55 protein-coding genes (1 of these 55 only partly in view) are annotated in these 54,294 nt (G+C 71.1%); 30 read left to right on the plus strand and 25 right to left on the minus strand.

Annotation, left to right across the window (positions count from 1 at the left end; all coding sequences use genetic code 11):
* Positions 1–123: 123 nt before the first annotated feature.
* The 3 genes from AB0I49_RS25640 to AB0I49_RS25650 are packed head-to-tail and all read right to left on the minus strand — an operon-like array spanning position 124 to position 3,013.
* The gene (locus AB0I49_RS25640; RefSeq protein ID WP_363229424.1) at positions 124–843 is read right to left on the minus strand and encodes a 7-carboxy-7-deazaguanine synthase QueE; all 720 of its coding nucleotides are present in this window, start codon (positions 841–843) and stop codon (positions 124–126) included.
* A complete protein-coding gene (locus AB0I49_RS25645; protein WP_363229425.1) occupies positions 840–1,481 on the minus strand; it encodes a 7-cyano-7-deazaguanine synthase in 642 nt (213 codons plus the stop codon). Before AB0I49_RS25645 ends, AB0I49_RS25640 begins: the two co-directional genes overlap by 4 nt.
* The gene (locus AB0I49_RS25650; RefSeq protein WP_363229426.1) at positions 1,478–3,013 is read right to left on the minus strand and encodes a hypothetical protein; all 1,536 of its coding nucleotides are present in this window, start codon (positions 3,011–3,013) and stop codon (positions 1,478–1,480) included. The genes AB0I49_RS25645 and AB0I49_RS25650 overlap by 4 nt, the downstream gene beginning before the upstream one ends.
* Positions 3,014–3,678: 665 nt before the next feature.
* Here AB0I49_RS25650 and AB0I49_RS25655 point away from each other — a divergent pair.
* The 5 genes from AB0I49_RS25655 (at position 3,679) to AB0I49_RS25675 (ending at position 7,717) form a co-directional block, all read left to right on the plus strand.
* Positions 3,679–4,242 (plus strand): hypothetical protein, encoded by a 564-nt coding sequence (locus tag AB0I49_RS25655; RefSeq protein WP_363229427.1) that lies wholly within the window; start codon positions 3,679–3,681, stop codon positions 4,240–4,242.
* A gap of 48 nt (positions 4,243–4,290) precedes the next feature.
* Positions 4,291–4,962, plus strand: a complete 672-nt coding sequence (locus AB0I49_RS25660; protein WP_363229428.1) for a HEAT repeat domain-containing protein — start codon at positions 4,291–4,293, stop codon at positions 4,960–4,962.
* 6 nt (positions 4,963–4,968) lie between these two features.
* The gene (locus tag AB0I49_RS25665; RefSeq protein WP_363229429.1) at positions 4,969–6,042 is read left to right on the plus strand and encodes a MerR family transcriptional regulator; all 1,074 of its coding nucleotides are present in this window, start codon (positions 4,969–4,971) and stop codon (positions 6,040–6,042) included.
* A gap of 104 nt (positions 6,043–6,146) precedes the next feature.
* Positions 6,147–7,022 carry an LLM class flavin-dependent oxidoreductase gene (locus tag AB0I49_RS25670; RefSeq protein ID WP_363229430.1) on the plus strand — a complete coding sequence of 292 codons (876 nt, stop codon included), beginning with the start codon at positions 6,147–6,149 and terminating at the stop codon, positions 7,020–7,022.
* Positions 7,023–7,060: 38 nt separating this feature from the next.
* A complete protein-coding gene (locus tag AB0I49_RS25675) occupies positions 7,061–7,717 on the plus strand; it encodes a class I SAM-dependent methyltransferase (RefSeq protein WP_363229431.1) in 657 nt (218 codons plus the stop codon).
* Between the two features lie 159 nt (positions 7,718–7,876).
* Here the strand turns inward: AB0I49_RS25675 and AB0I49_RS25680 are convergent, their stop codons facing one another.
* Positions 7,877–8,791 carry a LysR family transcriptional regulator gene (locus tag AB0I49_RS25680; RefSeq protein ID WP_363229432.1) on the minus strand — a complete coding sequence of 305 codons (915 nt, stop codon included), beginning with the start codon at positions 8,789–8,791 and terminating at the stop codon, positions 7,877–7,879.
* A gap of 84 nt (positions 8,792–8,875) precedes the next feature.
* On the opposite strand from AB0I49_RS25680, the gene AB0I49_RS25685 reads away from it, so the two are divergent.
* Positions 8,876–9,637, plus strand: a complete 762-nt coding sequence (locus AB0I49_RS25685; RefSeq protein WP_363229433.1) for a sulfite exporter TauE/SafE family protein — start codon at positions 8,876–8,878, stop codon at positions 9,635–9,637.
* A gap of 94 nt (positions 9,638–9,731) precedes the next feature.
* Here the strand turns inward: AB0I49_RS25685 and AB0I49_RS25690 are convergent, their stop codons facing one another.
* Complete coding sequence (locus tag AB0I49_RS25690; protein ID WP_363229434.1) at positions 9,732–10,556, minus strand: VC0807 family protein; 825 nt, start codon at positions 10,554–10,556, stop codon at positions 9,732–9,734.
* A complete protein-coding gene (locus tag AB0I49_RS25695; RefSeq protein WP_363229435.1) occupies positions 10,553–11,197 on the minus strand; it encodes a TetR/AcrR family transcriptional regulator in 645 nt (214 codons plus the stop codon). The genes AB0I49_RS25690 and AB0I49_RS25695 overlap by 4 nt, the downstream gene beginning before the upstream one ends.
* Positions 11,198–11,319: 122 nt before the next feature.
* Between AB0I49_RS25695 and AB0I49_RS25700 the strand changes: the two genes are divergently transcribed.
* On the plus strand, positions 11,320–11,754 hold the full coding sequence (locus AB0I49_RS25700) for a protein-tyrosine phosphatase family protein (RefSeq protein WP_363229436.1): 435 nt from the start codon (positions 11,320–11,322) through the stop codon (positions 11,752–11,754).
* Here AB0I49_RS25700 and AB0I49_RS25705 read toward each other — a convergent pair.
* Positions 11,727–12,764 carry an NAD(P)H-binding protein gene (locus AB0I49_RS25705; RefSeq protein WP_363229437.1) on the minus strand — a complete coding sequence of 346 codons (1,038 nt, stop codon included), beginning with the start codon at positions 12,762–12,764 and terminating at the stop codon, positions 11,727–11,729. The genes AB0I49_RS25700 and AB0I49_RS25705 overlap by 28 nt on opposite strands.
* Positions 12,765–12,963: 199 nt before the next feature.
* On the opposite strand from AB0I49_RS25705, the gene AB0I49_RS25710 reads away from it, so the two are divergent.
* The gene (locus AB0I49_RS25710; RefSeq protein WP_363229438.1) at positions 12,964–13,986 is read left to right on the plus strand and encodes a helix-turn-helix transcriptional regulator; all 1,023 of its coding nucleotides are present in this window, start codon (positions 12,964–12,966) and stop codon (positions 13,984–13,986) included.
* Between the two features lie 15 nt (positions 13,987–14,001).
* On the opposite strand, the gene AB0I49_RS25715 is transcribed toward AB0I49_RS25710, so the two are convergent.
* The gene (locus AB0I49_RS25715) at positions 14,002–14,871 is read right to left on the minus strand and encodes a helix-turn-helix transcriptional regulator (RefSeq protein ID WP_363229439.1); all 870 of its coding nucleotides are present in this window, start codon (positions 14,869–14,871) and stop codon (positions 14,002–14,004) included.
* A gap of 390 nt (positions 14,872–15,261) precedes the next feature.
* On the opposite strand from AB0I49_RS25715, the gene AB0I49_RS25720 reads away from it, so the two are divergent.
* Positions 15,262–15,981, plus strand: a complete 720-nt coding sequence (locus AB0I49_RS25720) for an SDR family oxidoreductase (protein ID WP_363229440.1) — start codon at positions 15,262–15,264, stop codon at positions 15,979–15,981.
* Between the two features lie 60 nt (positions 15,982–16,041).
* Positions 16,042–16,257, plus strand: a complete 216-nt coding sequence (locus tag AB0I49_RS25725) for a 4-oxalocrotonate tautomerase family protein (protein ID WP_363229441.1) — start codon at positions 16,042–16,044, stop codon at positions 16,255–16,257.
* 167 nt (positions 16,258–16,424) lie between these two features.
* On the opposite strand, the gene AB0I49_RS25730 is transcribed toward AB0I49_RS25725, so the two are convergent.
* Complete coding sequence (locus AB0I49_RS25730) at positions 16,425–17,075, minus strand: MBL fold metallo-hydrolase (RefSeq protein WP_363229442.1); 651 nt, start codon at positions 17,073–17,075, stop codon at positions 16,425–16,427.
* Positions 17,076–17,179: 104 nt separating this feature from the next.
* Between AB0I49_RS25730 and AB0I49_RS25735 the strand changes: the two genes are divergently transcribed.
* From AB0I49_RS25735 to AB0I49_RS25745, 3 genes are all read left to right on the plus strand, one after another.
* Positions 17,180–17,605, plus strand: a complete 426-nt coding sequence (locus AB0I49_RS25735; RefSeq protein WP_363229443.1) for a MarR family transcriptional regulator — start codon at positions 17,180–17,182, stop codon at positions 17,603–17,605.
* A 136-nt stretch (positions 17,606–17,741) separates the two neighbouring features.
* Positions 17,742–18,563, plus strand: a complete 822-nt coding sequence (locus tag AB0I49_RS25740) for an aminoglycoside phosphotransferase family protein (protein WP_363229444.1) — start codon at positions 17,742–17,744, stop codon at positions 18,561–18,563.
* A gap of 386 nt (positions 18,564–18,949) precedes the next feature.
* On the plus strand, positions 18,950–19,699 hold the full coding sequence (locus AB0I49_RS25745; RefSeq protein WP_363229445.1) for a class I SAM-dependent methyltransferase: 750 nt from the start codon (positions 18,950–18,952) through the stop codon (positions 19,697–19,699).
* 112 nt (positions 19,700–19,811) lie between these two features.
* Here the strand turns inward: AB0I49_RS25745 and AB0I49_RS25750 are convergent, their stop codons facing one another.
* Positions 19,812–20,705: a LysR family transcriptional regulator gene (locus AB0I49_RS25750; RefSeq protein ID WP_363229446.1), complete on the minus strand. Its 894-nt coding sequence runs from the start codon at positions 20,703–20,705 to the stop codon at positions 19,812–19,814.
* A gap of 133 nt (positions 20,706–20,838) precedes the next feature.
* Between AB0I49_RS25750 and AB0I49_RS25755 the strand changes: the two genes are divergently transcribed.
* Complete coding sequence (locus AB0I49_RS25755; protein ID WP_363229447.1) at positions 20,839–21,945, plus strand: zinc-binding dehydrogenase; 1,107 nt, start codon at positions 20,839–20,841, stop codon at positions 21,943–21,945.
* 60 nt (positions 21,946–22,005) lie between these two features.
* Here the strand turns inward: AB0I49_RS25755 and AB0I49_RS25760 are convergent, their stop codons facing one another.
* A complete protein-coding gene (locus tag AB0I49_RS25760; protein WP_363229448.1) occupies positions 22,006–22,749 on the minus strand; it encodes a dienelactone hydrolase family protein in 744 nt (247 codons plus the stop codon).
* Positions 22,750–23,035: 286 nt separating this feature from the next.
* Here AB0I49_RS25760 and AB0I49_RS25765 point away from each other — a divergent pair, with 286 nt between their 5' ends.
* From AB0I49_RS25765 to AB0I49_RS25775, 3 genes are all read left to right on the plus strand, one after another.
* Entirely contained in the window at positions 23,036–23,785 is a 750-nt protein-coding gene (locus tag AB0I49_RS25765; RefSeq protein ID WP_363229449.1) for an SDR family oxidoreductase, read from the plus strand.
* 238 nt (positions 23,786–24,023) lie between these two features.
* A complete protein-coding gene (locus tag AB0I49_RS25770) occupies positions 24,024–24,899 on the plus strand; it encodes a LysR substrate-binding domain-containing protein (protein WP_363229450.1) in 876 nt (291 codons plus the stop codon).
* Between the two features lie 155 nt (positions 24,900–25,054).
* A complete protein-coding gene (locus AB0I49_RS25775; RefSeq protein ID WP_363229451.1) occupies positions 25,055–25,525 on the plus strand; it encodes a GNAT family N-acetyltransferase in 471 nt (156 codons plus the stop codon).
* Between the two features lie 184 nt (positions 25,526–25,709).
* Here AB0I49_RS25775 and AB0I49_RS25780 read toward each other — a convergent pair whose 3' ends face one another.
* Positions 25,710–27,263: a VWA domain-containing protein gene (locus AB0I49_RS25780; RefSeq protein WP_363229525.1), complete on the minus strand. Its 1,554-nt coding sequence runs from the start codon at positions 27,261–27,263 to the stop codon at positions 25,710–25,712.
* 59 nt (positions 27,264–27,322) lie between these two features.
* On the minus strand, positions 27,323–28,549 hold the full coding sequence (locus tag AB0I49_RS25785) for an AAA family ATPase (RefSeq protein ID WP_363229452.1): 1,227 nt from the start codon (positions 28,547–28,549) through the stop codon (positions 27,323–27,325).
* 1,061 nt (positions 28,550–29,610) lie between these two features.
* On the opposite strand from AB0I49_RS25785, the gene AB0I49_RS25790 reads away from it, so the two are divergent.
* Together AB0I49_RS25790 and AB0I49_RS25795 are read left to right on the plus strand one after the other, a co-directional pair.
* Entirely contained in the window at positions 29,611–30,705 is a 1,095-nt protein-coding gene (locus AB0I49_RS25790; RefSeq protein ID WP_363229453.1) for a helix-turn-helix transcriptional regulator, read from the plus strand.
* 312 nt (positions 30,706–31,017) lie between these two features.
* Positions 31,018–31,842: an SAM-dependent methyltransferase gene (locus tag AB0I49_RS25795; RefSeq protein WP_363229454.1), complete on the plus strand. Its 825-nt coding sequence runs from the start codon at positions 31,018–31,020 to the stop codon at positions 31,840–31,842.
* 30 nt (positions 31,843–31,872) lie between these two features.
* Here the strand turns inward: AB0I49_RS25795 and AB0I49_RS25800 are convergent, their stop codons facing one another.
* The gene (locus AB0I49_RS25800) at positions 31,873–32,811 is read right to left on the minus strand and encodes a helix-turn-helix transcriptional regulator (RefSeq protein WP_363229455.1); all 939 of its coding nucleotides are present in this window, start codon (positions 32,809–32,811) and stop codon (positions 31,873–31,875) included.
* A gap of 98 nt (positions 32,812–32,909) precedes the next feature.
* Positions 32,910–33,143, minus strand: a complete 234-nt coding sequence (locus tag AB0I49_RS25805) for a DUF397 domain-containing protein (RefSeq protein WP_363229456.1) — start codon at positions 33,141–33,143, stop codon at positions 32,910–32,912.
* A gap of 269 nt (positions 33,144–33,412) precedes the next feature.
* Between AB0I49_RS25805 and AB0I49_RS25810 the strand changes: the two genes are divergently transcribed.
* Together AB0I49_RS25810 and AB0I49_RS25815 are read left to right on the plus strand one after the other, a co-directional pair.
* Entirely contained in the window at positions 33,413–33,883 is a 471-nt protein-coding gene (locus tag AB0I49_RS25810; protein ID WP_363229457.1) for an ATP-binding protein, read from the plus strand.
* Positions 33,884–34,114: 231 nt separating this feature from the next.
* Positions 34,115–35,248 (plus strand): serine hydrolase domain-containing protein, encoded by a 1,134-nt coding sequence (locus AB0I49_RS25815; RefSeq protein WP_363229526.1) that lies wholly within the window; start codon positions 34,115–34,117, stop codon positions 35,246–35,248.
* 350 nt (positions 35,249–35,598) lie between these two features.
* On the opposite strand, the gene AB0I49_RS25820 is transcribed toward AB0I49_RS25815, so the two are convergent.
* Positions 35,599–36,117: a lytic polysaccharide monooxygenase auxiliary activity family 9 protein gene (locus AB0I49_RS25820; RefSeq protein ID WP_363229458.1), complete on the minus strand. Its 519-nt coding sequence runs from the start codon at positions 36,115–36,117 to the stop codon at positions 35,599–35,601.
* Between the two features lie 247 nt (positions 36,118–36,364).
* On the opposite strand from AB0I49_RS25820, the gene AB0I49_RS25825 reads away from it, so the two are divergent.
* The 3 genes from AB0I49_RS25825 to AB0I49_RS25835 all read left to right on the plus strand — a co-directional run bounded on the left by AB0I49_RS25825 (position 36,365) and on the right by AB0I49_RS25835 (position 40,849).
* On the plus strand, positions 36,365–37,996 hold the full coding sequence (locus AB0I49_RS25825) for an amidase (RefSeq protein ID WP_363229459.1): 1,632 nt from the start codon (positions 36,365–36,367) through the stop codon (positions 37,994–37,996).
* A 344-nt stretch (positions 37,997–38,340) separates the two neighbouring features.
* On the plus strand, positions 38,341–39,468 hold the full coding sequence (locus AB0I49_RS25830; protein WP_363229460.1) for a hypothetical protein: 1,128 nt from the start codon (positions 38,341–38,343) through the stop codon (positions 39,466–39,468).
* Positions 39,469–39,505: 37 nt separating this feature from the next.
* Positions 39,506–40,849 (plus strand): alpha/beta hydrolase, encoded by a 1,344-nt coding sequence (locus AB0I49_RS25835; protein WP_363229461.1) that lies wholly within the window; start codon positions 39,506–39,508, stop codon positions 40,847–40,849.
* Positions 40,850–40,966: 117 nt separating this feature from the next.
* Here AB0I49_RS25835 and AB0I49_RS25840 read toward each other — a convergent pair whose 3' ends face one another.
* From AB0I49_RS25840 to AB0I49_RS25860, 5 genes are all read right to left on the minus strand, one after another.
* Positions 40,967–41,740: a class I SAM-dependent methyltransferase gene (locus tag AB0I49_RS25840; RefSeq protein ID WP_363229462.1), complete on the minus strand. Its 774-nt coding sequence runs from the start codon at positions 41,738–41,740 to the stop codon at positions 40,967–40,969.
* 352 nt (positions 41,741–42,092) lie between these two features.
* Positions 42,093–42,932 carry a nucleotidyltransferase domain-containing protein gene (locus tag AB0I49_RS25845; RefSeq protein ID WP_363229463.1) on the minus strand — a complete coding sequence of 280 codons (840 nt, stop codon included), beginning with the start codon at positions 42,930–42,932 and terminating at the stop codon, positions 42,093–42,095.
* Positions 42,933–43,203: 271 nt separating this feature from the next.
* Positions 43,204–43,626 (minus strand): VOC family protein, encoded by a 423-nt coding sequence (locus AB0I49_RS25850; protein ID WP_363229464.1) that lies wholly within the window; start codon positions 43,624–43,626, stop codon positions 43,204–43,206.
* 4 nt (positions 43,627–43,630) lie between these two features.
* The gene (locus AB0I49_RS25855; RefSeq protein WP_363229465.1) at positions 43,631–44,482 is read right to left on the minus strand and encodes a helix-turn-helix domain-containing protein; all 852 of its coding nucleotides are present in this window, start codon (positions 44,480–44,482) and stop codon (positions 43,631–43,633) included.
* 204 nt (positions 44,483–44,686) lie between these two features.
* Complete coding sequence (locus AB0I49_RS25860; RefSeq protein ID WP_363229466.1) at positions 44,687–45,436, minus strand: SDR family oxidoreductase; 750 nt, start codon at positions 45,434–45,436, stop codon at positions 44,687–44,689.
* A gap of 334 nt (positions 45,437–45,770) precedes the next feature.
* On the opposite strand from AB0I49_RS25860, the gene AB0I49_RS25865 reads away from it, so the two are divergent.
* Both AB0I49_RS25865 and AB0I49_RS25870 read left to right on the plus strand, forming a co-directional pair.
* Positions 45,771–46,832 (plus strand): DUF4232 domain-containing protein, encoded by a 1,062-nt coding sequence (locus tag AB0I49_RS25865; RefSeq protein ID WP_363229467.1) that lies wholly within the window; start codon positions 45,771–45,773, stop codon positions 46,830–46,832.
* Positions 46,833–46,879: 47 nt separating this feature from the next.
* Positions 46,880–47,137 (plus strand): hypothetical protein, encoded by a 258-nt coding sequence (locus AB0I49_RS25870; RefSeq protein ID WP_363229468.1) that lies wholly within the window; start codon positions 46,880–46,882, stop codon positions 47,135–47,137.
* 176 nt (positions 47,138–47,313) lie between these two features.
* Here AB0I49_RS25870 and AB0I49_RS25875 read toward each other — a convergent pair whose 3' ends face one another.
* On the minus strand, positions 47,314–48,729 hold the full coding sequence (locus AB0I49_RS25875) for an amidase (protein ID WP_363229469.1): 1,416 nt from the start codon (positions 48,727–48,729) through the stop codon (positions 47,314–47,316).
* A 193-nt stretch (positions 48,730–48,922) separates the two neighbouring features.
* Between AB0I49_RS25875 and AB0I49_RS25880 the strand changes: the two genes are divergently transcribed.
* From AB0I49_RS25880 to AB0I49_RS25895, 4 genes are all read left to right on the plus strand, one after another.
* A complete protein-coding gene (locus AB0I49_RS25880) occupies positions 48,923–49,588 on the plus strand; it encodes a TetR family transcriptional regulator C-terminal domain-containing protein (protein ID WP_363229470.1) in 666 nt (221 codons plus the stop codon).
* A 96-nt stretch (positions 49,589–49,684) separates the two neighbouring features.
* Positions 49,685–50,128, plus strand: coding sequence for a hypothetical protein (locus tag AB0I49_RS25885; protein ID WP_363229471.1), 444 nt, complete (start codon positions 49,685–49,687; stop codon positions 50,126–50,128).
* Between the two features lie 145 nt (positions 50,129–50,273).
* Positions 50,274–51,410, plus strand: coding sequence for a sensor histidine kinase (locus AB0I49_RS25890; RefSeq protein ID WP_363229472.1), 1,137 nt, complete (start codon positions 50,274–50,276; stop codon positions 51,408–51,410).
* Entirely contained in the window at positions 51,407–52,015 is a 609-nt protein-coding gene (locus AB0I49_RS25895) for a response regulator transcription factor (protein WP_363229473.1), read from the plus strand. The genes AB0I49_RS25890 and AB0I49_RS25895 overlap by 4 nt, the downstream gene beginning before the upstream one ends.
* 97 nt (positions 52,016–52,112) lie before the next feature.
* Here the strand turns inward: AB0I49_RS25895 and AB0I49_RS25900 are convergent, their stop codons facing one another.
* From AB0I49_RS25900 to AB0I49_RS25910, 3 genes are all read right to left on the minus strand, one after another.
* Complete coding sequence (locus AB0I49_RS25900; protein ID WP_363229475.1) at positions 52,113–53,066, minus strand: hypothetical protein; 954 nt, start codon at positions 53,064–53,066, stop codon at positions 52,113–52,115.
* A gap of 186 nt (positions 53,067–53,252) precedes the next feature.
* Positions 53,253–53,555: a hypothetical protein gene (locus AB0I49_RS25905; RefSeq protein ID WP_363229476.1), complete on the minus strand. Its 303-nt coding sequence runs from the start codon at positions 53,553–53,555 to the stop codon at positions 53,253–53,255.
* Positions 53,552–54,294, minus strand: partial view of a hypothetical protein gene (locus tag AB0I49_RS25910; RefSeq protein ID WP_363229477.1) — the 3' portion only. 196 nt of this gene lie beyond the right edge of the window; the window shows 743 of its 939 coding nt (coding positions 197–939); its start codon lies beyond the right edge, outside the window; the stop codon is at positions 53,552–53,554. The genes AB0I49_RS25905 and AB0I49_RS25910 overlap by 4 nt, the downstream gene beginning before the upstream one ends.

A 54,294-nucleotide genomic window follows, 5' to 3' on the forward strand; every position in this document is an offset into this window, starting at 1 on the left:
TGTACGGATACTGCGATGTTCTTCCGCCCGGGCATCCGTCAGACGCCTCAGACACCTCGTTGATCAGACACCTCATCGATCAGACGCCCCGTTGGAGACGCTCCGTTGTCAGGCGCCTCGTTGTCAGACGCCCCGTTGATCGCCCCAGATGAGGACGTGGAGCCTCGGGGTGATGTTCCAGCCGCGCTCCAGAATGGCCGAGCTCATATCGCGCAGCCCTTGCAGAATCGCGTCGGAGTTCGTTCCCTCGGGCATGATGTAGACCGGCTTCAGCGAGTACTCCTCGACTATCCGGCCCACCTCCGCCAGGTCTTCCGCGGAGCTGACCACAAACTTGAACATGGCCTTTCCGGTGGCGTTGAGCTCGGCGAGCGCGCGGGATCTGACGCGCTTGGCGTCGCGGACTCCGGAGTTGGCGAGTTTGGGCGATACGTTGAACCGGGCGACGCGTGCGCGGATCTCCTCGGTCGGAACGATCGTCCCGTTGGTCTCGATCTCGGCGTCGATGCCGGGCGGCAGGCGCCCGAGGAGGGTGCCGAGGGCCTGCTGCTGCATCAGCGGCTCGCCCCCGGTGATCACGAGAAGGGGGGCGCCGACGCGGGCCACCTGCCGAACGGCCGAGTCCACCGTCATCACGGTCAATTCCGCGGCCGCCTCGTGGCGGGTCCAGTCCCAGGTGTACGGGGTATCGCACCATTCACAGGTGAGATTGCAGTGACCGAGGCGGAGGAATACGGCGAGCCGCCCCAGGGACGGCCCCTCCCCCTGCCAGGTCGGACCGAATACCTCGGAAACCACGAGGCTCGGTTCGAGGGCCCGTGCCGCGTTCGCGATGCTCGTCATCCCAGGGGGTCCTGGAGGCCGAGCTCCTTGAAGGCCCGCGACCGGTCCAGGCAGTTGTTGCATTCACCGCATGGCACGTCCGCGTCGTTCTGGCACGACCAGGTCTCGCCGAGCGGCACGCCGAGATCGATTCCGCGGCGCAGGCTCTCCGCCTTGCTGCACTCCCCCAACGGCGCCCAGGCGGTGATCTCGGACCTGGTGCCCACGGCGATGAGGTCGTTGAGCGCCCGGAAATAGTCGGGGCTGTTGTCGGGGGTGATCCAGGGTCCGCCGATCGACCCGGTCACCACGCGTTCCGCGCCCAGCGTCTCCGCCCAGGCGACCGCCAGGCTGTTGAGAACGGTATTGCGGAACGGAACGTATTCCAGGTGCCGCGTCTCATCGGTGACCCTGCTCGCCGTGTCCGTCAGGGCGGACCCCTTGATCTCGCCGAGGAACGGGATCGCGGCGGTGCGCAGCGATTCCACCCCCAGCCAGGCGGCGTTCCGCAAGGCGAATTCGGCCTCTCGGCTCGCGGTGCGCTGCCCGTAGTCGACGAACAGTCCGCTCACCAGATATCCGGCGTCGCGGGCGATCGCGGCGGCGACGACGCTGTCCGGCCCTCCGCTCAACAGGCAGACGGCTCGACGTTGGTTCATCGTGTGCGCTCCTTTCGGTTCAAGAGCTCGATGTCGACGAGGTGCGTACGTGCGAACTGGCGGCAGCACTGGTCGAGTCGCGCGGCGTCCGTTCCGGAATTCCTGAAGTCGGTGAAGGCGTCGGCGAGCAGCGCGGCCAGTTCGGGAACGGCGGCCGGTTCCAGTCCCCGCTGGGTGGCCCCGACCGTGCCCAGTCGGATACCGCTGGCAGCCGTCGGGCCGCGGTCGCCGGGAAGCATGTTGGAATTGGTGAAAACGCCGATTCTTTCGAGGTACTGCGCGAGCCGGGCGGCGTGCGGCTGGTCCTTGAGGACGAGCATGTGGGTATCCGTCCCGCCAAACGCGCAAGGGAGGCCGTGGTCGCCGAGTGCGGTCTGCAAGTGAGCCGCGTTGGCCACGCTGCGGTGTATGAGCCCCCTGAACTCCTCGCCCTGGGCCACGCGCGCGGCCGTCGCCAGCGCGCAGATCTCCGCCATCCGGGGCGCGCCTTGCAGCCCGGGAAAGAGGGCGCGGTCGATGCGTCGCGCGAGCGCGGGGTCGCGTACGGCGATGGCGGCGCTCTTCGGCCCGCCCAGGGTCTTGTATCCGACCATCGTGACCACGTCCGCCCACGGCAGCGGGTTGTCGTACGTTCCCGTGGCGACCAGGCCGGCGAAGTGCGCGATGTCGGCGACCACCACCGGCCGCGGAGAGAGCGCCCGGACGGTATCGGCGACCTTTTGCCAGGAGATCCTCCGAGGGAAGGAACTGGCGCCGATGATCACTACTCGGGGCTTGTGCGTCGCGGCGGTCTTGTAGAGGGCTTCGAGATCGAGGCACTGGTCATCGACCCCGTGGTCGATGGAGACGATGGTGTAGTCCTGACCGGACTGATGGAACGGCGCGCCGTGGCTGAGGTGCCCACCGGACGACAGGCCGAGGGACAGGACCGTCTCGCCGGGCGACAGCACCCCTCGCAGCACCGCGAGGTTGGCGAAGGAACCCGAGACCGGCTGGACGTTGACGTGGAGTTCTTCAGGCGCAAGCCCCGTGCCGGCGCACAGCATCCGCGCGAGTCGGCGGGTGGCGAGAAATTCGACGTATTCGGCTACCGGGCCTGACGGGTTGTATTTGCTTCCGCCGTCAGCGCTGTAGTGACGCTCGAAGTCGGCGTAGTCGGTGATGTCGGCATGGCTGTTCCGCAGATATCCCTCGCCGTCCAGGTTCAGCAGATCGGAGGCGAGGCACTCGCGAATCGCGGGTGTGGCGAGCATGGAGGGCGCCAGGAGGTGAATTCCCTGGTTCTGCCTCTCGCGCTCCGCCGCCAACAGCGCGGCGACTTCCGGGTCGATCCGGGCAAGCATGCCCGGATCCGTCGCGATGTCGCTTTCCGCTGGGGTTCCAGTTGTCATTCTGGGTCCGGGTCCGGGGCTGATTCCGGGTCCGATTCTGGCTTCGACGCCGTTTCTGGCTTCGGCGTCAACTCCGGCACCGGCGCCGGCTTCGGATCCGGCGCCGGTATTGGCTGGCGGTTCAGGACCTGCTGGGCACATGGACGTACTCCTCATCGCAGGATGACCGGCCCGAACGCGATGGCAGCGGAATACCCCGCTCCGCACGGCGGACACAGTTCAGGACTGTACACAGGGCACACGTTCGTAAATAGATGCCAGCCACAGCCCCGGGAGGAATTCGGCCACCTTGACCGACCTGAGACCGCGCACTCCGGTTCCGTTTCCAGGGGCATAAGTGCGGCGGCGGGAAGATACGGTTTACCCGGCGGCGCTCGATCATCGATCGAAGAACGCGTGCTGCACGGACGCGCCGCGAAGGCACAGCCGTTGGGTATCGGACGGTGTCCGCGATACGCATTACAGCGCTGATTTGTTGACCCTGTTTGAGGAATCCGGCAACCTGCGCCGGCGACGGAGCAGGGCGCGGATGTCGAGATAGCCGCATGTCATGGACCTTGAACAGCCGTCAGCAGTCGGATGCGACTAGATGGCCGAGACCAATGCGCCGGATAGCCTTTCTATGACGCCCGTCTGGCCCCGAACAGTTGATCAATGCGACGATCACCGCGGGCCGCCTTCGGCCTGGCTTCCCGTTTGTTCCACTTCTTCTCCGTCTCCTCCTTCCGCCTTCTTCTTCCTCATGGAACGGACATCCGATGAGAAGCGTTCGAGATGCGATCGATTCGGCCCCGGAAGGGGGCAGCGTGCTGCTCGTAGGCAGCGGCAGCGGCGGGCTCCTCGTGCGATCGGCCGAACGGGTGGGGCCCCGAGGCCGGGTGATGGGCGTTGACGTCGATCCTGTGAAAGTCGAAAGCGCGCGCACGCTCGTCGGCGGGCCAGGGCTGAGCCATGTGCACAGTGCGGCGGCCGACGGCTGGTACGGATGGCGCGAGAACGCCCCTCACGACCTGGTGATCAGTACCGTCTCCGTGCGTTCGCTCCCGCCTTCCTGGGTGACGCAGAGCCGGCCCGGCTCGTTGATCTGCGCTCCCGTCCAGTTGATCTGCGCTCCGGTCCAAGGGGACGGAGAGACCGAGCGGGTTTTCTTCGCCACGTTCAGAGTCGAGAGCCGACACGAGGTCTCCCTCTTGGCGGCCGTTCCCGGGCGGTACGGCCAACTGCGCCGGAACTGGGCGCGTACGGGAGAAGGCGACGGTGCGCCGGCGACCCATGACGCGCGGCACTCGGCGGATCGCCCAGTGGTTCACTCGGCGGATATCGAGCTTCGCGAGGCGCTGCTCGCTCTGGGGCAGCGGAATTCGGCTTGACCTTGACACAGTGACAAGCCGTTCACTGTGGCCGAGGAGGTGGTCCCGATGACCATGCCGAAAGAGGACATGAAAGCGGTGCGGCTTCTCCAGGGGCTGGAGAACGGCAGCGCGTCGGTGCGGCTGCAGGCGGCGCTCGCGATCGGCACGAACCCCGACCCTCGGCTCGTCGACAAGCTCGTCGAGCGGTGCGCGGTCGAGCCCGAATTCTACGTACGCGACGCGCTCACTTGGGCGCTCACCCGCCATTCGCCCTCGATGGTGATTGCCGGGCTCATTGACGAGATCCGGGAATCGGAGCACGCGCAAGCACGGAGTCAGGCATTGCACACGCTGTCCAAGATCGGTGACCGGCGGGCGTGGCCGGCCATCACACGGGAGCTGCTGACCGACGCCGATGACGAGGTGGCGCGGAGCGCCTGGCGGGCCGCGGTCGTGCTCGTACCCGAAGGTGAAAAGGCCGAGCTGGCCGGGGTGCTGGCGACGCAGTTCGGGCGGGGTGAACGGGCGACGCGGTTGAGCCTCAGCCGGGCGCTGATCGGGCTCGGTAAGGTGATATCGCCGGTTCTGCGCGCCGCGACGGCGGATCCCGACCCTCGGGTGCGTCAGCACGCGATCGCCACGGAACGGCTGTCACGCGACCCGGACGCGGAATTCGACTTCGCGATCGAGGAGGCGAAGCGCATCGTCCTTCTGGGACCGGAGAGTCAGGAGAGGTAGCGGGCAGTGTTGATCGGTGATGTGGCACGGCGGTCGGGGGTCAGTGCCCGCATGCTCCGGCACTACGAATCGCTCGGGCTCGTGCGGCCGACGGGACGTACCGGGGCCGGCTATCGGGAGTACTCCGGCGACGATATCCGGCGGATCTTTCATATCGAGAGCCTGCGGTCATTGGGGCTTTCGCTGCGGGAGGTCGGACGCGCGCTGGACGACCCCGGCTTCAAGCCTTCGGATCTCGTCGACGATCTCATTCGCCAGACCCGGGAACGCATCGCGCGTGAAACGGAACTGCTCACGCGGCTCGGCCGGATCGAAGCCGCGGAACCCGCCGACTGGGAGGGCGTCCTCCAGATCGTCGCTCTCCTCCAGGGCCTGGGGTCGGAGAGCGCCGGGAATCGCCAGCGCGCGGCGCTGTCCTCGGCGTTCTCGACCCCTTCGCCGGCGTCGGGGACGGCACCTACGGCAGCGTCGGCCTCGGCCTCGGCCGAAGGGGTTCTGATGCCGGTAGACGCCCTGGTCGAGGCGGTGTTGAGCGAGACCGACCCGATCGTCGCCGGAGCCCTTCGATGGGCTCTGGCTCAATCGGGCGACGGTGGCTTGGCGCTGCTGGCGGAGGGCCTCGGCTCACCAGTGGCCGACGTGCGGAAGAGCGCCGTCCAGTCCATTGCCGAGATTCCGGGCGATGAGGCGACCGAGCTGCTGCGGGACGCTCTTACGAACGCCGATGCCGTGGTCCGTAGATATGCGGCGCCGGCGCTCGGCGCGCGTGGGGTGGCCGACGCGATTCCGACGCTCGTCGACATGGTCGTCGAGGGGGTGAACGACGCCGATGCCGCAGATGCGCTGAGCGCGCTCGCGGGCGATCTCGCGTTGGCGGACCGGATCGCGAGCGGGCTCGTCGACGGCCTGGCCCGCTGCGCGTCGGCGGCTGATCCGGCCGTGGCGCGTCGGCGGCTGACGCAGGCGCTCGCGGATATTCCGGGTGTCGCTGCGTCAAGTGCCTTGATTGATCTGTCACATGACGATGACCGCGCGGTGTCGCTTACCGCGACGTACATCCTCAGTGGGCGTTCGGTGTGAGGTGGTGCCGTCGGGGCCTGTGAGTCCTCACCGGCCCCGCGCGCAGCATGAATGCGGCACGAATATCGGTTGCCGGGGGCGGTGCCGTACAGCAGGATGCGGGGATGCGCTTCTCGGTGAACATTCCGAATTTCGGCGACTTCGCCGATCCCCGGACCGTGGCCAAAGTAGCCTCGGCGGCCGAACAAGCAGGGTGGGACGGGCTGTTCGTCTGGGACCACGTACTGCACCGCTACCACGGGAAGAGGCCCTTCGGGGACCCCTGGATGCTGCTGACCGCCGCCGCGCTGGCGACGTCCCGCCTGAGGCTGGGCACGCTGGTCACCCCGGTGCCCCGCCGACGCCCGCAGCAACTGGCGCGTCAGATCGCCACGTTGGACGCCGTCAGCGGCGGCCGGGTCACCTTCGGCGCCGGGCTGGGCGGGCCCGTAGAGGACGAGTACGAGAGTTTCGGCGACACCGCGGACCTGAAGGTGCTGGCCGAACGGCTGGACGAGGGCCTGGACCTGCTACAGCGCTTCTGGTCGGGCGAGCCGGTGAACCACGACGGACGGCACTACCAGGCGCGGGACGTGACCTTGCTGCCCGCCACCGTGCAACGCCCTCGGCCGCCGGTCTGGATCGCCGGCTTCTGGCCGAGCCGCCCGCCGATGCGCCGGGCGGCCCGCTGGGACGGCGCGGTCCCGCTGTTCGAAGACGCCAAGCATGGCTACGTACCGCCGGTGGACCAGGCCCGCGACCTGATCGCCTACCTTCGCGAGCAGCGTAAGAACCTTGCCGGCGCCGGCTCCTCCTCCTTCGAGGTCGTACTCGGCGGCGCCACGCCGGGCGGCGACGCCGCCAAGGTCCGTGATCTGGTCGCACCGTTGGCGGAGGCGGGAGCCACGTGGTGGGATGAGCGGCAGATCCAGGTCAGCGACGACATCGACCGGCTGGAGCCGGTGCTGCGCCGCATCGAGCAGGGCCCGCCGGTCCTATAACCCGAACCGGACCGTCCGGAAGGTGGGTGGGTACGCGCATGGATGACCACGCTCTCCTGGCAGAGCAGATGGCCTACTACAGGGCCGGCGCGGCCGAGTACGACCGGCCTTATGCGGAGCGCGAAGATCTGCGGGCGTTGCCGGCTGTCTTGGACGACCTCCCGATTGCCGGGGATGTGCTGGAACTGGCCTGCGGAACGGGCCGGTGGACTCCGTTGCTCGCCGCCCGTGCGCATTCGGTGACGGCCGTCGACGCGGCCTCCGAGGTATTGGCCATCGCCCGCACTCGTATCCCGTCCTCCAACGTCCAGTTCGTTCAAGCCGACCTGTTCGAGTGGAGGCCGCCGCGGCGTTACGACACGGTGTTCTTCGCCTTCTGGCTGTCCCATGTCCCACCGGCGCGATTGCCGGACTTCTGGACGTCCGTCGCCGCCGCCCTCGCGCCGGGCGGCACAACGGTGTTCATCGATGACGGCCCCGCCATGGCCCCGGAAGAGGATGTGCTCCCGGACCACTCCGTCCCCACGGCGGTGCGCCGCCTGGCCGACGGCCGCCCCTACCGCATCGTCAAGGTATTCCACGACGCCGAGACCCTCACGAACGACCTCACCGCCCTCGGGTGGTCGGCCCATATCCGTCCCGTCTCCGGCAATTTCGTCGGCATCGCGAAACCACCGACGCCACCCACTGGCTGACCACAGTCGAGGGGCAAGGCCTTGCTGCTCAAACACCGGCCTGGTCTTCGTCTCCCACTTCGACTTCGACTTCGACTTCGACGGTCAGGCTCCGCCACGGAATGGCCACGTTCTCCCACTGCCCTGAACGCAGGCGGTCATCTGGGGGAAAATGCACGGTCATTCCGGCCGTACCGTCGTCGGCAAGGACAACGCCGCTTGCCTCAGGTGTTCGGCGAGGGCCTTCGTGGCCGTGGGCGGTGTGCCGTTCTTGACGCCCCAGGCGAGGAAGTGGTGGCGGCGGGCCCAGGGGTCCTGTAGTTCGCAGACGTCCAGGGACTGGCTGGGGTCGATGGCGCGGCGGGGGACAACGGCGAGGCCGATGCCGGCGGAGACGAGGGCGATCAGGACGCCGAGGTCGGCGACGCTGGTGCGGTAGCGCACGGCTGGGGCGTGGGGGCCCAGGTGTTTCTCGATCCAGCGGCGGAGGGAGGAGTCGGCGGCGAGGCCGACCAAGGGGTGTTCGGCTGCTTCGCTGTACGTGAGCGAGGTGCGGCCTGTGAGGATTCCGCCTGCCTGGCCGATCACCACCAGGGAGTCGTCGCCCAGGGGTTCCATCGTCAGGCCGCAGTCGCGGGCCTCGCCGTCGAGGACGACGCCGAGATCCGCCTCGCCGTCGGCCAGCGTCCGTACCGTCTGCGGGGTGCGGCACTCGGAGACCGTGACGTCGACGTCGGGATGGGCCCGCAGGAACGAGACGAGAGCCCGCGGAACGAGCCGGTGCATCGCGGAGCCGCCGCCCAGCAGCGTCAGCGGTGCGCTCGGGGACCGGGTGTAGCTCGCGACGGCACTGTCGAGGCGCGCCGTCTGGGCCAGGACCTCGCGGGCGTGCCGGGCCAGGGTCGTACCCGCCGGGGTGGGGCGTACCCCTCTGCGGCCGCGGATCAGCAGGGCCACACCCGCGTGGTGCTCCAGCGCGCGCACTCTGGCGCTGGCGGACGGCAGGCTCAGATGCATCCGGCGGGCGCCCGCCGTGATCGATCCCTCCCGCACGATGTCGAGGAAGAGCCGCAGGTCGTCCAGGTCGTAGCGCACCCCCGTGAGCCTAAGGCACTGCCTAATGCAGGGTGCGCCGTTCGCGCATTGTGGGGACGCCGGTCGCAGGGTGATCATCGGCAGGTGTCAGAGATACCGCTCGTCCTGTCGGCCGGCGTCGGAGCCGGGGTGTTGAACGCCATCGGCGGCGGAGGCAAGTTCGTGGCGCTGCCCGCCCTGGTGGCGGCCGGCCTGCCGCCCGTCACGGCCAACGCGTCGTCCACCATCGCCCTCGTACCGGGCGCCGTGGTCAGCGCGTCGGTCAGCCGGCGCGACCTCGTGCCGGTCGGCGCGGCCTCCACGAAGGCCCTCACCCTGATCAGCGCCGCCGGGAGCGCGGTCGGCGCCGGCCTCATGCTCGCCCTGCCCGCGGCGTCGTTCGAGGCGGCCGTGCCGTGGCTGCTCGCCTTCGCCACGCTCCTCGTCGCCTTCGGCCGCCGCCTCTCCCACGCGCTCACCACCGCCCTCGGCCGCCCCGTCGGCATGAGCGGGCGGGCCGTGCTGATCGGCCAGTTCGTCCTCGCTGTGTACGGCGGATACTTCGGCGGAGCCGTAGGCATCATGATGATGGCCGTGTGGAGCGTCGGCCTCGGCCTCGACGCGGCGGTCAGCAACCCGATGCGGGTCACCCAGCTCGCGGCGATCTACGCCAGCGCGGCCGTGCTTCTCCTCATCACGTCCGACGCCCTGGGTTCCCCGCTGCTTCTCCTCGCCATGCTCACCGGCGCCGCGGCCGGCGGCTTCGGCGGCGCCCACCTCGCCCGCCGCCTCCCCGCGTGGCTGCTGCGCGGGCTCCTCGTGGCCTCCGCCGGCACCACGACCGTTCTGTACTTCCTTCGCGGTTGACCTTGACCGCCTGTAAGGGCGAGCAGTGCGTCGCCACGCTCAGCCCACGCGCCCCACGGCACCTCCCGAGCACCGAGCACCGAGCACCGACTGCCTACAGCTTCAGGCCGTGCCGCGTGATGTACGAGTTGTGGAACGCGAACAGTCCGCCGAGCAGCACCAGCCAGAGCACGGTGCTGGTGAGCGGAAACGCGTCCACCGGGATCGTGTACGCCAGCACCACCCGCAATACCGCATCGAGCAGGAAACCCGCGCCCCACACCGCCGTAATCAGCCGCAGGTGGTGGCGGAAGGTCGGCTCCGCGTCCCACCGCGCCTCCCATTCGACCAGTCCGGCCTCCCCGACCTTGGCGATGACGATGCCGCGCGAGGCCGTCATCATGAATGGACGTCGGGTGAACAGCGTGCCGAGGACCCAGAGCCCGATCGCGGTGGTCAGCCAGCTGTCGCGGATCATGAGCACCCGCGGGCTGCCGGTGATGAGGGACAGCAGCGCACCGGCCACCACCAGGATCAGCGTGAAGACCGCCATCGCCTCGACGCGGCGCTGCCGCACGATGCCGTAGCCGATCCACGGCAGCAGCAGCAAGCCGCCGACCGCCATCGACAGCCACTGGCCGGCGCCGGCCGCGCGCAGTCCGTAGTACGAGCCGAGCGGCAGGGCGAGTTCGAAGAACAGCTGCGCGGCGAGCCGGCGGCGCAGCGCGGCCGTACGGCGCCGGGCGGGCGCCGCCGCAACCGCGTCGGTGTCCGTACCCACGCCCGTACCCCCGTCCATGCCCGTGCCCGTCCCCGTCCCCACACCCGTGCCCGCCTGCGGCGTTCCGCCGCTTGCCTGGTCGGTGGCGTACGTGCCCGTGTCCGCCCCGGTAGAAGCGTCCTCTCGCATAGTGCTGGCCCCCATGCCGTCGATGGTCATGTCGTATTCCTGGTGGCGCGATCGAACAGATCCGCCAGCTCCCGACCCGCGCCCCGTGCGTCGAAATCCGGATCGTGGGTGGCGCGGCGCACCACGTCGTCGATGGCGGCCCGGATCGCGCGCATCATCACCCACGGGTCGAACGCGCAGAACTCGCCCGCCCGCTGCGCCTTGCGGAGCTGCTCCACCTGGAGGGCGAGGTTCCCTTCCGCCACGTCGAGGAAGGCAGCCATGCCGGGGGCGCCGCCGCGGAGGTTGCCGAGGACCTCGACGATCGCCGGGAGGTGATTCGGGTACTCGGCGAGCAGGTCGATGTTGGACTCGATGGAGGCGCGCAGGCGGGCCGAGAAGCTCTCGTGCGCCTCGATGCGAGGACGCACGTACGCCTCCGAGACCCGCATCACCTCGGCGACGACCTCGCGCATCAGGTCGTCCCGGCCGTCGAAGTGGTAGGAGATCATCCCCGTGCTACTCAGTCCGGCGCGTTCCGCGATCTTCGCGAACGACGCCTGGTGGTAGCCGGTCTCGGCGATGACGTCGATCGCCGCGGCGACGATCTGGGCGCGGCGCCCCGTCTCCGTGAAGGAGGGCTTGGTCCTTCGCTCCGTCTTTTGCTTGCCCGTACCGTTCCTTGCTTGCATGAGCAAGACCTTAGAGCGGTTTGCTCGGCCAAGCAAGACAGTGCGGACGGCTCTCTGCGGGCCCGGCACGTACAAGGCCGCCTCGATCGCTCCGGCCGGCCACCGGCCCGTAAGGTGCTCGCATGGCTGAGAACTGGAGCGCGACAGACGTCGGGACCATGCGTTTTCCGTCCGGCGTGCTGGTACGTGGCCGGGGACTGCGTCATCCCCCGCTCTCGGGGCCGACGCCGTCGTTCGCGGTCTACCTGCTCGGCAAGCAGCCTCCGCCCACCGAGTGGGAGGCCCGATGGTTGCCGTGGCCCGACTTTCGGCTTCCCAAAGACGGTCGGCAAGCTCGGGATGTCCTGGCGGAGGCATTGGCCCGTGCGGAGGACGAACGCGTCGAGATCGCTTGCGGAGGCGGGCTCGGGCGAACGGGAACAGCCTTGGCCTGTATGGCCGTTCTGGATGGAGTTCCGGCGGACGAAGCCGTGGAGTACGTCCGCCGGAATTACCACGGTCGCGCCGTGGAGACCCCCTGGCAGCGGCGCTACGTACTGCGCTTCGAGGACGCGTAGCGCGGCTGCGCAACTGCCCCATAGGCGTCCGCGCGATATCGGGGCGCGAATTCCTCTTCGATGAATTGCTCGATGGTGGTGGGAGTGGATGTGCGGGCGGTACGCGGCTGCTGCATTCGCGTGTGGCGGGTGTTGAGGGCTTCCCCGACCTCGGCCATCATGTCCGCGACGTTGGCGGACACGCCTTTCCCGCGAAGTTCCGCGCGGAATGCGGCGATGCTGATCTGCTCGTACGCGAGGTCGCCGGCGGGTGGGGCACCGGCGGTGCGGGCGTCGGCAGCAAGATCACCGGCAGCGAGGTCGCCGGCCGTGGCGCCATCAGCGGCGCGGCCGTCGGCGCTCACAGCCTTCGCGATCAGGTCCACGACTTCCCGCATGCTCACGTCGCGTTCGCCCTGGAGCTCCAGGATCTCCGTACCCCGCCAGGTACCGCCGGCGAGTTCCTCCGCGGCTCGGATCCCGATGTCTCGGGTGGTGACGAAGGGCAGGGGGAGGTCAGGGTCGAAGGGGGCGCTGATGCGGCGGTGGGCTCTGGCGGCATCGACGTGGTCGAGCAGGTTCTCCATGAAATAGCCCGCCCGCAGCCACAGCGCGTCGACTCCGGGGACGGCCGAGAGGCGCTGTTCGAAGCGGTGGAGACCCCTGACCGGCCCGGTGCCCTCGGCGTGCTGGGCTCCCCAGCTGCTGAGTCCGACGACACGGGTCACGCCGGACGCGGTGACCGCCTCGGCCAGGGAGCCCGTCACCCGGTCCTGGAAGGCGCCGAAGTCGGGGTGGTCGGGGATGTAGTTGGGCTGGATCACCGCGTAGACGCCGGCCGCGCCGCGGAAGGCGTCCGTCAGGGCCGCCGCGTCGGTCTGGTCGGCCTCCCACACCTCGGCACCGCGCTCGGCGAGGTCGGCGAGGCGCTGGGCCGAGCGGCCGACGGCTCGGACGGAGTGCCCGTGCGCGAGCAAGTGCGCGGCGGCTGCCCGACCGGTTCGGCCGCTGGCACCCGTTATGACGAACATCGACTTGTCTCTTTTCTTCTCTGGACTGTGGAGGCTGTGGAGTCTCGGTGGAGGCTGTGGGGTCGGTGGCACTCCGTGTCGGGGTACGCCTTCGGGACCGTAATCGCGCCTCTCCGGGCGCGGGTAGGAGTCGCGCACCCACCCCGCCCCCGGACGACGATCGGCTGGTGGCGCGCGTCTCGTCCTTACGCTGGTCTGCATGAACGTTTCGAGCAGCCGCGACGCCGCCGGGCCGCTGGCCGGCTTCCTGCGCGCCAGGCGCGACCGAGTACGGCCCGAACAGCACGGGCTGGCCTCGGGGGCGCAGCGCCAGGTGCCGGGGCTGCGGCGGGACGAGGTGGCGTTCCTGGCCGGGATCAGCACCGACTACTACGTGCGCCTCGAACAGGGCAGGGAGCGGCGGCCGTCCCGAGCCGTGGTCGAGGGTCTGTGCGAGGCGCTGCTGCTGGACAGCGTGGCAGCGCGGCACCTACAGGGACTCGTCGCCGCGGCGACGGTCACGGACGGGGAGGAGCGCGAGAGCCGGAGGGGTCCGGGCATGGGCCCCGATCGGCTGGTGTCCGTACACCGGCTGCTCGACTCCCTGACCGTGCCCGCCCTGCTCGTGAACCGCCGGCTCGACATCGTGGGCGGCAACGCGCTCGGTGATCTTCTCCACGAAGGGCTGGAGCCCCGCGACAACTACGCCCGCCTGGTCTTCCTCGCCCCCCGAGCACCGTCGTTCTTCGCCGAGTGGTCCGAGCTGGCCCGCTGCATGGTGGCGGCGCTACGTGCGCAGGCCGGCCCCCAAGCGGAGTCCACCCGCCTGACGCGGCTGGTCGAAGAGCTGGCCGCGGGCAGCGAGGACTTCCGGTCCGCCTGGGACGAGCACCGGCTCTACGAGAAGGCGATGGACCGCAAGGTCTTCCACCACCCGCGGATCGGGCCCCTCACCCTCGACCAGCACGTCCTGGAACTGCCGGGGAGCGAGGGCCACCGGATCTGGGCCTTCCATCCGGCGGACGACGCGACCTCGGATGCCCTGCTCGGCCTGGGCTCGCCAGACTCCCCGGATTCCCCGGATTTCGCGGGTTCCCCGGATTTCGCGGGTTCCCCGGCGCGTACGCCCGGCCGTCCGGACCGGGAAGCGCCGCAACTCACGACGCCACACCTCACGGCACCACACCTCACGGCACCACACCTCACGGCACCACGGCTCACGGCACCACGGCTCACGGAGTAGGGCGACCGGAAGCCGCTACGTCCGCAGCCGCCCCGGCTCGTTCTCACCGGACATGTCCTGCGTGCCGATCACGGACAGCAGCTCCAACTGGGCCGCGCCCTCGGTGCCCGGCGGGGCGGTGAACCACAGGAGGCGCTGGCAGCCGTCCTCGCTGAACAGGCTGTGGCAGTCCAGTTCGATGACGCCCAGCACGGGGTGGGCGATGCGCTTGTGGTCCGTCCGCCGTAGTGCGACGTCACGGGTGTCCCAGAGGGCGGCGAACTCCGGGCTGCGTTCGCGCAACTCGGCCACCATCCGGGTCACCTCGGCGGCGCGGCCGCGCCGCGCGGCGACGGCCTGGAGGTCGGCGACGAAGACCCGTGAGTGGTGCGGGTGGTCCTCGGTCGGATAGACGGTACGGGCGTCGGGGTCGGTGAACCAGCGGTAGACGAAGCTCGCGCGGGGCCCGCGGGCCTCCGGGGCCGGGCCGACGAGCGTGACGGCCAGCGGGTTCTGGACGAGGGTTTCGTGCAGGTCGGTGATGATCTGCGCCGGGGTGGTGGTGAGCTGGTCCAGGAGGTGCAGAAGCCCCGGCTGTACGTGCGCGCTCGGGCCGTGCGCCGCCGGCGGAACCGGGCGGTCGGCGAGGTGGAACAGGTGGTCGCGTCCGTCGCCGTTCAGCCGCAGCGCCCGCGCCAGCGCGACCAGCACCTGGGTCGAGGGCTGGGCGCCGCGGCCGCGTTCGAGCTCCGTGTAGTAGTCCGCGGACAGGCCCGCCAGCTGGGCGACCTCCTCGCGCCGCAAGCCGGGCACCCGGCGCCGTGGGCCGCTGGGCAGGCCGACGTCGGACGGGCGGATCCGGTCGCGCCGGGATTTCAGGTACGCGGCGAGTTCGGAAAGGTTCACGCTTCCCATCGTCGCGCAGGTCGGTGTGGTGAGGCAGGGGACGGTGACCCCTGGGTGGGGAGAGCCATGGCTGACACCGGGAAGTCGGCTCAGAGTGGTGAAGGAGCGGGCGGGCCGAAGCGTCACAGGCGGCCCACGGCCCACGGCCCAGGCTCGACCGGCGTACACGCCGCCACGATCCCGTCGTGGCGTCGTCTCCCTCGCCCCGGCCTCCCTCTCTCAGGAGTCCCCATGTCCTCCCACGAAACAGGTCCCGAAACCATGGAAAGCCACATCTCAGCCGATACCGCGGCCGGCGGCACAGCCAGTACCACGGCCAGTACCACGACCGGCGCCGCAGCCAGTACGACGACCGGTGCCGCGGCCGGGCAAGGCGCCGATCCGCCCCGCGTGGCCGTCGTCACCGGCGGTTCGCGCGGCATCGGGCGCGCGACGGTGAGCCGCCTGGCGGCCGACGGGTTCGCCGTCGTCGTCGGCTACGCGGGCAACCGCGAGCTGGCCGAGGCCGCCGTGAAGGAGGTCACCGCGGCCGGCGGCCGGGCCGTCGCCGTACGGGCCGACGTCGCCGACGAGCGGCAGACGGCCGCTCTCTTCGACACGGCCGAGTCCGAGTTCGGCGGGGTCGACGTCGTCGTGAACGCGGCCGGGCGGATGCATCTGTCCCCGATCGCCGACCTGGACCTCGCGGAACTGGACGCGGTTCACCGCACCAACGTCCGCGGTACGTTCGTGGTCGCTCAGCAGGCCGCCCGCAGGATTCGCGACGGCGGCGCCGTCGTCACCTTCTCCACCTCGGTGGTGGGCCTGGCCTTCCCCGGCTACGGCGTCTACAACGCGAGCAAGGGCGCGGTCGAGGCCCTCACCATGATCCTCGCCCGCGAGCTGCGCGGCCGGAACGTCACGGTCAACGCGGTCGCCCCCGGCCCCACCGCCACCGATCTGTTCTTCGAGGGCAAGGACGAGGCGACCGTCGCCCGCCTGGCCGCCCAGCCCCCGCTGGAACGCCTCGGCACCCCGGAGGACATCGCCGGGACCGTCGCCTTCCTCGCGTCGCCGGCCGGCCACTGGATCAACGGCCAGGTCCTGCGCGCCAACGGCGGCATCGTCTGACCGCCCGGCGCCCAGCCCCTCCCGACCACCGACTCATCACTGAACCGAAAGAGGTCCACCATGCCGTTCGCGAACTTCAAGGTCCCCGCCGGAAGCCTGGACGAGAAGCAGAAGGAGCGGATCGTCACCCGCGCCACCGAGCTGTACGTCGAGATCTACGGTGAACGCGCCCGCGCCAACACGATGGTCCTCGTGGAGGAGGTGACCGACGGCGGCTGGGGCATCGGCGGCAATGTGCTGACCCTCGCCATGCTCCAGCAGTCGCCCGAGGACTGACGGAGGCCGGGCGGCCCCACGGACCCGTATGGCTCCGCTGGGGCCGTACGGTCCGTTACGAGTCATCGCGAACCGTTATGACACGAACCGTTATGAGCGAAAGCGGAGCTCGGCTCATCCAGGCCGCCGCACCCTGGGGCAGCCGCTCCGGGCCGTCACACCCCAGCTCAGCCGATCCAGGCCGTCCCGCCCGAGGTCAGCCGGTGGTAGCGCGCCCCGGTTCCGGGGCCGTCGCCACCGAGGAAGCCGCCCACCATCGCGGTGCCGACGTCGTTGAGAGCCCCGTCGTGGATGGCGTAGGCGTCCCGCGGGGCGACCTCGCGCACGTAGTCGATCAGGTGGCCGACCGTGGACCAGGGGGCGTGGACCGGCAGCAGCAGCGTGTTCACCCCGGAGGCGCCCGTCTCGGGGACAGTGAGGGCGTCCCCGGGGTGGAAGAGGGCGCCGTCGACGAGGAACCCGATGTTGGCGACGCGCGGGATGTCGGGGTGGAGGTCCGCGTGCCAGGCGCCGTGGACCGTCACCTCGAAGCCCGCCGCCGTGAACGCGTCCCCCTCCCCCACGGCGGTGACGCGGGCGCCGAGTCCGTCCAGCTGTCCGGCCACGGCGGAGTTGGTCCAGATGCGCAGGGCCGGGTTGTTCTCGGCCGCCCGGCGCAGCGCCTCTTCCGAGAAGTGGTCGAAGTGCTCATGGGTGACGAGGACTGCGTCGGCGCCGTCCAGTGCCTGCGGTTCGGTCAGGCCGCCCGGGTCCACCACCAGGCGGCGGCCGTCCTTCTCGATGCCGACACAGGCGTGGCCGAACTTGGTGAGCTGCATCGTCGGAATCCTTCCTCGGAAAAGATCTGCGGAAAATACCTACAACCTACTTACACAACCTAACTGTACACATCGATTCCATAGAACCCGGTTAAGATGCCCGCATGGATGAAGACGCGCTGGCCGAGGAGTTGCGGCAGTCGGTCGGGGAGCTGGTCCGAGCGGTACGGGGCGTGGACACCATGCCTCCCGGCGAGTCGGCCGCCCTCGGCTACCTCGACCGCAACGGCCCGCTGACCACGGCCGACCTGGCCCAGCGCCGCGGGGTGACGCATCAGTCGGCCGCCAAGTCAGTGAAGGAACTGACCAGCGGCGGCTTCGTACGCGCCGAGCCCCACCCCAGCGACGGCCGCAAGCTCCTGCTGCACATCACCGACGCCGGCCGCGACCGCTTGCGCGGCGAACGCGCTCAGCGGGCACAGGCCGTCAACGCCGCCATTCACGACCTGTTCAGCCCGGAGGAGCAGCGGCGGCTGCGGGACGGCGTCGGCCTGCTGTCCCGCCTGGCCGCCCACCTCGCCGGAAGGTGACGTACCGCCCCGAGAAGCGGCGTACCGCCGACAGCCGCCCACCCGGTCGGGCCAGGCGGAGCGGCGTACCGGCGCGTCCCGGACCGTCCGGGCCGCCCCTGGGAAGATCTCTGCCGCCGGTCCACAATCACGTGCCATGACGTCCGCCCCCTGGAGCAGGAACGCGGTCGAGCTGCGGCCCGACAGCGTGATCAAGAAGTTTCACCACGGCAGCCGCGGCGCGTGCGAGCGGGAGTGGCGAGCGCTGACGCTGCTCGCGGCGTACGCGCCGGGCCTGGCCCCCGTCCCCCACCGCGCGGATCTCACGGCGGATGAGCCGGTGGTGGTGATGTCCCGCTTACCGGGCGAGCCGATGCGCGGCGAGCCGCTCGTCGGTCGGCAGCTCGGAGCCATGGCCGTGGCGGTGAACGAGCTGTACGCGGCCGTGCCGGCGGACGTCCTGGCCGGCGTCCCCGTCCGGCCCGGCCGACAGCGGCACCTCATCGACCAGATCCACACGTGGACGCCGCGCCTGCGCCCGCGGGTCGGCGACGAGGTGGGCAAGGCCATGGACCGCGGCCTGGAATGGCTGGCCCGTTCCGGCATGGAAGGCGCCGGCGAGCGGCCGGAGGTCCCGCCCGTATTCGGGCCCGGGGACGGCAACCTCGCCAACTACCTCTGGGACGGCACGCGCGTACGGATCGTCGACTTCGAGGACTCCGGCCTCAGCGACCGGCCCTTCGAGCTGGCGGAGATCACGGAGCACGTGGCCAGTTGGGCGGGGCCGCCGTTCGATGCCGACGCGTTCCTCGGCCTCTTCGACCTGAACGCCGCCGAGCGCGCACGGCTGCCGAAATGCCGGCGGCTGCTGGCGCTCGTATGGCTGTTCCTCCTGTCCTTCGACGACCCGCAGCACCTGCGCAACCCACCGGGAACGGCCGAGCGGCAGGCCGCCCGGCTGTCCGCACTCCTCGCCTGATGTCGCGCCGCGAACCGGCAGCGGCCCCGGCTCCGTTCCGACCACGCTGCCGCCTCCGTGCCGTCCGTGCCGCCGGTGCCATGATGATCGCCATCGGTGGGTTCCGGTTCCCGCCGGCGGTGCGGCTGGCCGGGCGACGCGGCCACGGCCGCGCGATCGTACGGAGCCTGCTCGACTGGTTCCGTGAGCGCGACGTCGCCCGCGTGGACCTGTACGCCTCACGCGACGGCGAACCCCCTCTACCGCGCCCTCGGCTTCACCGACCACCCGGACCCCGCGCTCTACTGGCGTCCGTAGCGGCCGTCACCGGCAGTGGCCGTCACCCGCGTCGCCTCCCGTCCGAAAATGCGGTGCGGCGCGGGAAGCTCCGGCAGTACGGTCTGCCGATGGATGACGTGGAGGACGAGGACGGTTACTTCGGCGAGCGCGTCGCGGCGAAGTATGACGCGGAGTCAGCAGTCAGGTTCGAGCCCGGTGTCGTGGGGGCGACGGTCGACGTGTTGGAGGCGTTGGCCGGCGGTGGCAGGGCGCTTGAGCTGGGGGTGGGGACGGGGCGGATCGCGTTGCCGTTGGCTCGGCGCGGGGTCGCGGTGCATGGGATCGACATGTCGCGGGCGATGGTCGCCCGGATGCGGGCCAAGCCGGGTGGCGACGGGGTCGGCGTCACCATCGGCGACTTCGCGACGACCAGGGTGGACGGGACGTTCTCCGTCGCGTATCTGCTGTTCAACACGATCATGAATCTGACGACGCAGGCGGCCCAAGTCGCCTGTTTCCGCAATGCCGCGGACCATTTGGCGCCTGGAGGCTGCTTCGTCGTCGAGGTCGGGGTCCCCGCGTTGCGGAAGCTGCCGGCCGGGCAGGATGTCGTGCCGTTCCATGTGAGTCCGACGCGGTGGGCGTTCGACAAGTACGACGTCGCCACCCAGAAGATGAGCTCCAATTACGTCGAGGTCGTCGACGGTCGCGGCCAGTACCGCTCCATCCCCTTCCGCTACGTGTGGCCGTCGGAGCTCGACCTGATGGCCCAGCTCGCCGGGTTGCGGCTGCGCGAGCGCTGGGACGGCTGGACGCGCGATCCCTTCACGAACGACAGCGGTCAGCACGTCTCGGTCTGGGAGAAGCCCGCCGGCTGACCGCCACGCCCGGCAGCGGCAGCGGCGTCCGGCCGCCGGCCGCACTACGCCTCGTACGGCGTACGCCCCAGCGGCCCCGGGGCGTACGCACGTCGTGGTCGCGGCGGCGCGGTCAGGCCGTCGGCATGAGCGCTCGGGCGACCGCCGAGACCCCCGCCGACGGACGGCCGGCCAGGCGCGCCACGAGGAGCCGGCGGACCTCCCGCGGCGCGCCCTCCACCCGCAGCAGGGTCACTCCGGGCGGCAGCACCGCCGACAGCCGGGACGGCACCGTCGTCACGCCGAAGCCGCCGGCGACCAGGTGCAGTTTCGTCAGCCAGTCACGCGCGGTGTGGGCGATGCGCGGGCGCCCGGGCAGGCCCGGCCAGACGCCGAGCAGCGGTTCGGATGCCGGGGACGGGGTGGCGATCCACGCGGCGTCGACCAGTTCGTCGATGTGGACCGAGGCGCGGCCGGCGAACGTACCGGTCGTCGACGCCGCCACGGCCAGGTCGCCGTCCTCGATGGTCTCGGTGTGCAGGCGCGGCGACTCGCCGTCCGGCGGCCGGTGCGGCGGGCGGGACGTCAGCAGGGCGAGGTCGATCGTGCCCGCGCGCAGGGCCCGCGTCAGGCTGGGCGTGGTGCCCTCGCTCGTCACGACCGTGACCTGCGGGTCCGTCGCCGCGAGCCGGGTGAGCGCGGCGGGCAGGATGGCGGCTCCGGCGCTCAGGAGCACGCCCAGCCGGACCAGTTCGGTCTGCGGGAGGGCGCCGGTGAGGTCGCGTTCGGCCGCCGCGAGGGAGTCCAGGATCGTACGGGCGTGGCGCAGCAGGGTCAGCCCGGCGGGGGTGAGCCGCACCCCGTCGGAGCGGCGCTCGAACAGGGCGGCGCCCACGTTCCGTTCGAGGGAGGCGGCCTGGCGCGAGATCGCCGACTGGGTATAGCCGAGCCGGCCGGCCGCCGCGGTAAAGCTGCCCGACTCCGCGATCTGCCTCAGGACCCGGAGGTCCGTACTGGAAAGGTCCATGCGACCTACGCATACCAGAGATGCTCGATCGTCGCTTCCCGCATGGGGTTCCGCTTCCTAGCCTCGATATCGACATGCCGGCGAGTACCGGTGCCGCGCATGGTCGAGTACGGACGTATATGGAGGTCATCACATGCGAGCAGCAGTTCTGACGGGGTTCGGCGAACCGCTCCGGATTCAGGAGAGGCCAGCCCCCGAGGCGGCGGTCGGCGGCGAGGTGGTGGTCGAGGTCCTCGCCGCCTGCGTGCCTCCCTACGCGGACGAGGTCTTCAGCGGCGAGCGGCGATATCCCCTCGTCCCGCCCGTCGTGCCCGGCATCGGCGGCGTGGGCCGGGTCGTGCACGCCGGGCCGGACGCCACCCGGCTGCGCGCCGGCGACCTGGTGTGGTGCGACTCGACGGTGCGCTCGCGGGACGACGCGCTGACGCCCGACATCACGCTTCAGGGATGGAGCTCGCGCGGCGAGGGCGGCGCGCGGCTCGCCCGCCATCTGCACGACGGCGCGTTCGCCGAGTTCATGCGGGTCCCGACGGAGAACGTCTTCCCGCTGCCCGCCGCGGCCGGGGCCGACCCGGCCCGCTGGGCCGCGCTCGCCGTCCACGTCATCGCGTACGGCGGACTGCTGGCCGGCGGGCTCGCGGCCGGGGAAACGCTGCTGGTCAGCGGGGCGACGGGGAATCTCGGCAGCAGCGCGGTCGCCGTCGCCCTCGCGATGGGGGCGGGCCGCGTGGTCGCGCCCGGCCGCAACCGCGCCGTGCTCGATCTCCTCGCCGAGCGGTTCGGGCCGCGGCTGCGCCCGGTCCCGCTGACCGGGGACGAGGCCGCCGACCGGGCGGCGATGTCGGAGGCGGCCGACGGCCCGGTCGACATGGTGATCGATCTGCTGCCGCCGAGCGCGCCGAGCTCGGTGGCGCGCACGGCGGCCATGACCGTACGCGAGTACGGCCGCGTGGTCCTCATGGGCGGCGTCGGCATGCTCGGCGGCGACGACCTCGCACTGCCCTATCCGTGGCTGATGCGCAACTCGGTCACCGTGCGCGGGCAGTGGATGTACCCGCGCACGGCGAACGTCGGCATCATCCGGCTCCTCGCCTCGGGCGCGCTGGACCTCGCCCCCGAACGGGTCCGGACGTTCGGCCTCGACGCCGTCAACGAGGCCGTCGCGTGCGCGGCCGAGCACAGCGGCGCGTTCGACCGGACCGTCCTCCTCCCGTCCGGCGGCGGCCGGCGGTCCGGCTGACCTTCATCCGGCGGCCGGGGCGGACCGGGCGGGGATCAGCCGGGGCAGGCCGGGCGGGGATCAGCTGCCGAGGCTCTTGGCGTACAGGTCGGCGAGGGCCGTCCAGTGGCGTTCGGACGCGGCGGCGTCGAAGGAGGGAGCGTCCGGCACCGCGAAGCCGTGCTGGGCCGGGTAGATCTCGATGCTGTGCTGCACGCCGGCGGCGATGAACGCCTGCTCCAGCCGCTCCTGCTGTTCGGCGGGGAAGCTGTCGTCGTTCTCGGCGCCCGCCACGAGGACGTTCGCGGCGGTCCGGTCGGCGAGCAGGTGCGGGCTCTCGGGTTCGTCGGCGACGGCGAGGAACCCGCCGTGGAACGACGCGGCGGCCGCGATGCGGTCCGGGCGGTGCCCTGCCACGATCAGCGAGATCCGGCCTCCCATGCAGTATCCCGTGGTGCCCACCCGGTCCCCGGACACCTCCGGGCGGCCCGCGAGGAACTCCAGGAACGCGTTCGCGTCACGGACGATCCGCTCCGTGGTCAGGCTCTGCATCAGGGAGAACAGCCGCTCCCTCTCCGCCGGATCGCCGAACGCCGTGGCGATGTCGAAGGGGGCGACCTCCCCCGCTCGGTAGTAGACGTCCGGCAGGAGCACGGCGTAGCCGAGCCCCGCGAGCCGGTCCGCCATCGCGCGGAAGGTCTCCCGAACGCCGACGGCGTCGGGGTAGAGAATCACCGCGGGCCAACTGCCGTGCTCCGCCGGGGTGTGCAGCGTCACGGCGCAGACGCCGTCCTCGGTCGGCACGGTGGCATTCACTGTGGGCATTCAGGCTCCTGGTCGGCATGGAAATGGGCAGGCAGGCTCTGTTCTACTCCTGTTCCCCCGCGTGCGCGACGAGCGGTCGCGCGTACGGCCCGCGGCCCCGAGAGGCGGTCGTCCGGGCCGGGCCAGGCCGAGCCGAGTTGAGCCGGGGTATCGATGACATTTGTGGGGCAACTCGAAACTTCTGTTACCCAATGACCGAAATGTCCGCCTAGTCTCGTCCGTAGAACGTGATCAAGACGAGCGCCGTCTCGATCACCCGCCAGCACGGACGTGAGGAGTGCGGAACATGGCTGAGAACACACTGCGGGACAAGGTCGCGGTCATCGGCGGAGGCGCGAAGAACCTGGGCGGACTGCTCAGCAGGACCTTCGCGGAATCCGGGGCGAAGGTGGTCGTGCACCACCACAGCTCCGAGAACGACGCCCAGGAGACGGTGAAGGCCGTCCAGGACGCCGGGGGCCAGGCCGTATCCGTACAAGGAGACCTGACGAAGGTCGCGGACGTACGGCGGCTCTTCGACACAGCGGTGGACACCTACGGCGGCGTCGACATCGCGGTGAACACCACCGGGATGGTGCTGCGCAAGCCGATCCTGGAGACCACCGAGGAAGAGTACGACCGTATGTTCGGCATCAATTCCAAGGCGGCGTATTTCTTCATCCAGGAGGCCGGGCGACGGCTGAACGACCACGGGAAGATCATCAGCCTGGGCACCTCGCTGCTGGCCGCCTTCACGGACGGCTACTCGACGTACGCCGGCGGCAAGGCGCCGCTGGAGCACTTCACCCGGGCGGCGGCGAAGGAGTTCGCGGACCGGTACATCTCGGTGAACACCGTGGCGCCCGGCCCGATGGACACGCCGTTCTTCTACCCGCAGGAGACCCCGGAGCGGGCCGAGTTCCACGCGTCGCAGGCGATGGGCAACCAGCTCACCCACATCGAGGACATCGTCCCGATCATCAAGTTCCTGGCCACCGAGGGCTGGTGGTTCACGGGCCAGACGCTGTTCCCCAACGGCGGCTACACCACCCGCTGACTCACGCGCCGGGCAGCAGACCGGGCGGCGGGCCGGACCGCGCGCCGGAACCGCACGCCGGGACCGCGCGCCCGGCCACGGGCCGACCGTACGGACCGATCCGGGTACGGTCGGCCCGTCGGCGTCGCAGCGTCGGCATCGGCGTCGGCTCGCAACCGGCCGGGTTCGGCCCGTACCACTACCACCCACCATCCACCATTCACCACCCACCGCCAAGACCAAGCCGAGGAACATCGACGTGCGACTGGACCTGAACAAGCTCGAACACCTGGTCGCCATCGCCGAGGAAGGCAGCCTCACCCGCGCCGCCGCCCGGCTGCACCTCTCCCAGCAGGCCCTGTCCGCCTCCATCCGGGTCCTGGAGCGCGAGGTCGGCGTCCCCCTGCTGGAGCGCGGCAGCGCCGGCATCACCGTGCTGCCCGCCGGAGCGGCCCTGATCGAGGACGCCCGGGTCCTCGGCGGCATGGCCCGCTCCGCCGTCCAGCGCGCCCGGCGCATCGGGCGGGGCGAGACGGAGACGCTGCGCATCGGCCACACCCCGGCCGTCACCGGCGACGAACTCGTGACCCTGCTCGCCCCGGTGACCGAGGCCAACCCCGGCGTCGTCCCCGAGGTGCACCAGCGCTACCCCGCCGAGTTGACCGCCGCCCTCCTCGCCGGAGACCTCGACATCGGGCTGTGCCGGGGCGTCGCCCCGGCCCACGGGCTGACCCGCACCACGCTCGGCCGGCAGCGTCTGCACCTCGCCGTCGCCCAGGGCCACGGCCTCGCCGACCGCTCCTCCGTGTCGCTCCCGGAACTCGCCGACGAGGACTTCATGGTCTGGGGGACGCCGGGCCGCTCCGACTACACCGATCTGCTCATCGCGCACTGTCGCCGCGCCGGGTTCGAGCCCCGCGTCGAGCGTACGGACCGCCAGGGCACTCCCCCGGTCACCGCCGTCATCGGCACCCGCCGCGTCGCCTTCGTCACCGCCTCCCCCGGCCCCGCGGTGGGCGGCAAGGCGCAGGTCCTCACCCTCGAACCTCCGGTCTACGCGCCTCTCCACGCGCTCTACCTCCCCCAGACCACCTGCCCCGGCCGTGACGCCTTCCTCGCCGACGTGGCGCTGTGAGTCATGCGGCGCTGTGGGCCACGTGAACACTGTGGGCCACGTGAACGTCTGTCGGGCACGTGAACGCCGTGGACGCTCCGCAAGCCGCCGAAGCGGGCTGTCCCAGCTGCCGGACGGGCGAGACGGACCGCGGGCGGGCTGACACCATGGCTGTCATGAATGGGGAGAATCTTGGGGACTTCGCCGTGCGCCGCGCGGGCGAGTCGGACGCGGAGGCGCTGGTCCGGATCGATTCGGTCGCGGCGCGGGGCGATGCGGAGCGCGGCGCGAGCATCCGGCGGTGGTGCCGGGAGGGCCTGGTGACCATGGCCGAGGACGCGTCCGGGCCCCTGGGCTACTGCGTGGTGGAGTACACCTTCTTCGAGCAGGGCTTCGTCACGATGCTGATGGTGGCGCCCACCGTACGCGGCCGGGGCGTGGGGGCGCGGCTGCTGGCCGATGCCGCGGGCTCGCGCGCCACACCGAAGCTGTTCACCTCGACGAACGTGTCGAATCAGCCGATGCAGCGGCTGCTGCGGCGCGCCGGGTGGAGCCCGGCCGGGCTGCTGCACGGCCTGGACGAGGGGGACCCGGAGCTGTTCTACCTCTGCCCTCTGGAGCCCGACCACGACACGTCCGCGACCTGACGGCCTCCAAGACCTTCGCCTGACGGTCCCCGCCTCACAGCCTGCGTCTGACGGGGCGTCAAGCAATTCTCATTCAGCAGAAGGTGCCAATACCGTCGGTTCGGGGGTTCCTGACGACTCGCCATTCCTGTCGAGCGCGCGTTCCATTGCGTACGCGTCCTATTGATTCGAATCCCCCGACGGGTCAGATCACGCGGAAGAGATCGGCGGCGGCATGGACGTCGGTGAAGTCCTCGACGGAACGGAGGTTGTCGCACAGGGCGTCCAGGACCGAATCGGCCTGAGCGGCGCCCGGGGCGCCCACGGCCACGCCGAAGACGCGGAAGCCCAGCCGCCGCTTGGCCTCGTTCCAGCCGCGCAGCCACTCCTCGGTGACGCCGCATTCGTCGTCGGTGAGCATGACGATGTCGCCGCGCTTTCGGGCCGCGTCGTCGAATTCCGCCTCCAGCAGTTCGCGGGCCGCGGTCAGCGGCGCCTGGTAGCTGGTGCCGCCGCCGAGGAATGTCTCCGCGAAATCGAGCACTTGGGCGATGCAGACGGGCCGGCCGTTCGGGAAACGGAAGATCTGGATCTTTTCCGCGGCGGAGAACAGGATGCCGACGAAGTCGCGCCCGGCGCTGCGGGCCTGGTCCAGCAGCGCCAGGGCGCATGCCTTGGCCCACGCCTCCCGCGGGACGCCGCCGGGCCCGGCCTCGTACATGGAGTGCGAGGTGTCCACGCACGCGATGACGGCGCCCTGCCCGGCAGCCTGCTCGCCCTGGGTGTCGTAGAGCATCAGCTCCCCGGCGGCATAGCGCGCGGCGAACACGGCGCGCAGCTCGGGCAGGCCGAGGTTGGCCAGCTCGGAGGGGATGACGCGGGAGAGGTCGTCGCCGAGCGTGACGCCGACCAGTTCCCCGGTGGCGTTCTCGACCTTGCGGGCGCGCTCGCCGTCGGCCATCTGCCGGAAACGGCCGATCAGCTCGGCCCACCGCGCGAGGCGGCTGGTGCGCAGCCGCTCGGCGAGCCGGGCGCGCCGGTCGAATGTCATCCGCTCCAGTTCGCCGGGGGCGACTCCCCAGGCCCGCATCAGCGCGGCCTCGTCCCGCACGGTCTCGGCGGCCTGCGCCACCGCGTGCCGTGCGGCGGCGCGCATTCCGGGGATGTCAGCGGCATCAGGGATATCGGGGATATGAGGGTTCGCCGTCGCGGGGGATCGGGCTTCCTGGGCTGTGTGTTGTGCGGCGGGGGGCATCGGGGACGGTGCGGTTCCGGCCTCGACGTTCTCGCCGCCTTCACCGGCGGGCCCCTGGGCCTGCCGCGCCCGTTCGGCCTGCTCCTGGGCCTCCCGCGAGCGCTCCAGCGTCCGGCGCAGTGCGGCGGCCTGGGCGAGTACGGCCATGGCGGCGGCGTACGGGTCCCCGGCCGTCAGCCGACGCAGTGCGGCGAACTCCGGCGACTCCATCAGCGAGGCGATGACCTGGTGCTCGACCAGCCGGGAGGGGTCCGTCTCCGCGCGCTCCCGCAGCCGCGGGTTCGCTTTGTAGGCGGCCAGGAACATGTCGGCCAGAAGGCCGTCCGCGCGGCCGTAGCGCTCGTTCAACTCCCCGGCCAGCTCGCGCAGTCCGGCCGACTGCTCGTAGGTGTCGCGCCAGGCGATCCGGTCGAAGCGGTCCGCGATCACGGCTCCGGTGTGCCGCTCGGGACCCGAGGAGAAGAGGCCCGAGGCGAAGAGGCCCGGCCGCTGCCCCTCCCCCATCGCCGGCTGGTCGGATCCGTTCGGCGTCTGCTCGCCCATGGTCCGCATCCTCCCCGTGCTCAGAGCTGGGCCTGCACCGTGCTCGCGTCCACGCCGAGGGCCTCGGTGAGCACGCGGGCGCGGACGGCGCGCCGGCGGCCGGCGACCCGTTCGATGGCGGCGGTCGAACGGCCCGCGCGCGCCGCTTCCTCGCGCAGTCTCTCCAGCCGCGTCCCCGCCATGGCGAGCTGGTTGTGGGCCTTCCTGATGACCCACTCGCTCAGCGCCTCACGCGACTGCCCGGCCATGGCGTCGAGCTGGACCTCCAGCTCATCGATGGCGTCGGCCAGGTCGAGCGCTTCTTTGGCGTCGGGGTTGACCAGTTGCAGCACTTCGCGCTCAACGGTGGGGCGCTCGGCCGGGGAGTTCCACAGGACGTGCGTCAGTACGGAGAGGTCGCTCTCGCCGACCGCCGGGCGGGCGTCGAGGTACGCGGACGCCTGGAGCAGGCGCACCGCCTGCCGCCAGCGGCGGTCGGAGGCGACCAGTTCCTTGCGGCGCAGGGCGGCCCGCAGGGTGCACACCGCGTCCACGATCGCGTCCGGGACGTCCACGGCGGGCACGGCGTCGGTCACGGCGTGCCGCAGCGCGGCCAGCTCGACCGTGGTCCGCGTCGGCGGCGCCGGGCGGCTGACGGCGGAGCGTACGAGCGCGGCGAAGTTCGAGGGGTCCGCGAGGTAGCCGACCTCGACCCTGACCAGCAGCCGGTCGTAGATCGCGGCCGAATCCTCGCCGCTGGGGAGCTCGTTGCTCGCGGTGATGGCCCCGATCAGGGGGCAGCGGATCGGCTCTCCGCCGTTCTCGGGGTGGTAGATCCGCTCGTTGAGGAAGCCCAGCGTCTCGTTGAGCGCCGCCGTCGAGCACTTGAATATCTCGTCGATGAACGCGACATGGGCGGTCGTGGCGCGGCCGTCGTAGACCTGGCGGTACTCGCCGCGGGCCAGCGCGGCGACGTCGATGGGGCCGAACATCCTCGTCGGGGCGGTGAACTTCGACAGCAGGATCTCCCAATAGGACGCCCCCTCGATCCTGCCCGTGAGCTCACGCGCCATCTCGGACTTCGCGGTTCCGGGCGGGCCGAGCACCAGCGAGTGCTGGCCTGCCAGCAGTGTCACCACCAGGGTCCGTACGACGTCGGCCCGTTCGTAGAAGCGGTCCGCCAGCTCGTCGCTGATCGACCGCAGCCTCTGGGCCGTGTCGTGGGAGGTCGGTGCGTCCTGCGAGGGCCGCGGGGGCTGCGCGTCCAAAGTGACTCCTAGGCTGTGCGGCCTGCCGAGCCGGGGCCTGTTCCCGGAAACGGTCCTTTGCCCGAGCAAGATAACTCGGGCGCCGGCGACATCTTCAGGCCCCTCGACCTCGGGCGACTCCATGAGCGCGTAGGCCGTGCCGGACATTTCACCGTCGGAGGATTCACTGACGCTATTCGCGATGTTTTGCATCTGCACGTGCACGCAGCCGGATGATGGCACTCCGCTTGCGGTCTTCTTCACCCGCGGGAGTGAAAGCCAGCACGTGCGGCCGGTCGCCTCTCCCTGCCGACCCCTTCCAGCGCTTGCCGGTCATTGTCGTCGTTTGATCCGCGAGGAATGAAAGCGACCGTCTCTGTTCATTTTGTCGACACAGTGCGACCGCTCCGCGATCGTTGCCGTCTTCTTTTCGCATTATGCGTTCAGATGCCCACCGCTCCGGCTACATTATTCGGTCCACAGTGACCCCCGCCCCGTTTTGCATAGCGCCTCGCGTTTACGGGTCGGGGGATTGAGGTAGCGAATGGGCCGCCTTGGGCGCTACCTTCTGCATTGCCTGCCACGGACATTCCGGTGGCGCGTGCGCAGGTGGCCCCGGGCTGCAACCCGGGGCCGTTCGATCAGAACAGAGGTGCCAAGATGTCCAATCGAAACAGCCGAGGCGTTTTAAAGACCTCCTCGACTTCCGGCGAAATTAGCATCCCATGATTCCCGGATTCAAGAATTCCGGCGTCCTGTGTCTGGGATATCAAGGGCCGGCCGGGCCCGCCCGTCATCACGCCCACGGCTCTCGTCGCACCGCCCTCGTCGGCGCGCGATACGGCCTCGCCGCCCTCGGCAGGGTTCCAGCCGGGGCCGTCGCCGCCACGGCCGGGCGCTCCACCATGTGTTTCCGGGAAAGGGCCGGCGGCGGCTGACCGCGCCACGCGGCCCCGCCGAGACCGTCGCTCCCCGCACGCTCCGCGCACCCGGCCCGTCCGCCGTGTGCCGCCCGCATATTTTCGCCGCCAGGTTTTCGCTCCCCGCGACGCCGGGAGAGCAGCCGGATGAGGAGTTTCGCCATGGCTTCCCTGCCCCAGTACGCACGGTGCGCGTTCTGCGGAACCCGCTTTCCGCAGCGCGCCGGACCCGGTCGCCGCAAGACGTACTGCGGTCCGCGCTGCCGCCGTCTCGCGCAGCGCGCTCGCGACGGGCACCGCGTATCCCCGCCGTCCGCGCCGCAGCTGTGGGGGCGGGGGATCGCCGAGGACTTCCAGCTGCTCGCGACACGGCTGGTCTCCGCCGAGAGCGAGCCGCGGGCGTCCCTGCGGGCCCTGCTCAAACTCGCCGACCAGTTGGAGAACGAGCTGGCCTGCTACCGGGCGGCGGCGGTCCACGACGCGCGCGTCGGCGGCAGCGCGTGGGAGGACATCGCGCCGGCCGCCGGGGTGAGCGCGCAGACGGCGCGCGCCCGGTGGGGCGAGGCGAGGGCGCGCCGTCTGCTGGCCCGGCGGGCCCGCGAGCGCGAGCCCTTGCCGCCGGGCGGGCACCGGCGTCCGGCGCCGTCCGCCGGAGGCGGGGCCGCCGGTTCGCCCGGCGGGACGCCCGTACCGGTGCTGCCGCCGCGCGCGTTGGGTTCCGCCCTGTCCCATCTCCAGCGCGTCTCGGGCATCTCGGTCTCCGACGCCGCGCGGCAAGCCGGTCTGTCGCCGTCGTACGTCTCGCGGGTCCTCGCCGGCGAGCGGGTCCCGGCGTGGCCGGTGGTGCGCCTGCTGGCCACCGCCCTCGACGGAAGGGCGCCGGAGCTGCGGATCCTCTGGGAGAGCGCCCAAGGCGTCCGCCGTCAGTCGCGGCAGTCGGTCACCGCCGCTGCCGCCGCGCTGCACACGGCCCTGCGCGGTCTCCACCTGGCCGCGGCCTGCCCGTCGGTCGAGGAACTGTGCGCGGGAACGGACCTGGCGCCCGACGTGGTCCGCGACATGCTCGCCGGTGAGCACGTACCCGACTGGCCGGTCATCGCCTGTCTGGTGTCCCGGCTGGGCGCGGCCCCCGCCGGCATCCGGCCGCTGTGGGAGGACATGCACTACGCCGCGCTCGCCGCCTGCCTGGAGTTCCCCCCTCAGGGCCTGCCGCCCGCCGGGGAGAGCGGCGGGACGCCGCCCCCAAGCGATCTTTAGCCGCCGACGGGCCGGGCCCCGGCCGCCCCAAAAGGCCACGACATGGCCCGGCCGCCTCCCGCTCGCCCATGGTCCGCCTTCTCGCGCGCCTGTCGTCCGGCCACCCTTCCGCTCGCCGTGGCTCGCGCCGCCTTCCCCGAACTCCGCCGCGTCTACTGCCTTTTCTCCCCCTACCGGCCCTGACGACGTATCGTTTCGCACCGCCCTCCGGCCCCCCGTCCGAGGGCTGGTCCCGGCCCAACCTGCTGACTAGCATGGTCAGTTCCACCAGTGGACGCATGCGCCGAAGCGGCGTCAGGGGGCGGAGGCACGATGAAGCACGGGGAGAAACGCATTTCTCACAGCATCGATGTACACACCCCGAGCGTGGCCCGTATGTACGACTGGCTGCTGGGCGGTATCGAGAACTACGCCTCCGATCGGGAAGCCTGCCAGGAGCTGCTGGGGATCGCGCCGAGCACCCAGGTCCTGGCCCGCAACAACCGCGCGTTCCTCCAGCGGGTCGTGCGCGTCCTGGTGGAGGAGTACGGCATCCGCCAGTTCATCGATCACGGCTCCGGGCTGCCGACCCAGGACAACGTCCACCAGATCGCCCGGCGCAGCGATGACCGGTGCCGCGTCGTCTACGTCGACAACGACCCCATCGTGCTGGCCCACGGCCGGACGACGCTGGAGGAGAACGACCAGACGGCCATCCTCAGCGAGGACATGCGCGACACCGATGCCATCTTCGACAGCGAGCCCGTCCAGCGGCTCATCGACTTCAAGGAGCCGATGGCCGCGCTGTTCGTCTCCGTTCTGCACTGCCTGCGCGACACCGACGACGAGCGGGACCCCGCCGCCGTGATCCGGCGGGTGGCCCAGCGCCTGCCCGCGGGCAGCTGCATGGTCATCTGTCAGCTCGTCAGCGACGACGCGGCGGTGCGCGACGGCGTCACCCGTCTGATGGAGGTCGCCACCGGGGGCACGTGGGGCCGGGTGCGCGAACAGCGCGAGGTACGGGCCTACTTCGGCGACATGGAGATTCTGGATCCGGGCCTGGTCGACGTCATCGACTGGCGGCCGGACGCCCCTCCCACGCCGCCTGAGAAACGAGCCCTCGACTGGGTGGAGTGGGGCGGCGTCGCCCGGCTGTAGCCGGCGGGCAGGCGGGGCGGCCGCTGTCCGTCATCCGTCGCCCGCCGCCGCGCGGTACCGCTCGATCGCCCCGTCCAGCAGAGCCAGGCTCTCCCGCCGGGTGGCGGCGGCGTTGGCCACTTCGAGCAGCACATGGCGGTACCGCTCCACCTCCGACGGCTTCGTCACGTAGTTCGCGCTGTCGACCTGCTCGATGTAGACGAGTTCGGCAGGCCCGCCGTCCCCGAAGAGCAGGTGGGTGACCGGAGTCGGGGGCGAGACGCTGGCGCCCCTGGCGAACTCGACGATGCGGATATTGACGTTCTGATCCCCCGTCACATACTCCGCCGCGAGCCGCCGGAGGTAGGTGAGCTGCTCCCACATCACCCTCGGGCCGCCGACCGGGCGCATCAGGATGCCCTCGTCCAGCAGGGCGACCACCCGCGGCCGCTGGTCGTGCTGGAGCAGGGCCTTGCGCCCCATCTTGAGTTCCACCCGGCGTTCGACGGTAGCGGCGTCCGCCGAGGGCATGGCGGCCTCGACGAGGACGCGGGCGTAGTCACGGGTCTGCAGCAGCCCCGGCACCACGTAGTTCTCGTAGGTGCTGATCTTCTGGGCGGCGCCCTCCAGACCGATCAGCCGCCTGAGGAAGGACGGCGTCACATCGGCGTACAGCTGCCACCACGCGTCGTCGTGCGTCAGCCGCAGCAGGGAGTCCAGCTCCTGCATCTTCTCGGGGTCGGCCCCGTAGTGCCGCGCCAGGTCCTTGACGTCCCGCTCCCGGGGCGGGCTCTCCCCGCGCTCCAGTCGGCTGATCTTGGACACCGAGGCGCGGATGACCGGGGCGACCTCCCTGAGCGTCAGCCCCAGTCCGAGGCGCATCTGCCGCAGCTCCTCGCCCAGCAGCCGGGGCGCGGCCTCCCGCTTGGAACCGGGCAGGGCGTGCACGGACGCCGCCGGGGCCTCCTGGTGCTTGCGAACCGCGGACATACGCCCCTCCTGCTGTCGAGTAGTCGACGGCAGCTATTTTTCCAGGCACAGGAACGTATGTCCGCTGAATCAAGCCGTGGGCGCGGGCCGGGCGCCGGTCAGGCGCCCAGGTGATCGAACTCCGCGCCCTTGACCCCGGCGATGAACGCCGCGATCTCCTCGCGCGTATATACCAGCGCGGGCCCCTCCGGGTCACGGGAGTTGCGCAGCGCCACCGCTCCACCAGGGAGGCCGGTAACTTCGACGCAATTTCCACCGCCGGTGCTCGCGGAACTCTTGATCCACACAGCGCCGGGGATCATGTTGGCAGGCATACCATTGTCGAACTCCATGCTGCGACCTCTTCCTTCCACGTTCGCGTCAACGACCCGTGCGATCAAAAGAGTTCACACAGGTCACATTCCGCACATCCTCCGTCCCGGACGCCCGGTCCTCGGTGGGGTCGACGGCCGGAAATCCCATATGCAATTGCATGGTGGGCGCTACGTGAGAATGCTAGCCAGTCCGCGCTCCGATGACTCCCCCTGAACGAGCTGGATTCGCCGGGAACTTGGCGCATACCGATCTCCGCCGTACTGGCAGAAGCGGAATACATCAGCCCGTGACCGACCGCACCCCCCGCCCTCCCCCGCGGCCCGTACCGCTCGACTGGGGCCTCGCGATGGGCCTGGGCATGCCGCGCTTCGCGGCCCGCCGCCTCACGGCCCGCGAGCGTTCCCTGGGCCCCGTCCGCGCCTTCGTGCGCCACACGCTCACCCGCTGGGACCTGACCGCGGCGCTCGACGACGTCACCCTCGTGGCCTGCGAACTCGCCGCGAACGCCCTGCGTCACGCGCTGCGCGGCGAGCACGCGGCCGACTGCGGATGGCTCGCCCTGGCCCATACCCGCCACACCGTGCTGTGCGCCGCGACCGACCCCGACCCCCGCTTCCCCCTCGGGCCGCCGCACCGCGACGGCCTCGCCGAGGACGGCTGGGGGCTGACGCTCGTCCGGGCCCTCAGCGACACCTGGGGCTGGCACCGGCTCCCCGGCGGAGGCGGCAAGTCCGTCTGGGCGAAGATCCCCGCCTGAGCCGGCTCCGGTACGGACGCGCACGGGCCGGTAGTTCTAGCTCTACCTGGAGGAGGGCGGTCAGCTGGATCGTTCCCGGTGACCACTTCCGGAAATGCTGGTTCCGCGGCGAGTGCCGCTGGTTTCCAGTCGTTCCCGGAGGGTTGGCCCGTGCGTGAGCAGGCATGGCAGAAAGTACGTTCTTCCCGTCGGCGGCAGCGGGGGCGGCAGTGGCGGGGCGGCGGGCGAAGAATTCTCCCGATCGCGGCCGCCGTGGCCCTGGGCCTCACGACGACGGGCCTCTCGGCGCCGCCCGCGGCGTCCGCCGCCGCCGGACAGGAGAGCGCCGGCCGGGACACCGCCGGCCATGACGCCGTCCAGAACGGCCTGAACGCGCTGGTGCGCTCCGACGGCGTGCCCGCCGCGCTGGCGAGCGTCGAGGACGGCCGGAAGCACGCCCGTACGTACACCGCGGGGGTCGGCGACCTGACGACCGGGGCGAAGGTCCCCGAAGACGGGCAGGTGCGGATCGGCAGCAACACCAAGGCGTTCACAGCCGTGGTCGTCCTCCAGCTGGTCGGCGAGGGAAGGGTCCGCCTCGACGCCCCGATCGACGCCTACCTGCCCGGCCTCGTCCACGGGGACGGCATCGACGGCAGCCGCATCACCGTCCGCCATCTCCTCCAGCACACCAGCGGACTGCCCAATTACGTCAAGTACCTCGACGACGAGCCCCGGTACTACACCCCGCGCGAGCTTCTCGGCCGCGCCCTCGCGCACAAGGCGGAGTTCGCCCCCGGACGGAAGTGGGAGTACAGCAACACGAATTACGTCGTCGCGGGAATGCTCGTCGAGAAGATCACGCGGCACTCCGTCGCCGAGGAGATCGACCGGCGCGTCATCCGCCGCATCGGGCTGCGCCACACCTATTTCCCCGCCCCCGGTGAGACGACCATCCGGGAAGCCCATCCCAAGGGGTACGACCGGGACGCGTCGGGCGCCCCGCTCGACGTCACGGAATTCGATCCTTCCTGGGGCTGGTCGGCGGGCCAGATGGTCTCCACCGGCTCCGATCTCAACCGGTTCTTCAGCGCGCTCCTGGACGAGGGCCGCCTCCTCCCGAAGGCCCAGCTCGCCCAGATGCGCACCACGGTCCCCGCCGAGTACTTCGGACCCGGCGCCCGCTACGGCCTCGGCCTCGTCAGCAGGCCGTTGTCGTGCGGCGGCGTCTACTGGGGGCACGGCGGCAGCATGACGGGGTACGAGACGCGCGGCGGCGCCACCGGTGACGGCCGCGCCGCGAACGTCGCGGTGACCACCCAGCCGTCCGACACCTCCGTCATGGACCACGTCGACGGCGTCGTGGACGAGGCCCTGTGCCGCTGACCTGATGGCGCCGCGGGCGTACGGACGTCCCTTCCCCGCGCCGTACGGGCGTCCCTTCCCCGCGCCGCGCGGGGGCTCGACACGGCTGAGCGCCGTCCCCCGGGATGGTCCCGTGGAACGGCGCTCAGGGGGGAGATGGCGGTCATGCGGGCAGGTGGGGGCTGCGCGGTCCGCGGGCCTCGCCGGTGGAACGGCGGGGGAAGCGGGGCCCTGCGGTGCGGTACCTCCGCACGGGGTACGTACGCACCGTCAGCGGACGCGCGGCAGCCGATCGCGGCGGCTGCCACAGGCTGCCGTGGTGGCGGCTGCCGCGTCCCGGCACGAGGCCGTCGCTCCGTCGCCCGCCTCCGTCACCCGCCGACGTTGACGTCGATGCAGGCGTAGAAGGCGTTGGGCGTGTCAGCGATGTTCCAGACCGCCAGCACCTTCTGCTTGCCCTTGAGGCCGCCGAAGTTGACCTGGTGGGTGACCGTCTCGTTCGGGCGCTGTCCGCCGTCGTTGATCTCCGCGATCTTGCGGCCGCCGGCGTAGTACTGCCAGGTGCTGGTCGCGTGACGGGCGGTCAGCTTCCACTTGAAGGACGTGGTGCTGCCCACGGGCGTGACCTTCCAGCCCTTGCTGTCATTGTCGAGCTCGGCGAACTGCGAGTTGCCGCCGCTGCAACTCTTCAGCCCCTTCGGCCCCTCGACGCTCTGCGGTTCCCATTTGATGGGTCCGCACTGCACGGCGCCCGACGCGCACTGGGCCTGGCGGCTCGGGGGCGAGGACACATAGCCGTGCGCGTTCGCCGAACCGACGGGAAGTGTCACCGCGATGAGGGGGGCGACGCCCGCGCCGATCAGAACAGCCAGCCTTCGTTTCGATTTCATGCCAACTCCTTCACGCGGGGGCGGTACCACTCCTCACTCGCCGGGAAGGCTGAAAGTGGCACCTCAGAACCGCGCTAGCCGATTGGTCTGTACCATACCTGTTGGCTGACCACGGTCAATAGGTGTCGCGCAGGTATCCGTGGTGGATGCACGGTACGTCCCACCCCGCTCCTCGGCCCCCGTACGGCTCTCCGTACTCCCCCGCCGCTCTTGCGCCGGGGCTCCGGCGTGTAGTGCGCTGACCCCCATGGAAAAGAGGAGTGTTGCCACGCTGATCGCCGCCCTGGTCGCGGGCTCCGTTCTCACGGGTACGTCGGATGTGAGCGCCGGAGCCGCCGAGACCAGCGGCTCCCGCACTCCGTCGCCCGCCGATCCGTCGGCCGCCGCTCCGCCAGGCGCCGGATCGTCGCGCGAGCTGGGCGTCGACCTCGACACCGTGACGATCCCGGAGCTGCAAGCTCGCATGGCGGAGGGCGAACTGACCTCGTCGGCGCTGACCAGCGCCTATCTGCGGCGGATCAGGACCGTCGATCCCGCCGTCCACGCGGTGCTCCGCACCGACCCGACGGCGCTGCGCCAAGCTGCCGCCAGCGACGCGAGACACCGGCACGGTCACGCCCGCGGTCCGCTCGACGGAATTCCCGTCCTGCTCAAGGACAATGTGAACACCCGCGGCCTGCCGACGACGGCCGGTTCGCTGGCGCTGGCCGGAAGCCCGCCGGACACCGATGCCGCCCTCGTGACCCGGCTGCGCGACGCGGGAGCGGTCATTCTCGGCAAGACCAATCTGTCGGAGTGGGCGAACTTCCGGTCCGCGAAACCGACATCGGGCTGGTCGGCGGTCGGCGGGCAGACCAACAACCCCTTCGTACTGGACCGGAATCCGTGCGGCTCCTCCGCCGGTTCCGCCGCCGCGCTCGCCGCTTCGCTGTCGCAGGTCGCGATCGGTACCGAGACGGACGGCTCGATCGTCTGCCCGGCCGGGATGAACGGGGTGGTCGGCCACAAACCCAGCCTCGGCCCGGTCAGCCAGGACGGCGTGGTGCCGATCTCCGCCGAACAGGACACCGCGGGCCCCATGGCCCGTAACGTCACCGACGTCGCACTCACCTACGCGGTGCTCAGCGGCGAGCGCTCCGCCGCGCACTCCGCAGCCCTCCCGGGCGAATTCACCCACCACGGAGGGCTGCGCGGCAAACGGATCGGCCTGTGGCGGCTGCCCTCGCTCGGACCGGAAGTGGACGCCGTCATGACCCGTACGGCACAGAAACTGCGCAAAGCCGGGGCCGAGGTCGTCGAGGTGACTCCCCCGTACCAGAAGCGCATCGGCGAAATCGAGTTCCCGGCGCTGCTCAGCGAATTCCACCGGGACATCGACGCCTACCTCGCCACCCGCAAGGGGCCGCGGAACCTCGCCGAGCTGATCGAGTTCAACCGGTCCCACCCGGCGGAGCAGACCTGCTTCGCCGGCCAGGAACTGTTCGAGCAGGCCCTCGCCGCGCCGCCGACCACCGACCCGAAGTACCGGGCCATGCGAGCCGAGCTGACGGACCTCGCCAAACGCTCCCTCGACGAGACCATGGCCGCCCACCGGCTCGACGCCATCGCCTCGCCGACGAACCCGCCCGCCTGGACGACCGACTGCGCCCGGGGCGACAACGACGTCATCCCGTCCTCCACGCCCGCGGCCGTGGCCGGATATCCGTCACTGTCCGTGCCCGCCGGGTCCGTGGGCGAGCTTCCCGTCGGTGTACTCCTGATGGCAGGCAACCACCAGGACGACAAGCTGCTGGCGCTGGGCGCCGCCGTGGAGGACCGGCTCGACGCCTGGCGTGCGCCGCGCTACCTGCCGACCACCGGGGCCGCGGCCTCCCGGTGACCGGGCTCCCCATGAACTGACCGGCTGAGCGACACGCACGGAGGCCGCCCGCGGCAACGCGGGCGGCCTTCCCCTGTCCGGGCACGGTGGGCCATACGGGTCCATAGGCGAGCGCGGTGGACCATACGCGTCCATGTCTGAGCGCGGTGGACCGTACGCGTCCATGTCCGAGCGCGGTGGACCGTACGGGACGAGCAGATCGGCCGCGACACGGCCGCAACCTCGGGATGGGCCGCGCGTCATTCACAACGAGGGACGGCACGAAAGGCCCCCACGAACCCTCGTGCCTCGCCCTCACCCCGCCTGTCGTCCCGACAGCAGCCACCAGCGTCCCTAGGAGAGTCATGCGCGCGACGAACGTCGGCACCGACGCCGTACGAACCACCGGCACCACACCCCCTCAGCGAGCATTGGCGCGCCGTGCCGTGACCGGGATGGCCGCCACCGTCGCGCTCGCCGGGCTCCTCGTGCCCACGGCCCAGGCGGCCCCGGCAGCCGATGCCGCGACCGCCTCCCCCGCCGCCGCCCCGGCCAAGGGGAAGGTGACGGTTCACCAGGCGGCGTCCACGGCCGGGGACGAGCAGCGCGTACGTACGTACTGGACCCCGAAGCGCATCGCCGCCCTCTCCACCCCGCTCTCGAAGAACCCGCCTCTCGACGCGGCGGACGGCGCGCGCTGGAAGGGCGACGGCGCCGTGACCAGCACGGTGGGCCGTCTCTTCTTCACCGAGCACGGGGAGGATACGAGCTGCACGGCGACCCTGGTGAAGAGCGCGAACCACAGCACGCTCGCGACGGCCGCGCACTGTCTGAACAGCACTGATCTGCTCGGCGACAACGACGAGTGGCAGACGAACCTCATGTTCGTCCCCGGCTTCCGGGACGGGCGGGCCCCGCTGGGCAGCTTCGTGGTCCGCCAGGCCGTGGTCAACTCCATCTGGCTGGAGAACGACCAGATGGACTCCCGTACCTACGACGCCCACGACCAGGGGTTCGCGGTCGTCGGCCGCAACGAGAACGGGAAGACCGTCGAGGAGGCGGCGGGCGCGGCCCAGGGCATCGCCTTCGACGCGCCCGGGAACCGCGCGGCCTACCAGTTCGGCTACCCGCGCGCGGCCTCGGACGACGCCCGCGAGGGCCTGCCCGAGTACACCGGCAGGGAGCTGGCCTTCTGCCAGGGGATCCCGCGGGAGTACCCGGGCGTCAAGGACGCCCCCGAGCCCGCGGGCCAGTGGGGCGTGCCGTGCGTCATGGGCGGCGGCTCCAGCGGGGGCCCGCGCTTCAGCGGCTTCTCGACCGGTACGGGCCTCGGCACCCAGGTCGGGGTCAACACGCAGTCGGGCCACATGGACTCCGCCGGTGCGGTGTGCGAGGGCGAGAACGACGCGAAGTGCCTGCGCCACCTGGTCGGAACGCAATTCACCGCCGCTCTCACCAAGCCGCTCTACGACAAGGCCCAGCACCTGAGCTGACGCGACCGTCCCTCCCCCACGATGAACAGGCCACTTGATGAACTCGACGCATAACGCGCAGAGCCCCTCCCCACGCGGCTCGCGAAGCCCTTCCCGCCGCGCCAAGCGCTCAACAGTCCTCGCGGCCCTGGCGTGCGCCCTCGCCCCCTCCGTGCTCTCCACCCCCGTACCCGCGCACGCCGCCGACTCGAAGCCGCCGGCCGGCGGCGCGGTGCTCGAAGCCCGCTACGACCTCGGCGACCAGGCGTTCCATCCCCCGGCCGCGCTCGGCTACAAGGGCAGCGGCGAACTCGCCGGCGCCGTCTACTACCCGGCGGATCTCGGCAGCGGCCGGCACCCCGTCGTCCTCATGCAGCACGGCTCCTGGGAGACCTGCGCCGACGCCACGGCCGCGGCCGACAGCGCCCGCGCGACGAAGGCCCGTGACGAAGCGCGAAAGCGCGGCGACAAGGCCGAGGAAGCACGCCAGCAAGCGCTGATCGAAAAGGCGTCGGAGAAGCTCTGGGCCTGGCCGTGCGCCCCGCACACGAAGCAGATACCGAGCAGCAGGGGCTACGACTACCTCGGCCGCGCCCTCGCCGCCAAGGGCTTCGTGGTCGTCTCGATGGGCGCCAACGGCATCAACGCCACGGCCGGCGGGCAGGCCGACACCGTCTACCAGGCGCGCGCCGCGCTGATCGATGAGCATCTGCGGCTCTGGCAGCGCCTCGCCCGCTCGGGCGACGGCCCTCTTGCCGGGGCCCTCACCTCGGCGAAGACCGGTGATCGTGTCACGGCGAGCTTCCGCGGCCGGCTCGACATGGGGCGCGTCGGCCTCCTCGGCCACTCGATGGGCGGCGGCGGTGTCATGCAGGAGATCGCGGACGACAACCGCTCCTCCTGGCCCGCGGGCGTCGGCATCAAGGCCGCGTTCGCCCTCGCTCCCACGGCCACCTGGGACAACGATCCGGTGACCCGTACGCCGTTCGCGGTGATGTGGGGCACGTGCGACGAGGTCAACACCGGTTCCTTCTTCGAACAGAACCGGGCCGCCGGGCGCGTACCGCTCTACAAGTACACGCTGACCGGCGGCAACCACGCCTTCTACAACCGCCAGTGGTCTCCGAGCAGCGGCCAGGTGGCGTCGCGGGACGACGCCGTGCCGGGCAAGCGGCCCGGCACGTGCCTGTCCCAGTTCGCGGACCGGGACCAGCCGCAGAAGGAGCAGCCGCGGCTGGCGGAGGGCGAGCAGCGGCTGCTGACCGTCAATCGTGTGACGGCCTTCTTCCAACGGTTCCTGGAGAACAAGGCCGACCGCGATCCCTACCTGACCGGCACGCGGCCGTTCCCGGGCGAGCCGGACGGGACCGTGACGACGTCGTTCGCGGCGGGCAAGGGGTAGTCGCAGCAGCCGCAGGGGCGGGGTACGCGCCGCGGTCGCCCGCGGACGCGCGTACGGGGAATGGGACCTTCCTCGCGCGCCAGTCGGCACGTACCCCGCCGCCCGTCGGCCGGGCCGCTACTGCCGGGTCAGGTAGTGGAACATGCCGTCGGGGCTGATGCCCTCGGAGCGGAAGCCGCACTGCTTGAGCAGGCGCTCGGCCTGCTCCATCGTGTACAGGCGGTAGTCGCAGCGCTGGTGGGCCACGATCTCCTCGACGGCCCCGTTCCGCTGGTTCCCGGCCGCTCGTCTGACGTAGTAGTCCTTGGTGAAGGTGTTGTCGGGCGCCGGGCGGATCTTCTGGGAGTAGACCAGCCCGCCGGGCAGGGTGCGTTCGTGGTCGCGGTGCGGCCCTTGGGTGGCCAGCGCCAGGAGGCCGTCGGGCTTCAGGGCCGCGTGCACCCTGCTGAGCGCGTTGATGTTGTCGTCTTCCTCCAGTAGGTGGCTGGCGAGGAGGGCTTCGTCGTTGCCGTCTCCGTCTTCGCCGTCGCCGTCTTCGCCGTCGTCGTGGATGAAGTACCAGACGCCGCCGACCGAGTACGCCGCGTCGAACGGCGACGGAACGGTCAGCCGGCGGAGGTCCGCCTGCACGAACTCGGCGCGCCCGCCCAGCCGTCTACGGGCCTGGGCGAGCATGCTTTCCGTGTGGTCGACGCCCGTGATCTCCAGATCGGTCGGCGCCAGGTCCAGCAGCTTCTCGCAGACGAGCCCGGTACCCGCGCCGATCTCCAGAAGCCGGCGGCGGTCGCCGATGAGATCGAGAAGCGTACGGGCGTAGGCGTCGTAGTCGTAGTAGCCGGACGTCATGATGAGGTCGTAGTGGGTTGAGAGCCCCTCGTAGGAATCGCTCACGGACGGACTCTAGTGAGGCCCTCCGTGAAGCCGACAGGGGCCTTTGAGCCGTGCGGCTCCTGATGGCCGTGCGGTTGGGCGTACGGGCGGTGGCCGGCCGCGCCCCCAGCCGGACAACAGGTGCCGGGCCTGCCGGGTGCTCCAGGTGGAGTCCCGAACGCGGCGAGTACGGGACTCCCTCACCTGCCGCGTGACCGGCGACGGAAATCGGCCGGACTCCCCCGTACCTCACTCCGAAGCAGCGGCTAAATGGCCGAAGTTGAGGACATCCCGCCGCGCGGCCATGGCGCGAACCGGTCCTGAGCGCCGCGGTGCGCTGCGGTGCGGTGCGCTGCGGTGCGGTGCGCTGCGGTCAGCGGGTGTCGTTCAGGAGGCCGCTGATCTGTTCGTGGAGCGTGCGGAGTTCGGGCGGCGTGTGGAGCCTCCAGCGGTCGGCCGCCTCGGCGGCCAGGTCACGGCTCCAGTGCCAGCTCTCGCACGCCGCCTTTCGTACGTCGTGCTCGTGAGCGGCGGCGGTGGTGGCGGTGTAGCGGGAGCGGTCGGCGGCGGGGAGGTCCTGTTCCAGCGCGCGGCTGGGGGTGAGCCAGTGGGCCGTGCTGTCGCGCAGGAGGCGGCAGAGCTGGAGTTGCAGGGGTGCGACGACGGCGTGCAGGAGGTTGTGGGCGCGGGCGGTCTCGCCGCGGGCCAGGACATGGGCGAGCATGAGCGTCCAGTTGGTCAGCTCGTTGATGAGCTGACCGGCGGTCGCTACGGGCTCGGGCGAACGGAACTCCGCCAACTGCCGTGCCGCGCGGGCCAGCCGGCCGCTGCGGTCGAGCAGCACGGCGTCTTCGGGGCGCGGCAGGTGCACCATGCCCCGCCACGTGGGCACCTCGTCGATGCCCGCGCCGGCCGCCGTGAGGTGGAACTCGCCGCGCATCAGGTCGTCGAAGACCACGGCGAGGATGCCGTGCATGTTGGTGTACGCCAGCTTGAGCGGCGCGAGCTGTTCGAGGAAGGCCTGGCCGTCGAAGTCGGCGAGACGGTCGTCCTGGACGTAGAGGTACGCCTCGATGTCCGAGTGGGCGTCGGCCTCGCCCATCGTCCACGAGCCGTAGAGGAGGACGCCCTCCAGGCGGGGATCGGCATGGGCGAGCCGCCGCAGGCGGGCGACGCGATCGTCCAGAGCGGGACAGGCGGAGTGCGTGTTCATGATGGGGTGGATTCTCCTGAGGTGAGCGTGCGCGCGCACGTCGACGGGGCCCGGCGCCTGCCGGGCGGATGCCGTGGACCGTCTCGGTCCGTTCAGGAGAAGTTGCAGCACATGATCGCGAGCATAGGGGACGCGCATTCGGCCGCGGTACCGGGTACGGGCGGTCCTCAGTGATCGGTGCCACCACGCCCTCAAGCCCCGCCGGCCCTCGTGCGGGCCGGCGGGGCGGGGACGGTGGGACAGGGATGGTGGGGTAGTCAGGGGCGGTACGTCAGCTGCTCGGGCGGGGTTCGCCGCGGTAGGTGCCGAACGCCCACTTGTTGCCCTCGGGGTCGGCGATGGCGAATTCCCGGCTTCCGTACGACTGGTCCTCGATCTCACGGATGATCTTCACGCCCGCCTTGCTGAGCCGGGCGTACAGCTCGTCCACGTGGTCGGTGACGACGTACGCGCCGAAGGTGCCCGGCTTCACGCACCACTCGCTCTCGGGTTTGTAGGAGCCGAGCATCACGGCTCCGCCCTCGGGCCAGTCCAGTTGGGCGTGGGCGACGCGGCCGCCGTCCTGGTACACGGCCGTGCGCAGGAAGCCGACCGTGCCGACGAGGAAGTCGATGAGCGCGGGAGCGTCATCGGCCTGGAGGGTCGGGAAGATCTCGGGGGTGCGGGTCTGTGCTGAGGTGTGCTGTGTGTCCATGGGTTCAGCCTCCGCCGTTGTCGTGCCCCCCGGCTTGGATATTCCGGCACTCTTCGGCCAGCCACGCGCTGGGGCTCAGGCCCGTGTACTGGTGGAAGTCGCGGACGAGGTGCGAATGGTCGTAGTAGCCGCAGGCCGCCGCCATACGGGCCAGGTCGGGGCCGTCCCCCGCGGCGGTCGCGCGGACGATGGATGCCTTGGCGTGCTCGAACCGCATCAGCCGGGCCGCCTGCTTGGGGGTCGCGCCGGTCTCGGCGCGGAAGAGGGTGCTCAGGCGGCGTTCGCTGAGCGCGACGTGCGCCGCGAGGCCGCGCAGGGTGCCCGCGCCGCGGTGCCGGGCCAGCCACGTCCATGCCTCGGCGACCTCGGGGCGCGGCTGCGGCCGGTCGCCGTGGGTCGCGAGCTGTGTCTCCAGGTAACCGGCGAGCGCGGCGAAGCGCGCGTCCCAGCCCGGCGCCTCGGCGAGCCGACGGCGCAGGTCGGCGGCGTCCCGGCCGAGTACGTCCGTGCCGTGCGTGACGAGCTGTCCGGTCAGCTCGGCGGCCGGGAGCCCGAGAAGGGCGCGGGCCGCGAGCGGGTGCACGGCAAGCTGGATGCCGGTCTCGTACGCGGGCTGTACGACGTACGCGGGGCCGTGGTGCAGGCCGCCCACGACGATGTCCGTGCTGATGGCGTCGGAACCCCTCGCCTGGTCCGGGGTGGCGCCGCTGGTGACGGGGCCGTCCAGGGAGAAGATCAGGGTGAGGTAAGGGGAGGGCAGCCCTCGGTGGAGGGGGCGCGTCGCCTCCTGGCCCGGCCTCACGGCGCGGTAGCCGACCGCGGAGATCACGCCGCCCGGAAGGGGGCCGGCTCTCACGAATTCTTGCTTCGGGGCCACAGGTACCACGGGGCCCGTATGCGCCCTCTCTCTTATCGTTACGAATGGGCCCTTATCGACCTTACTGCCCTTATCGCCCTGCCGTGCCGCTGGTTCGAGGCTCAAAATTCACGACTCAGGAGGGGCGGCGGTTCGTGCCGTGCCGCGGCTCGTGACGTGCGACGACTCATGAGGAGCGGCGGCTCATGAAGTGCGGCGCAACCAGTCCTCGAAGCGGGTTTCCGCCGGTCGGGCGCGGCCCTCCTCGGGGACGAGGCTGTGTTCCGCCAGTTCGGAGCCGTAATAGCGGGCGTGCGGGTCGGCGACGACCGTGCGCGGGTCGTGCCACGCGCGCAGCGCTTCCGCCACGATCTCGTCGAAGCGGAACCGCTGCGGCCCGGCCACCTCGACGGTGCCCTTGAGCGGGGTCTCCACGACGGTCCGGGCCACCGCTTCGGCGACGTCCTCGGCCGCCATGGGCTGGAAGAGCACGGGCGGCACGCGCACGGTGTCGCCGCTGGTGGCGGCGTCGGCGATGCCCTTGACGAACTCGAAGAACTGCGTCGCCCGGACGATCGAATACGGGATCTGCCCTTGCTTGATCAGCTGCTCCTGGGCGACTTTCGCCCGGAAATAACCGTTGTCGGGCAGGCCCTCGATACCGACGATCGACAGCGCCAGGTGGTGCGCCACGCCCGCCGCGGCCTCGGCGGCCAGCAAGTTGCGGGTGGAGACGGTGAAGAAGTCCAGCACCGCCGACTCCTCGAAGGAGGGCGAGTTGGACACGTCCACGACCGCCTGGGCTCCGGTCAGCGCCTCGGCGAGGCCCTCTCCGGTGAGGGTATTGACGCCCGTACCGGGCGCGGCCGGAACCGCCTCGTGGCCGCGGTCGCCGAGTTTGCCGCACACTTTGCTGCCGATGAGGCCGGTGCCTCCGATGACTACGATCTTCACGTCTCGCACTCCTTGAGAGGCAGTACCTGGTGGCGGTGGCGAGTGTTGCGGCCGTTGTGGGTGTGGCGAGCGTTGCGGGCGTGGCGAGCGTACGGGTTTGCAGACCACGGCTCGTCGGGGGCGCGCCAGGGGGTTCCATTGTTCAGACCCCCGTCGTGCTCGGCGAGCGCCGATCCGGACACTTCCGCGGCAGCAGGCCGCCGGGAGCGCCCCCGGCTCAGCTCCAAAACCAGCAGGTCATCTGCCATCTCCCGGCCAGCCTGTGACAGGGCTGTTACGCGAAATACGCTTTTCACATGGTCTGAAGTGATCTGGTCCTGATTGACTCGTCCGCATGCGCACCGTCCCCCTCGCCCTTCCCGCCGCCGCAGCCGTCGCCGGTGCTCTTCTCCTCACGGCTTGCGGATCGCAGAAGGCCGGTTCCGACTCGCCGGGCGACGGCTCGGCGCACGCCGGAGGGGCCGGTTCCGCCGGCCGCTCCAGCGCCTCCCCCTGCGGGGTCAGACCCTCCGGCGCCACGGCCACGGCCACCCCTCCGGCACCGACGGGAGACCCTTCAAAACTGAAGAAGGACGGGGTTGAAATCACCGCCATGGGAGGCGGGACCGAGGCTTGCGCCGACTTCACGGTCACCAACCACGAGTCACAGGCCCTCACTTACACGATCACGTTCACGTTCGTGTCGGAGGCTGGGGAAGCCCTGACGAACACGGAGAAGACCGTGCCGTCCGTGAAGCCCGGCCAGACGGTGAAGGGCACCGTCATCGCGGACGGGCGGCTCCCGGACGGCGGTCCGCACCCAGGCGCACGCGGCGACGCACGCGCGCGGATCACCTCGGTGCGGAGCGTCCCCGCCGACGAGGCGCCCTCCAAGGGAGGCGCCTGCCCTGCTTCCGGGGTGCGTGTGTACGCCGACGACGGCGATGCCGCGATGGGGCTCCGCGCCGTCAGCATCCACCTGGAGAACTGCGGCGACCGCATCAGCCGCCTCAACGGTTACCCACAGCTCCAACTGCTGGACGCGGCGCACAAACCCGTCGACAGCGTGGAGGTCCTGCACGGCGGCTCCGCCATCTCCACCGGCACCGGAGCCGACGGCGCGCCGCGGCCACTGGCCCTGAAGCCCGGCGAGCGCGCGTACGCCGTGCTGGTCTGGCGCAACACCGTCGAGAGCGGCGACCCCGTGAACGCCCCGTACGTGCGGCTGCGGGTGAAGCCCGGCGCGGACCCGGTGATGGTGACGCCGGAACTCGACCTGGGCACGACGGGGAAGCTCGGCATCGGCCCGTGGAAGAAGGACGAGACGCAGCGGCCGTCGAACGACGACGGCGCGTCCGGAGCGCGGTCGCCTGAGTCCCCGCGTCTGCCGGGCACCCCCGACCGGCCCCGGCCCTGACGGACCCGCATCACCACCCTTCGGCCGACCTGTTGATGAAATTGCTGGTGAACTTGCTGGTCAGGGCGGACACCCGCGGCACCGTTCCCGTCGAACTGGACCCGGCATCCCTCGGCTTCGGCACTCCGGCCATGGCCGCCCAGACGGCCGCCTCGATCCGCGCCCTGGACGCCATCGCCGATCAGTACGGCATCGCCCTGCCGGGCCTCGCCATCACCGAGGGCAGACTGCACTCCTTCGAGTCGCGGTCCTGGATACGTCCGCCCGGCCCTGGGGAGACCTACATGACGGTCACTATGGGTTGACGCACGCGCGGCTCGGCCGTGGTCGGCGTGGCCATACGGACGCCAACGGACTCCGAGGTGCCGGGCGGGCGCCGAGTGGAATCCGCCGCGGGCTTGGCCGGGCAGCCGGCAGCCGGGCAGCCGGGCGCGAGTCAACCGGGTCGGCCGGGGCAATCCGGTCGGTCCGGCCGGCCGGGTCACATCGGGTCGAGCGGGGTGAGGACTCCGAGGCGGTCCTCGATGGACTGGGCCGCCGCCAGGCACATGTCCTCTCGGAACGCGCGCCCGACGATCTGCACACCCGAGGGGAGCCCGTCGGCCACCCCCGTCGGCACGGCTACGGCGGGCACACCGACGAAGCTGGTCACGCTGCACAGGCGCATTCCCGAGCCGACCCGGTCCCGGCCGGCCTTGTCGCGTGACTCCAGCCCCGGTTCGACCGGCGGTTCGGTGAACGACGGGCCGAGCAACAGCGGGTATTCGTCGAGGAATTCGGCCCATGAGCGGCGGATGTTCAGCCAGGTGCCCATCAGCTTCATGAGCTCCTCCGCGGTCGCGGGCGGGGTGCCCTCCATCGCGGCGGCGATGTAGCGGTCCCCGCCCTCGCCGAGCAGCTTGCGCACCGCGGGCCAGGTCGGGGCGAACTCGGTCACGGTGATCCGCCCGTACGCCTCCAGCGCCTCGTCCAGGCGCGGTACGTCCCCGACGTCGCGCACGTCGTATCCGGCGTCGGCGAGCGCGTCGGCCGCGGCCGCGACCGCGGCGCGGATTGCGGGGTGGACGCCGTGTCCGCCGGGGTCCGCCACGACGGCGACCTTCACCGGGCCGGCCAGCGGTTCGCCGTAGGCGGGTGCCGGTACGGCCCGCGGGTCGCGCGGGTCGGTGCCGGCCAGCGCCTCGTACGCCAGCCGCAGGTCGCCGACGCTGCGGGCCAGCGGGCCGTCGGTGACCAGCATCTGCGAGGCCGGTCCGGGGTCGTCCGGGCCGAGGACGCGGTGGTCGGCGGGGAACCGGCCCGTGGACGGCTTCAGTCCGGCCACGCCGCAGAACTGGGCCGGGATGCGCACCGAGCCGCCGGAGTCGTTGCCGAGCCCGAGCGCCGCCATGCCCGTGGCGACGGCCACCGCGTCTCCCCCGCTGGTCCCGCCCGGAGTGCGGGTGCTGTCCCACGGGTTGACGGTGTCGCCGAACATCTCGCTGCGGGTGTGCATGCCCGCCAGGATCAGCGTCGGCATGTTGCTGTGCCCGATGGGGATGGCCCCGGCCGCGCGCAGCCGCGCCACAGGGGGCGCGTCGGCCGGGGCCACCAGGTCGCGGAAGCGCTCCGTGCCGAACGTGGTGGGCACCCCTTCGACGGCGGTGCTCTCCTTGACCGTGAAGGGCACGCCCGCGAGCGGTCCCATCGCCTCACCGGCCGCGCGTCGGCGGTCCGTCCGCTGCGCCGCAGTGCGCGCCTGCTCCGCCATGAGCTGCGTGACTGCGTTCACCTGGGGGTTGACCTCGGCGATGCGGTCCAAGTGGCTGTCGATCAGTTCGACGGCGGAGATGTCGGCGCGGCGCACGGCCGCCGCCTGTTCGGCGGCCGGCATCTTCCACAGGGCGTCTTCCCGCATGGCCTTCCCCTTCTCTCATTCACACGTGTCCCATTCACGCGCCGACGCACACCCGTACGTCGGCGCACACCGCATCGCGTTCCGATGCGCTTGCATCGGAACCGTACCCTGGAACTGATGCGAGCGCATCGAATAAAGTGCTCCGCAGCCCGGAGCGCCACGAAACCATCGCGAGACCAGGAGGCCACAGGGGATGCCCAAGCAGGTGGACCACGCGAACCGACGCCGCCTCATCGCCGAGGCCGTCTGCCGCCTGGCCGACGAACGGGGCCTCGAAGGCGTCACCCTGCGCGACGTCGCGGCGCGCGCCCAGGTGTCGATGGGCGCCGTTCAGCGGTGCTTCCGCGCGAAGGAGGAAATGCTCGTGTTCGCCCTCGCGCACATCGGCGAGCGGATCGGCGAGCGCGTACGGGCCCGCCTCGTCAGGAGCCCGGCGCAGTCGGCCGGGACCAGGCTGGGGCACGCGGCCGCCGAGGTCTCGCTGCTCCAGGAGGACCATCGCGCCGAGGCCAGGGTATGGCTCGCCTTCGTCGCGCAGGCGGCTGTCAGCGAGGCACTGGCCGCGACGCTGAAGTCCAACTACGCGGCTTTGCAAGGGGTGTTCGCGGGCCTCATCACCGAGGCGACGGAAGCGGTGAACCCTGCCGGGAACGACGACCGCGCCGCCGCGCCCGTGGACGCACAGCGCGAGGCCCGCGCCCTCCTCGCCCTCGCGGACGGCCTCACCACGCATGTCCTCATCGGGCACCTCGCCCCCCGGGAGGCCGAGGACATCCTCCACGCGCACCTGGAGAACCTCTGGGAACGATCGGGCCGCGAGACGGTCCGTACGACGGCTCGCGGGACGGACGGCCCGTAAGACCCCCTAGGGGTCTGCACCCATGACAAATGTCATGGGTGGGTGATGCGCGATCTCACTGCCCGGCCCCCGGGGCCCCCGAAGACCATGGGCCGTATGACAGAGAAGACCAAGACCGCCCCCGCCTTTCGCGTCGAGGACCTGACCCACCCGCGCAGCCTGAAGGCGCTCCGCAGCACGAAGCGCCTCGCCGGCGGCTACCTCGCCATCAGCGTGCTCACCCTCGCCGCCATCATCGTGATGCGCGACGACACCTCGGTGGTGAACGACGCCGTCTGGGTCCGGGGCGTCATCGTCGTCGCCAGCGCCTTGCTGACGTTCACCTTCGCCGCCCGCACCGCGCGCGGTTCCCGTGGCGCGTTTCGCCGGCTGCGGATCGCCTCGGGCGTCATGGTGGTGGCCATCGCGTGCATCATCGCGCTGCCCGGAACGTTCCCGATGTGGATGAAGATCGAGCAGGGAGTCTGCGGGCTGGCGCTGCTCGGCGTCGTACTCCTCGTGAACGGCCGTCAGCTGCGGACGCTGTTCGCCGCCGAGTGAGCCGAGCAGGCGGAGTGAGCCCGATGAGTGGACGAGCGGTACGAGCGCGCGACGGCCTCGACGTGGGTGCGCCGCGTACGCACGGCGGCCCGGCGGGCGGCGACGCCCGGAATCTCGCCGAGGCCGCGGTGTTAGCGTTCCTGCCATGGACAACACCGGGAAAGAGCCGGTGAGCGGCGGTCCGGAGGGCGACTCGCTGCGGTGGGCTCGGGGGTGGCGGCGCATGGTCCTGGCCGCCGGAATGCTCGTCTATCCGTGTGTGACGGCGGTCGGGACGGCGCAGTACGCGACGGGCGCGGGCGCCGTCGCCGGGTATGTGATGGTGGCCGGTTTCTGCTGCTGCTACGTGCTCGCCGCACTCTCCGCGGCCCAGCGCGCCTGGCGCCGCCTCGGGGCGCTGCTCGGCGTCATGACGGCACTGTTCGTCGCCGAGCTGCCCGTCGCCAGGGAGTACGCCTTCTTCCTCTGCGCCGTGGTCGTATCGTTCGCCGCCGCCTTCTTGAAGCGGCACGCGGTGCTGGTCGTGGCGGCCGGGGCGGTCGCCGCGCTCGTCGTGCCGTGGGCGGTGCGCCCGTGGCACAGCGGGCCCGGCTGGTTCGAGGCAATCGCCGTCGTCTTCACGGCCGTGACGGTGTACGGGTTCTCCGAGATCGCCGTAGCCAACCGCGCGCTGTTGGAGGCGCGCGCGGAGGTGGCCCGGCTGGCCTCGGAGGCCGAACGGGCCCGGATCGCACGCGATCTGCACGACCTGCTCGGCCATTCGCTCACGGTCATCACGGTCAAGAGCGCCCTGGCGCGCCGGCTGACCGCGAGCGGCTCCCCGCGTTCGCTCGACGAGATCACGGAGGTGGAGACCCTGTCCCGGCAAGCGCTCACCGACGTACGGGCCGCGGTGTCCGGCTACCGGGACGTGACCCTCGCCGGCGAGATCGCGCGCGGCCGGGAACTGCTGCGGGCGGCGGGCGTCCTGGCCGACCTGCCGACGGCCACCGACATGGTCGCCGGCGCGCACCAGGAGCTGTTCGGCTGGGTGGTGCGCGAGGGCCTGACCAACGTCGTGCGCCACGCGCGCGCCGCCCGGTGCACGGTCGCCCTGTCGGCGTCGCACGTGGAGATCCGCGACGACGGCGTGGGCGGCGCGGCCGTCGCCGGCAACGGCCTCGGCGGCCTCCGGGAGCGGGTCGCGGCGGTCGGCGGCAGCGTGGACGCCGGGCCGCTGGGACCGGACGGCGGCTGGCGGCTGCGCGTAACCCTCGACCCGACGGGCGGTATCCCGGCATGACGATCCGACTGCTGCTCGCCGATGACCAGGAGCTGATCCGCAGCGCGCTGTCCGCGCTCCTGGAGCTGGAGGAGGACTTCCAGGTCGTCTGCTCCGTGGGCCGGGGCGACGAGGTCGTCGCGGCGGCCCGCGAACACCGCCCCGATGTGGCCCTGCTCGACATCGAGATGCCGGGCCTGGACGGACTGGCCGCGGCGGCGGTGCTCGCCGCCCAGGCGCCGGACTGCCGCGTGGTGATCCTGACGACCTTCGGCCGCTCGGGCTATCTGCGGCGGGCGATGGAGGCCGGAGCCGTCGGCTTCGTCGTGAAGGACGCCCCGCCGGAGGCGCTCGCGGACGCGATCCGCCGGGTGATGAAGGGGGAACGCGTCGTGGATCCGGCGCTAGCCGCCGCGACGCTGGCGGCGGGCGAGTCCCCGCTCACCGCCCGGGAGCGCGATGTGCTGAACGTGGCGCGTTCCGGTGCCACGGTGGCCGAGATCGCCGCCAAGCTGTACCTGTCCGAGGGGACGGTCCGTAACTACCTCTCGGCGGCGATCGCCAAGACCTCGGCTCACAACCGGATGGAGGCGCTGCGCGTCGCGGACGAGCGCGGGTGGCTGTAGCGGGGCGAGCCCGGCCGGCGGCTTCGGCGGCTATGGCGGGGAGCGGGGGCCCCGCTCCCCGAGCCCAGTGCGGGGACGCCCCCGGTCCGCCGCTGGTTCACCGGCCCTTCTGCTGGGCCCCCAGTTCCTTGAACATCTTGATCATGTCGGCGGTCTCACCGGCCGGCGGGGCCTGCACGGCGGCCTTGGCGCCGTAGTCGGAGTAGTCCACGGTCATGTTGATCGCGCCCTGCGGCGTCTTCATCCGTACGTCCATCTTCACCGGGTAGTCGTCGCTGTTGACCCAGACGTCGTAGTCATAGCTCTCGATACCCGTCTTCTTCACGTTCGCGAGCAGCTTTTCGCGCTGCTCGGGCGTGAGGGCCGCGACGCTCTTGTTGGACTTGAGCGCGGCCTCGACCGGCAGCGAGCCCTTGTAGTGCTCGGCAGGCCCGCCGCCGACGTCGCCGGAACCCACATGCTCGATGTCCGGCGAGCGGAGCAGTATCGCCAGCTGCTGGGACGGGTCCTGGTTCATGTCCTCCAGCCCGGCGGTCATCTGCTTCACGGCCTGCACGCCGGCGCCGGACTCCTTCGCGGCGGCCATCAGATCGACCTTGGCCCACTTCTTGCCGCCGAGGTCCTCGGGCTTCCCCTCGACGTACATGACGTCGTCCACCCAGATCATGTGCGACGTGCCGGCCTGACCGGCCCCCGAGCCCCCCGCGCTGTCCGCCACGGTCACGTCCATGACCGTGGGGTTCCAGCCCATGACGCCTGAGACCTTCGCGTTGTTGCCGTTCTTGATCGCCGACGGCGTCGACATGGTCATCACGACCTTCGCGGACTTCGCCGCCGAGGACTTCTTGTACGCCGCCGTGATCGCTTGCGCCGGAGTGCGCTTGTCCGCGCCCTGCTGGGAACTCTGGTTCCCTTTGTCGGCCTTCTCGGCGCCGGCGGCCTTCTCGGCCTTGTCGCCCTTGTCCGAACCGCCCTGGCAGCCCGTCACACCCGCCAGTACCGCCACCGCCGCCAGCGACACCCCCGCGCGCGCCATCGTGCTCTTCCGCATGCCCCACCCTTTTTGTCTCTCAAAACCGTCTATGCCACGCACAGTAATGCATTGGTCTGACATTCCACGAGGTAATAACGGCGGCCCCCGGGGGCCTCCTCGCCGGGCGCATGCGGCCGCCCGGCAGCGGTGAGGCACCGACAGGACAGCCGTCAGGCGCCATGCGGCGTGCGCCATGCGGCGTGCTCAGAGGCTGATGCCGATGAGCGTGACGGTGGGGGCGGCCGTGCCGAGGAGGCTGAGTGTCCAGTAGCGGGTTGGACGGAGGCGGGTGCGGCGGGCGATGGGCCGGTTGACCGCCCACCAGAGGAAGCCGCAGAGGGCGACCGGGAGTCCGAAGGCGATGAGGACGACGCCGAAGCCGTCGTTCTCCTCCGGCGCCGGGTGCACCCAGGTCGCCGCGATGTAGTTGAGCAGGTAGATCGGAACGACGGCGGGCACGCCGAGCAGCAGGTTGACGCCGAGCGCTGTGTACCAGCGTCCGATCATCGGTCCAGGTCCCTTTCCTGCTGCTGTTCCGCCCTGACCAGCTCGAGCATGCCGATGGTGTCGTCGGCCGGCGGGGCCTGTACGGCGAGCTTGGTCCCGTAGTCGGAGAATTCCGCGGAGGTGGTGGTAACGCCCTTTCGCGACTTCGCCCACGTGTTTATCCTGACCGGGTATTCGGCGCTGTTGACCCACACGTCGAAGGCGTATTCCTGGATGCCCTTCGTTTTCAGGTTCGAGAGCAGCTGCTCGCGCTGCTCGGCCGTGAGGGCCGCGACGTTCTTGGCGGTACTGAGCACGCTTTCCACCGTGAACGAGCCCTTGTAGTGCTCGGTGCGCCCGCCGCCGACGTCCTCGGGCCCCGCGTCCTCGATGCTCGGCGCGTAGAGCAGCAGCGCCAGCTTCCGGGCCGGGTCGTCATTCATGCCCTCCAGCTCGGTGGCGGTCTGCTTCACGAACTGCGCGTCGCCGGATTCCTTCACCGCGGCCGGCACGTCGAATGTGACCCACCCCTTACCGGTGACCTTCTTGGCATTCCCCGTTTCCATATACATGACGTCGTCGATCCAGATCGTGCGTCTCTTCCGGGCCCCGCCGGACGGCCCTCCGGTCGAATCCTGCTCCGTGACCAGGTCCACGGCCGCCGGGTTCCAGCCCATGACGCCGGAGCTCTTCGCCTTCATGCTGACGCCGGTCGCCGCCGGCGCCGATACGGCCATCACGACTTTCGCGGACTTCGCCG

This window comes from Streptomyces sp. NPDC050617, assembly GCF_040654795.1.
Lineage (GTDB): Bacteria > Actinomycetota > Actinomycetes > Streptomycetales > Streptomycetaceae > Streptomyces.

Bases quoted from the DNA above. Each gene is read 5' to 3' on its own strand.
- AB0I49_RS25745 (WP_363229445.1), top strand. From the start codon at position 18,950: ATGGATGACGTGGAGGACGAGGACGGTTACTTCGGCGAGCGCGTCGCG.
- AB0I49_RS25830 (WP_363229460.1), top strand. From the start codon at position 38,341: ATGCGCGCGACGAACGTCGGCACCGACGCCGTACGAACCACCGGCACC.
- AB0I49_RS25790 (WP_363229453.1), top strand. From the start codon at position 29,611: ATGGCTTCCCTGCCCCAGTACGCACGGTGCGCGTTCTGCGGAACCCGC.
- AB0I49_RS25875 (WP_363229469.1), bottom strand. From the start codon at position 48,729: ATGCGGGAAGACGCCCTGTGGAAGATGCCGGCCGCCGAACAGGCGGCG.
- AB0I49_RS25865 (WP_363229467.1), top strand. From the start codon at position 45,771: ATGCGCACCGTCCCCCTCGCCCTTCCCGCCGCCGCAGCCGTCGCCGGT.
- AB0I49_RS25710 (WP_363229438.1), top strand. From the start codon at position 12,964: ATGAACGTTTCGAGCAGCCGCGACGCCGCCGGGCCGCTGGCCGGCTTC.
- AB0I49_RS25740 (WP_363229444.1), top strand. From the start codon at position 17,742: ATGACGTCCGCCCCCTGGAGCAGGAACGCGGTCGAGCTGCGGCCCGAC.
- AB0I49_RS25895 (WP_363229473.1), top strand. From the start codon at position 51,407: ATGACGATCCGACTGCTGCTCGCCGATGACCAGGAGCTGATCCGCAGC.
- AB0I49_RS25835 (WP_363229461.1), top strand. From the start codon at position 39,506: ATGAACTCGACGCATAACGCGCAGAGCCCCTCCCCACGCGGCTCGCGA.
- AB0I49_RS25760 (WP_363229448.1), bottom strand. From the start codon at position 22,749: ATGCCCACAGTGAATGCCACCGTGCCGACCGAGGACGGCGTCTGCGCC.
- AB0I49_RS25730 (WP_363229442.1), bottom strand. From the start codon at position 17,075: ATGCAGCTCACCAAGTTCGGCCACGCCTGTGTCGGCATCGAGAAGGAC.
- AB0I49_RS25900 (WP_363229475.1), bottom strand. From the start codon at position 53,066: ATGCGGAAGAGCACGATGGCGCGCGCGGGGGTGTCGCTGGCGGCGGTG.
- AB0I49_RS25640 (WP_363229424.1), bottom strand. From the start codon at position 843: ATGACGAGCATCGCGAACGCGGCACGGGCCCTCGAACCGAGCCTCGTG.
- AB0I49_RS25660 (WP_363229428.1), top strand. From the start codon at position 4,291: ATGACCATGCCGAAAGAGGACATGAAAGCGGTGCGGCTTCTCCAGGGG.
- AB0I49_RS25650 (WP_363229426.1), bottom strand. From the start codon at position 3,013: ATGTGCCCAGCAGGTCCTGAACCGCCAGCCAATACCGGCGCCGGATCC.
- AB0I49_RS25750 (WP_363229446.1), bottom strand. From the start codon at position 20,705: ATGGACCTTTCCAGTACGGACCTCCGGGTCCTGAGGCAGATCGCGGAG.
- AB0I49_RS25825 (WP_363229459.1), top strand. From the start codon at position 36,365: ATGGAAAAGAGGAGTGTTGCCACGCTGATCGCCGCCCTGGTCGCGGGC.
- AB0I49_RS25820 (WP_363229458.1), bottom strand. From the start codon at position 36,117: ATGAAATCGAAACGAAGGCTGGCTGTTCTGATCGGCGCGGGCGTCGCC.
- AB0I49_RS25780 (WP_363229525.1), bottom strand. From the start codon at position 27,263: ATGGGGGAGGGGCAGCGGCCGGGCCTCTTCGCCTCGGGCCTCTTCTCC.
- AB0I49_RS25850 (WP_363229464.1), bottom strand. From the start codon at position 43,626: ATGGACACACAGCACACCTCAGCACAGACCCGCACCCCCGAGATCTTC.
- AB0I49_RS25700 (WP_363229436.1), top strand. From the start codon at position 11,320: ATGGCTGAGAACTGGAGCGCGACAGACGTCGGGACCATGCGTTTTCCG.
- AB0I49_RS25695 (WP_363229435.1), bottom strand. From the start codon at position 11,197: ATGCAAGCAAGGAACGGTACGGGCAAGCAAAAGACGGAGCGAAGGACC.
- AB0I49_RS25795 (WP_363229454.1), top strand. From the start codon at position 31,018: ATGAAGCACGGGGAGAAACGCATTTCTCACAGCATCGATGTACACACC.
- AB0I49_RS25645 (WP_363229425.1), bottom strand. From the start codon at position 1,481: ATGAACCAACGTCGAGCCGTCTGCCTGTTGAGCGGAGGGCCGGACAGC.
- AB0I49_RS25800 (WP_363229455.1), bottom strand. From the start codon at position 32,811: ATGTCCGCGGTTCGCAAGCACCAGGAGGCCCCGGCGGCGTCCGTGCAC.
- AB0I49_RS25905 (WP_363229476.1), bottom strand. From the start codon at position 53,555: ATGATCGGACGCTGGTACACAGCGCTCGGCGTCAACCTGCTGCTCGGC.
- AB0I49_RS25675 (WP_363229431.1), top strand. From the start codon at position 7,061: ATGGATGACCACGCTCTCCTGGCAGAGCAGATGGCCTACTACAGGGCC.
- AB0I49_RS25845 (WP_363229463.1), bottom strand. From the start codon at position 42,932: ATGAACACGCACTCCGCCTGTCCCGCTCTGGACGATCGCGTCGCCCGC.
- AB0I49_RS25690 (WP_363229434.1), bottom strand. From the start codon at position 10,556: ATGACCATCGACGGCATGGGGGCCAGCACTATGCGAGAGGACGCTTCT.
- AB0I49_RS25890 (WP_363229472.1), top strand. From the start codon at position 50,274: ATGGACAACACCGGGAAAGAGCCGGTGAGCGGCGGTCCGGAGGGCGAC.
- AB0I49_RS25755 (WP_363229447.1), top strand. From the start codon at position 20,839: ATGCGAGCAGCAGTTCTGACGGGGTTCGGCGAACCGCTCCGGATTCAG.
- AB0I49_RS25735 (WP_363229443.1), top strand. From the start codon at position 17,180: ATGGATGAAGACGCGCTGGCCGAGGAGTTGCGGCAGTCGGTCGGGGAG.
- AB0I49_RS25885 (WP_363229471.1), top strand. From the start codon at position 49,685: ATGACAGAGAAGACCAAGACCGCCCCCGCCTTTCGCGTCGAGGACCTG.
- AB0I49_RS25705 (WP_363229437.1), bottom strand. From the start codon at position 12,764: ATGTTCGTCATAACGGGTGCCAGCGGCCGAACCGGTCGGGCAGCCGCC.
- AB0I49_RS25775 (WP_363229451.1), top strand. From the start codon at position 25,055: ATGAATGGGGAGAATCTTGGGGACTTCGCCGTGCGCCGCGCGGGCGAG.
- AB0I49_RS25880 (WP_363229470.1), top strand. From the start codon at position 48,923: ATGCCCAAGCAGGTGGACCACGCGAACCGACGCCGCCTCATCGCCGAG.
- AB0I49_RS25725 (WP_363229441.1), top strand. From the start codon at position 16,042: ATGCCGTTCGCGAACTTCAAGGTCCCCGCCGGAAGCCTGGACGAGAAG.
- AB0I49_RS25670 (WP_363229430.1), top strand. From the start codon at position 6,147: ATGCGCTTCTCGGTGAACATTCCGAATTTCGGCGACTTCGCCGATCCC.
- AB0I49_RS25805 (WP_363229456.1), bottom strand. From the start codon at position 33,143: ATGGAGTTCGACAATGGTATGCCTGCCAACATGATCCCCGGCGCTGTG.
- AB0I49_RS25765 (WP_363229449.1), top strand. From the start codon at position 23,036: ATGGCTGAGAACACACTGCGGGACAAGGTCGCGGTCATCGGCGGAGGC.